36 protein-coding genes, 2 tRNA genes and 1 pseudogene (1 of these 39 running past the window's edge) are annotated in these 43,703 nt (G+C 73.2%); 10 read left to right on the top strand and 29 right to left on the bottom strand.

The genetic code is table 11. From position 1 onward, the window contains the following. The first annotated feature begins 902 nt into the window (after window positions 1-902). Complete coding sequence (locus ACA511_RS14130) at window positions 903-1,874, top strand: ATP-binding cassette domain-containing protein (protein WP_375024655.1); 972 nt, start codon at window positions 903-905, stop codon at window positions 1,872-1,874. Beyond that, a complete protein-coding gene (locus tag ACA511_RS14125) occupies window positions 1,871-2,692 on the top strand; it encodes an ABC transporter permease (protein WP_375024654.1) in 822 nt (273 codons plus the stop codon). The genes ACA511_RS14130 and ACA511_RS14125 overlap by 4 nt, the downstream gene beginning before the upstream one ends. 100 nt (window positions 2,693-2,792) lie before the next feature. Here ACA511_RS14125 and ACA511_RS14120 read toward each other — a convergent pair whose 3' ends face one another. Continuing rightward, on the bottom strand, window positions 2,793-6,032 hold the full coding sequence (locus tag ACA511_RS14120; protein WP_375024653.1) for a BTAD domain-containing putative transcriptional regulator: 3,240 nt from the start codon (window positions 6,030-6,032) through the stop codon (window positions 2,793-2,795). A gap of 65 nt (window positions 6,033-6,097) precedes the next feature. Here ACA511_RS14120 and ACA511_RS14115 point away from each other — a divergent pair, with 65 nt between their 5' ends. From ACA511_RS14115 to ACA511_RS14100, 4 genes are read left to right on the top strand one after another with little or no spacing between them, the layout of a single operon-like run. After that, window positions 6,098-6,355: a Rho termination factor gene (locus ACA511_RS14115; protein ID WP_375024652.1), complete on the top strand. Its 258-nt coding sequence runs from the start codon at window positions 6,098-6,100 to the stop codon at window positions 6,353-6,355. Further along, window positions 6,356-6,715, top strand: coding sequence for a VOC family protein (locus ACA511_RS14110; RefSeq protein WP_375024651.1), 360 nt, complete (start codon window positions 6,356-6,358; stop codon window positions 6,713-6,715). Further along, entirely contained in the window at window positions 6,712-7,224 is a 513-nt protein-coding gene (locus ACA511_RS14105; protein ID WP_375024650.1) for a DUF1360 domain-containing protein, read from the top strand. Before ACA511_RS14110 ends, ACA511_RS14105 begins: the two co-directional genes overlap by 4 nt. Before the next feature lie 55 nt (window positions 7,225-7,279). Beyond that, window positions 7,280-8,392 carry a Vms1/Ankzf1 family peptidyl-tRNA hydrolase gene (locus ACA511_RS14100; protein WP_375024649.1) on the top strand — a complete coding sequence of 371 codons (1,113 nt, stop codon included), beginning with the start codon at window positions 7,280-7,282 and terminating at the stop codon, window positions 8,390-8,392. A gap of 174 nt (window positions 8,393-8,566) precedes the next feature. Here ACA511_RS14100 and ACA511_RS14095 read toward each other — a convergent pair. The 8 genes and pseudogenes from ACA511_RS14095 to ACA511_RS14060 all read right to left on the bottom strand — a co-directional run. Next, window positions 8,567-8,639, bottom strand: a tRNA-Ala gene (locus tag ACA511_RS14095). Window positions 8,640-8,761: 122 nt separating this feature from the next. Then, on the bottom strand, window positions 8,762-8,953 hold the full coding sequence (locus ACA511_RS14090) for a hypothetical protein (RefSeq protein WP_375024647.1): 192 nt from the start codon (window positions 8,951-8,953) through the stop codon (window positions 8,762-8,764). Window positions 8,954-9,253: 300 nt separating this feature from the next. Further along, window positions 9,254-9,326, bottom strand: a tRNA-Ala gene (locus ACA511_RS14085). A gap of 97 nt (window positions 9,327-9,423) precedes the next feature. Beyond that, complete coding sequence (locus ACA511_RS14080; RefSeq protein ID WP_375024646.1) at window positions 9,424-10,086, bottom strand: histidine phosphatase family protein; 663 nt, start codon at window positions 10,084-10,086, stop codon at window positions 9,424-9,426. Beyond that, entirely contained in the window at window positions 10,079-10,492 is a 414-nt protein-coding gene (rsfS, locus tag ACA511_RS14075; RefSeq protein WP_375024645.1) for a ribosome silencing factor, read from the bottom strand. The genes ACA511_RS14080 and rsfS overlap by 8 nt, the downstream gene beginning before the upstream one ends. A gap of 150 nt (window positions 10,493-10,642) precedes the next feature. Then, on the bottom strand, window positions 10,643-11,230 hold the full coding sequence (gene nadD / locus ACA511_RS14070; RefSeq protein WP_375024644.1) for a nicotinate-nucleotide adenylyltransferase: 588 nt from the start codon (window positions 11,228-11,230) through the stop codon (window positions 10,643-10,645). Between the two features lie 52 nt (window positions 11,231-11,282). Beyond that, complete coding sequence (locus ACA511_RS14065) at window positions 11,283-12,569, bottom strand: phenylacetate--CoA ligase family protein (RefSeq protein ID WP_375024643.1); 1,287 nt, start codon at window positions 12,567-12,569, stop codon at window positions 11,283-11,285. 215 nt (window positions 12,570-12,784) lie between these two features. Continuing rightward, window positions 12,785-13,039 (bottom strand): annotated as a pseudogene (locus tag ACA511_RS14060) (helix-turn-helix domain-containing protein); the annotation flags it as partial. Here ACA511_RS14060 and ACA511_RS14055 point away from each other — a divergent pair. Then, on the top strand, window positions 13,038-14,069 hold the full coding sequence (locus tag ACA511_RS14055; RefSeq protein ID WP_375024642.1) for a M48 family metallopeptidase: 1,032 nt from the start codon (window positions 13,038-13,040) through the stop codon (window positions 14,067-14,069). The pseudogene ACA511_RS14060 and the gene ACA511_RS14055 sit on opposite strands and share 2 nt — an antisense overlap. A gap of 55 nt (window positions 14,070-14,124) precedes the next feature. Here the strand turns inward: ACA511_RS14055 and ACA511_RS14050 are convergent, their stop codons facing one another. The 18 genes from ACA511_RS14050 to ACA511_RS13965 all read right to left on the bottom strand — a co-directional run bounded on the left by ACA511_RS14050 (window position 14,125) and on the right by ACA511_RS13965 (window position 37,069). After that, window positions 14,125-15,876 carry a TIGR03767 family metallophosphoesterase gene (locus ACA511_RS14050; protein WP_375024641.1) on the bottom strand — a complete coding sequence of 584 codons (1,752 nt, stop codon included), beginning with the start codon at window positions 15,874-15,876 and terminating at the stop codon, window positions 14,125-14,127. Window positions 15,877-15,949: 73 nt separating this feature from the next. After that, on the bottom strand, window positions 15,950-17,209 hold the full coding sequence (locus ACA511_RS14045) for a glutamate-5-semialdehyde dehydrogenase (RefSeq protein WP_375024640.1): 1,260 nt from the start codon (window positions 17,207-17,209) through the stop codon (window positions 15,950-15,952). Then, window positions 17,209-18,327, bottom strand: a complete 1,119-nt coding sequence (proB, locus tag ACA511_RS14040; RefSeq protein WP_375024639.1) for a glutamate 5-kinase — start codon at window positions 18,325-18,327, stop codon at window positions 17,209-17,211. Before proB ends, ACA511_RS14045 begins: the two co-directional genes overlap by 1 nt. A gap of 28 nt (window positions 18,328-18,355) precedes the next feature. After that, window positions 18,356-19,753 carry a GTPase ObgE gene (obgE, locus tag ACA511_RS14035; protein ID WP_375024638.1) on the bottom strand — a complete coding sequence of 466 codons (1,398 nt, stop codon included), beginning with the start codon at window positions 19,751-19,753 and terminating at the stop codon, window positions 18,356-18,358. Window positions 19,754-19,835: 82 nt separating this feature from the next. Beyond that, window positions 19,836-20,093, bottom strand: a complete 258-nt coding sequence (gene rpmA, locus ACA511_RS14030) for a 50S ribosomal protein L27 (RefSeq protein ID WP_131894964.1) — start codon at window positions 20,091-20,093, stop codon at window positions 19,836-19,838. A 14-nt stretch (window positions 20,094-20,107) separates the two neighbouring features. Next, complete coding sequence (rplU, locus tag ACA511_RS14025; RefSeq protein ID WP_375024637.1) at window positions 20,108-20,422, bottom strand: 50S ribosomal protein L21; 315 nt, start codon at window positions 20,420-20,422, stop codon at window positions 20,108-20,110. A gap of 290 nt (window positions 20,423-20,712) precedes the next feature. Next, window positions 20,713-23,808, bottom strand: a complete 3,096-nt coding sequence (locus ACA511_RS14020; protein ID WP_375024636.1) for a ribonuclease E/G — start codon at window positions 23,806-23,808, stop codon at window positions 20,713-20,715. A 207-nt stretch (window positions 23,809-24,015) separates the two neighbouring features. Further along, on the bottom strand, window positions 24,016-24,873 hold the full coding sequence (locus ACA511_RS14015; RefSeq protein ID WP_375024635.1) for a TIGR03936 family radical SAM-associated protein: 858 nt from the start codon (window positions 24,871-24,873) through the stop codon (window positions 24,016-24,018). Window positions 24,874-25,083: 210 nt separating this feature from the next. Then, on the bottom strand, window positions 25,084-27,006 hold the full coding sequence (locus ACA511_RS14010) for a TIGR03960 family B12-binding radical SAM protein (RefSeq protein ID WP_375024634.1): 1,923 nt from the start codon (window positions 27,004-27,006) through the stop codon (window positions 25,084-25,086). Window positions 27,007-27,066: 60 nt separating this feature from the next. After that, the gene (gene rodA, locus ACA511_RS14005; protein WP_375024633.1) at window positions 27,067-28,251 is read right to left on the bottom strand and encodes a rod shape-determining protein RodA; all 1,185 of its coding nucleotides are present in this window, start codon (window positions 28,249-28,251) and stop codon (window positions 27,067-27,069) included. Next, window positions 28,248-30,323 (bottom strand): penicillin-binding protein 2, encoded by a 2,076-nt coding sequence (gene mrdA, locus ACA511_RS14000; protein WP_375024632.1) that lies wholly within the window; start codon window positions 30,321-30,323, stop codon window positions 28,248-28,250. Before mrdA ends, rodA begins: the two co-directional genes overlap by 4 nt. Then, the gene (mreD, locus tag ACA511_RS13995) at window positions 30,320-30,919 is read right to left on the bottom strand and encodes a rod shape-determining protein MreD (protein WP_375024631.1); all 600 of its coding nucleotides are present in this window, start codon (window positions 30,917-30,919) and stop codon (window positions 30,320-30,322) included. The genes mrdA and mreD overlap by 4 nt, the downstream gene beginning before the upstream one ends. A gap of 2 nt (window positions 30,920-30,921) precedes the next feature. Further along, the gene (gene mreC, locus ACA511_RS13990) at window positions 30,922-31,935 is read right to left on the bottom strand and encodes a rod shape-determining protein MreC (RefSeq protein WP_375024630.1); all 1,014 of its coding nucleotides are present in this window, start codon (window positions 31,933-31,935) and stop codon (window positions 30,922-30,924) included. A gap of 91 nt (window positions 31,936-32,026) precedes the next feature. Continuing rightward, window positions 32,027-33,061, bottom strand: coding sequence for a rod shape-determining protein (locus tag ACA511_RS13985; RefSeq protein ID WP_371954879.1), 1,035 nt, complete (start codon window positions 33,059-33,061; stop codon window positions 32,027-32,029). A gap of 196 nt (window positions 33,062-33,257) precedes the next feature. Further along, complete coding sequence (gene ndk / locus ACA511_RS13980; protein WP_375024629.1) at window positions 33,258-33,668, bottom strand: nucleoside-diphosphate kinase; 411 nt, start codon at window positions 33,666-33,668, stop codon at window positions 33,258-33,260. A 46-nt stretch (window positions 33,669-33,714) separates the two neighbouring features. After that, window positions 33,715-35,226, bottom strand: coding sequence for a hypothetical protein (locus tag ACA511_RS13975; RefSeq protein WP_375024628.1), 1,512 nt, complete (start codon window positions 35,224-35,226; stop codon window positions 33,715-33,717). A gap of 128 nt (window positions 35,227-35,354) precedes the next feature. Continuing rightward, window positions 35,355-35,699, bottom strand: a complete 345-nt coding sequence (locus ACA511_RS13970) for a DUF4233 domain-containing protein (RefSeq protein WP_375024627.1) — start codon at window positions 35,697-35,699, stop codon at window positions 35,355-35,357. Further along, complete coding sequence (locus ACA511_RS13965; protein WP_375024738.1) at window positions 35,696-37,069, bottom strand: bifunctional folylpolyglutamate synthase/dihydrofolate synthase; 1,374 nt, start codon at window positions 37,067-37,069, stop codon at window positions 35,696-35,698. Before ACA511_RS13965 ends, ACA511_RS13970 begins: the two co-directional genes overlap by 4 nt. Window positions 37,070-37,176: 107 nt before the next feature. Here ACA511_RS13965 and ACA511_RS13960 point away from each other — a divergent pair, with 107 nt between their 5' ends. Further along, window positions 37,177-38,382 carry a hypothetical protein gene (locus tag ACA511_RS13960; protein WP_375024626.1) on the top strand — a complete coding sequence of 402 codons (1,206 nt, stop codon included), beginning with the start codon at window positions 37,177-37,179 and terminating at the stop codon, window positions 38,380-38,382. Here the strand turns inward: ACA511_RS13960 and ACA511_RS13955 are convergent. Next, a complete protein-coding gene (locus tag ACA511_RS13955; RefSeq protein WP_375024625.1) occupies window positions 38,354-39,400 on the bottom strand; it encodes a hypothetical protein in 1,047 nt (348 codons plus the stop codon). The two genes, ACA511_RS13960 and ACA511_RS13955, sit on opposite strands and share 29 nt — an antisense overlap. A gap of 210 nt (window positions 39,401-39,610) precedes the next feature. Continuing rightward, the gene (locus ACA511_RS13950) at window positions 39,611-42,232 is read right to left on the bottom strand and encodes a valine--tRNA ligase (RefSeq protein ID WP_375024624.1); all 2,622 of its coding nucleotides are present in this window, start codon (window positions 42,230-42,232) and stop codon (window positions 39,611-39,613) included. A gap of 197 nt (window positions 42,233-42,429) precedes the next feature. Between ACA511_RS13950 and ACA511_RS13945 the strand changes: the two genes are divergently transcribed. After that, window positions 42,430-43,221: a sensor histidine kinase gene (locus ACA511_RS13945; RefSeq protein ID WP_375024623.1), complete on the top strand. Its 792-nt coding sequence runs from the start codon at window positions 42,430-42,432 to the stop codon at window positions 43,219-43,221. After that, on the top strand, window positions 43,222-43,703 hold the 5' portion of the coding sequence (locus ACA511_RS13940) for a response regulator (RefSeq protein ID WP_375024621.1). It continues 175 nt past the right edge of the window; 482 of the gene's 657 nt are visible here — the first part of the coding sequence; it begins with the start codon at window positions 43,222-43,224; its stop codon lies beyond the right edge, outside the window.

The raw sequence follows: 43,703 nt of genomic DNA, 5'->3' as shown, positions 1-43,703 counted from the left end.
TTAAGCACGCCGCCAGCGTTCGTCCTGAGCCAGGATCAAACTCTCCATTAAGGTCCAAACGACCAACCAAGGGGCGAACCCCAGCCGGCCAAACCTCGAAGAAAATCCCAGCAAACACGCACCCCCACAAAAGAGGGCCGTGCATTGCCTCAAAGAAATCCCCGACCATCCGAAGACGATCACGGGGCGACCCGGCCCCCAAAAAGAAGACCGAGCCGATAAAGGCACTGGCTTTTAACACGCTGTTGAGTTCTCAAGAAACGGACACCCACCGCGCCGAACCCCGCTCTCGCAGACCCGGCCCCGGGGCAACCCTTCTAACTTACCTGTTCCACTCCCGTTGTCAAGCAGATCCGTGAAGATCTTTTCGACGGCCGGAGGCTTCCCAGTCCCCCACGGCGACGACACACCCCCAGGCCCAAGACCTGGCGAAGATCGTTCCGTAGGAGATGCCCTGCGGGCCGGCCACCTTGCGGCGTCCTGCGTCCCGTCCGGGCTTGCTTTTCAAGAGTACCTCGGTTCGAAGCGTGCTTCGAACCGTTTTCCTCTTTCAGCTTCCCCCGGGGCCGTCCGCCTCTCGGCGTCCCGCATCCCCTTGGGGCATGACAGACACTAGGCAGCCCTGAACGGTCCGTCAAATCAGCACCGCCCATCGTTCGGACAGCACCGCGTTCACCGTCTGCACCGGCCGCCCGTCCCGGCTCATCGTCCCAACGGTGGTCCGGTTCGGCGCTGGGACGATTTCCCGCGGGAAGCCGCAGGTCAGTAGTAGTTCTGAAGTCCGGCATCAGTAGCGCGTCAGTGGCGTGTCAGCGCTCGGACGCCGATGTACGCGCCGTGTCAGCGCCTTCCTCCACGGTGGTGACCGTCACAGATGACGGCCCTGGTGAAAGGCGAACGAAATGGACGAAGTGATCCGCGCGGAGGGATTGCGCAAAAGGTTCGGGGAGACGACGGCGCTGGACGGTGTGGACATCGCGGCGCGGCGCGGCACGGTGCTGGGGGTGCTGGGGCCGAACGGCGCGGGCAAGACCACCGCCGTGCGGGTGCTGGCGACGCTGCTCAAACCCGATGCCGGCCGGGCCGAGGTCTCCGGTTACGACGTCGTCAAGGACGCCGGGCGCGTCCGGGCGAAGATCGGGCTCACCGGGCAGTACGCGTCGGTCGACGAGGAGCTGACCGGCACGGAGAACCTGGTGATGATCGCCCGGCTGCTGGACCACGGCAGGCGGGAGGGGAAGGCCAGGGCGCGGCAGCTGCTGGACCAGTTCCGGCTGACCGAGGCCGCGTCGCGCGCCGCGAAGACGTACTCCGGCGGGATGCGGCGCCGGCTCGACCTCGCGGCGAGCCTCATCAACCATCCCGAGGTCATCTTCCTGGACGAGCCGACGACCGGGCTCGACCCGCGGGCCCGCAACGAGGTGTGGGACACCGTCCGCGACGTCGTCGCCGACGGTGCGACGGTGCTGCTGACGACGCAGAACCTGGAGGAGGCCGACGCGCTCGCCGACCGGATCGCGGTGTTCGACCACGGCCGGGTCATCGCCGAGGGGACGTCCGACGACCTGAAGGGGCGGATCGGGCGGCAGACCCTCGCGGTGCGCGCGGCGGAGCCGTACCGCACCGGTCAGCTCAGCGCGATCGTGGCCGAGCTGACCGGGGAGCGGCCCGAGGTGCAGCAGGCGGCCGGCCTCGTCACGGCGCCGGTGAGCGATCCGAAGCTGCTGTCGGCGCTGGTCCGGCGGCTGGACGAGGCGTCCATCGTGGCGGCCGAGCTGTCGCTGCGGATGCCGAGCCTGGACGAGGTGTTCCTCACACTGACCGGCCGCCTCGCCGAGGAGACCGACTCCGAACTCGAAAGGAGCGTGGCATGACCACGATGACCGCAGGCTCCCGTCCGGCCGCGACCGAGCCGCCCGCGCACATCAGCCTGCGGCGGACCGCGCGGCACGGCCTGACGCTGGCATGGCGCAATCTCGCTCAACTGCGGCACTCTCCGGAGAAGCTGCTGGACACGACGCTCATGCCGATCGTGTTCCTGGTGCTGTTCCTCTACGTCTTCGGCGGGGCGGTCGCCGGCGGCACGCACGCCTACCTCCAGGCACTGCTGCCGGGGCTCGTCGCGATGATGACGATGTTCGCGACGATGGGGGTCGGCACGGCGCTGAACGAGGACATCCACAAGGGCGTGTTCGACCGGTTCCGCAGCCTGCCGATCGCCCGTTCGGCGCCCCTCATCGGGACGGTCCTCGGGGACACCGCCCGGTTCGTCACCGTGATGACGATCCTGGTGGGGTTCGGATCGGTCCTGGGATTCCGGTTCCACACCGATCCGCTGTCGGTGCTGGCGGCGTTCGCGCTGGCGTACGTGTTCTACCTGGCCGTGTGCTGGTTCTCCGTGCTGGTCGGGCTGATCGCGCCGTCGCCGGAGACCGTTCAGGGACTCTCCTTCCTCTGGGTGATGCCGTTGACGTTCGGCAGCAACATCCTCGTCCCCAACACGTCCACGATGCCGGGCTGGCTCCAGGCGTGGACGGACGCGAACCCGGTCACCCACCTGGCGGCCTCGGTGCGCGCGCTGACGGTCGGCGGACCGGTCGGGAACCACGTCTGGTTCACGCTCGCGTGGGCGGCGGGGATCGTCGCCGTCACGTTCCCGCTGGCCATGTTCATGTACTCGCGACGGACCTGACACCACACCGTGCACAACCACGTGTCCACCACGCAGCGCGCCGTCCCGGATGCACCCCCGGGGCGGCGCGCACCCGTGCCCGTCGTCCGAACGGCGTCGTTCAGACGGACGCGACCAGGTCGGCGCCCAGGGCGAACACGTCCTCACGGGTGACCAGCCGCCCGCGCTCGTAGGCGGCCTCGAAGGCGCCGGCGCCGAGGGCGCCGGTCGCGGCGGGCAGGGTCCGGCCCACTTCGTAGGAGGACGTGTCGCGGTAGCCGTGCAGGTTGTGCGCGGTGCCCAGCAGTTCGGCGGCGCGGACGAAGGCGCCGCGCGCGGCGGCGTAGGCGGCGAGGCCCTCGACGAGGGACGCGACGGTCGGGTTGCCCATCATCGCGTCGTCGCGCAGGTCGCGGAACGCGTCGGCGTGCCGGCTGCGCGCCGCCTCGAGGTCGCCGTCCTCCTCGGCGAAGCAGCCGAGGCGGCTGTGGGTCCGGCGGGAGGCCTGCGCGAAGTCGGGCCGGTGGCCGCGGGACTCGACCCACTTGTGCGCGCGGTCCGCGTGGATCCGCGCGGCGGCCCGGTCGCCCTCCTGGAGGGCCAGCTCGCACAGCATCAGCGAGGCGCCCGCGGCGTCGGCGAACTCACCTATCCGCTCGGTCTGCGCCATGGCGCGTTCGAGGTCGGCGCGGGCTCCCGCGGCGTCGCCCTGCCTCGCCCGCGCGCGGGCGAGCTGGGTGAGGATGCCCGCGCCCTGCTCCGGGCTGACCCCGGTCGTGGCGTAGCCGTACGCCTCCTCGCCGAGCCGGACGGCGTCCGCCAGTTCGCCGCGGGCCAGGGCGACCTGCATCATCCCGCTCAGCGCGACGATCATCCCGAAGCGGTCGCCGAGCTCGCGGAACCGCGCGTAGCCGTCGGCGGCCTCCGGCCCGGCCTCGCCGATGTCCCCGCTGTTGATCCCCATGTGCCCGAGGAGGACGTGGACCATGGCGCGGACCCACGGGTCGGGATGGTCCTGGATGTTCCGCAGGCGCAGGCGCAACTCGTGCATGTCGCCCGAGAAGACGCCGGACGCCGGCTCCGCGAGGGCGAGGACCGGGTGCATCGGCCTCGCGGGCACGTAAGCGCCGATGTCCTCCAAGGCGGCGCGCAGCGCCTCCGGCGTCGGCCCCGAATCCTTGGCCATCTCCCCGGTGATGCGGGAGAAGACGGCGCAGAGCGCGTACTGCTCCTCCAGGCCGGGCGGCGGGGTGTCGCCCGCCAGGCCGTGGACGGCGATCGCCCAGCCGCCCGCCTCGACCTCCAGATCGCGCAGCACCCAGAACCACACGAGCGACGCGACGAGGCGCAGGCCGGTGTCGACGTCGCCGGTCTCGATCACGTGGCGGAACGCGACCGTGATGTTGTCGCGTTCGGCGGCGACCCGGTCGGCCCAGCGCAGCTGGTCGCTGCGGCGCAGTTCCGGCTCGGCGCGTTCGGCGAGCCCGACGACGTAGCCGGCGTGCGCGTCCCGGACGCGCCGCGTCTCGCCGGTCTGCTCCAGCCGCTCCCCCGCGTACACGCGGACGGTCTCCAGCAGCCGGTAGCGGACGTCGGCGTCGCCGTCGGCCATCACGAGCGACTTGTCGATCAGCGCCGCGATCACGTCGATGACGTCCTGCGTCTCGGCGGCTCCGGCCGCGTCCAGCCCGCACACGTGCGCGGCGGCCTCCGGGGTGGCGCCGCCCGCGAACACCGACAGCCGGCGCAGGACGGTGCGCTCCCCGTCGTCCAGCAGGTCCCAGCTCCAGTCGACGACGGCGCGCAGCGTCCGGTGCCGGGGCAGCGCCGCGCGGCTGCCGCCGGCCAGCAGCCGGAACCGGTCGCCGAGCCGCGCCGCGACCTGGCCGGACGTGAGGGAGCGCAGCCGGGCGGCGGCCAGCTCGATGGCCAGCGGGATGCCGTCGAGGGCGCGGCAGATGGCGACGACGTCGGCGACGGTTCCGGCGTCCACGGCGAAGCCGGGACGGACGGCGGCGGCCCGGTCGGCGAACAGGCGCACCGAGGCGCATCCGAGGGCTCCGGCCGGGTCGGCGACGTCGTCGTCCGGCAACGGCAGGGACGGGACGGGGCACAGCGACTCGCCGGTGATGCCGAGCGGTTCGCGGCTCGTCGCCAGGACCCGGACGCCCTGCGCGTGCGTGAGGACGTGGTCGACGAGCCGCGCGACGGCGTCGACGAGATGCTCGCAGTTGTCGAGGACGACGACCATCCGCTTGGCGGCGAGGAAGTCGGTGAGCCGGTCGAGGGGCCGCACGATGGCGCGCGTCTCGCCCGGCCGGACGGTCTCGGGGACGCCGAGCGCCGACAGCGCGGCCTGCGCCACGTCGCCCGGGTCGCCGACCGGGGCGAGCGGGACGAACCACACGCCGTCCGGCATCTCCTCGACGAGCGCGGCGGCGCTCTCCCCGGCCAGCCGCGTCTTGCCGGCGCCGCCGGGCCCGGTGAGGGTGACGAGCCGGGTCTCGCGGAGCAGCTTGCCGACGCGCCGCGACTCCTCCTCCCGTCCGACGAAGCTGGTGAGCTGCGCGGGCAGGTTGGTGCGCGGCGAAGCCGGAACGTCCGGACCGGCGGGCGCGGGTGCGGGCGCGGGCAGCGGCGCCGCGGCCTCGCGCCGCAGGATCGACAGATGGACGGCGGCCAGTTCCGGGGACGGGTCGACGCCGAGCCGGTCGGCGAGCGCGCGGCGCGTCTCCTCGTACACCTCCAGCGCCTCGGCCTGCCGTCCCGCCGCGTAGAGGGCGCGCATGAGCTGCCCGCGCAGCCGTTCGCGGAGCGGGTTCGCGGCGGCCAGCGGCTCCAGCTCGGCGACCGGCGGGACGGGCAGCCCGGCCGCGGTCTCGGCCTCGACGCGGTCCTCGACGGCGGCGACGCGCAGTTCCTCCAGCCGCGTCACGACCCCGTACGCGAAGTCGGCGTCGGACACGTCGGCGAGCGCCGGGCCGCGCCACAGCGCGAGCGCCTCCCGCAGCCCGGCGGCACGGCGCGCCGGATCGTCCTCCGCCCGCGCGGCCGCGACGCCGCGCTCGAACGCGACCGCGTCGACCTCGCCGGGGTCGAGGCCGAGCCGGTACCCGCCCGGCCCGTGCTCGACGACGTCCCGTCCGGCGACGCCGCGCAGCCGGGAGACGAGCGCCTGCAGCGCGTTGCCTCCGGGCGCGACGCCCTCCCACAGGTCGTCGAGCAGCCGCTCGGCCGACACGGGGCGGCCCGCCTCGGCCGCCAGCCGGACCAGCAGGGCGCGCAGTCTCCGGCCGCCGACCTCGACAGGCCGCGCGGCCTCGTCCCGCACGTCGAGCGGGCCCAGGATGCCGATGCGCACGAGTCCCCTTCCCCGGTGCCATTGTTCCCGATGTGTGGACCGCGCGTGCCGGGTACCTGTCCGATATGCCCAGAGCACAGATCAAGGACGAGAAGACCTACCAGGAGCTCCGCGACAAGGGCGAGAGCAAGGAGAAGGCCGCGCGCATCGCCAACGCCTCCGCGAAGCGCGGCAAGGAGAACGTCGGCCGCAAGGGCGGTAAGAACCCCTCCTACGACGACTGGACGAAGGACGAGCTCCTCGAACGCGCCCGCGAGATCGGCATCGGGGGGCGCTCCTCGATGAACAAGTCCGAGCTCGTCAAGGCGCTGCGCGACCACTAGATGAGACTCGTCTTCGTCCTGGACTGCGGTGACCCGGACACCCTCGCCGACTTCTGGGCCGCCGCCCTCGGCTACGACCGCGGCGGGTTCGACCCCCCGTACGTCCACCTCACGGACCCGTCCGGGGAGGGGCCGACGATCCTGCTGCAGCGCGTCCCCGAGCCGAAGGCGGCGAAGAACCGGATGCACCCCGACCTCCGCATCGCCGACATGGACGCGGAACTGGCCCGGGTCACCGCGCTCGGCGCGACCGTCGTCCGCGGCCCCTTCGTGGACGACGGGTGGCCGACGACGGTGCTCGCCGATCCCGAGGGCAACGAGTTCTGCCTGATAGTCGAACCCGGCAAGGAGAGCAGATGAACGCGGTCGTCGACTCGGCGCGCAGGCAGAAGGAGGAGTACGCCCCCGGCGAGGACCGCCCGCTCGGCTCCTACCTCGGCACCCTGGGCGTCTACGCGCTCACCACGGCGGCCATGGCGCTGCTCGGACGCAGGATGCGCGACCGGCCCCCGGCCATCGGGTTCGCCGACCTCGCGCTGATGACGATCACGACGCACAAGGTGGCGCGGCTGATCGCCAAGGACCCGGTGACGAGCCCGCTGCGCGCCCCCTTCACCCGCTACTCGGGCACGTCGGGGCCGGCCGAGGTCGCGGAGGAGGTGCGCGGCAGGGGCGTCCGGCACGCCGTCGGCGAACTGGTCACCTGCCCGTTCTGCACGGCGCAGTGGGTCGCGACGGCGTACGCGGCGGGCCTGGTCTTCGCGCCGCAGGCGACCCGGCTGGCCGGCACCACGATGACGGCGGTCGCGGGCTCGGACTGGCTGCAACTCGCCTACGCGCGCCTCCAGCGGTCCGCCGAGGGCGGCTGACCCCTCCGCCCGCTTTATTTACGTTTGTCCCAGCTAGAAGGGGTACGGCCACCCCATGGATCTGGCATTCCTCAAGACGCTGTATCAACGTCCGGGCCCGTACGCGTCGGTGTACGCCGACCTGACCCGCACGACCGAGGACGCGGCCAAGGCGGCGGAGCTGCGGTGGCGGGCGCTGCGCGCGGACCTGGAGGACCAGAACGCCCCGAAGTCCGCCGTCCGCGCGGTCGAGCGGACCATCGAGGAGGAGCTGGCGCTGCGCCGGTCCGAGGGCATCGTGGTCTTCGCCGCGGACGGCGAGGTGGTGCACGCCGAACGGCTCCCCGGCGCGCCCCGCGCCACCCGCGCGACCGTGGCGCCCCTCCCGGACGTCCTGCCCTATCTGGCCGAGCGCGGCGAGAGGTTCCCGCACCTGCTGGCCGTCGTCGACCGCCGCGGCGGCGCGATCGACTGCGTGGACGGCGACGGACGGCACGAGCACATCGACGTGCGGGGGGACGAGGAGTTCCCCATCCGCAAGGTGAAGGCGGGCGACTGGAACCAGTCCCGGTACCAGCGTTCGTCGGAGAACACCTGGAAGGTCAACGCGAAGAAGGTCGCCCACGAGATCGACCGCGCCGCGGACCGCTGCCGCGCCGAGGCCGTCGTGATCGCCGGTGACACACGCGCCCGGAACGCCGTCATGGAGGAGGTCTCGGAGGGCGTCCTGGAGCACACCCTTGAGGCGGACAAGAACACCGGCATCGACGATCCCGACCTGGACGCGGAGCTGCGCCGCCTCTTGAAGCTGAAGACGGCCGAACGCGTCATGACGGTCGCGGAGCGCTTCGACCGGGAACTGGCGAACGGCGAGCGGGCCGTCTCGGGCCTGTCCGCGACCACGGAGGCCCTCCGCCACGGCCAGGTGGAGACGCTGCTCATCGCGGACGCCGGCGCCGACGCGCGCCTGTGGATCGGCCCGGACCCGACCCAGGTCGCCGCCACCGTCGACGAGCTCCGCGAGGAGTTCGGCATCACCGACCCCCGGGAGGACCGGGCGGACGCGGCCCTGGTCAGAGCGGCAGCGGCGACGGACAGCGAACTGGTCGTCCTACCCCCGAACGGAGACGCGCCACCCCCCGTAGGCGCCGTCCTCCGCTACACGACGATGCCCCAAGCCCAACCCTGAACCCCCAAGCGGACACACCCCCGCACGAGGAACACCCACTCAGACAGAAATCGGCAGGGGGCGTGGGTGGCGGAGCCCCCCACATCGGGGGTCCGGGGGTCGCCCCCCGGGAGAAATGACGAGGAGTGGCGGGAAGGAGCCAACGGCTCCGACCACACCACTCCCAACTGCGAGTGGAGCTATGGGGATTCGAACCCCAGACCTCCTCCATGCCATGGAGGCGCGCTACCAACTGCGCCATAGCCCCTCGATCGGGAAAAGCTTAGTGCACGTTGGGAGCGCTTGGGACGCGCGGACCGGGGGCGCGGCCGTGGCCGTGAGGGCCGCGCTCCCGGGCGTGGCGACCGCGGGGTGGTGCGTGCTGTGCGGTCAGGTCCATCCGAGGTGTTCGCCGACTTCGTCGGGCGCGTAGCCCCGGTGCCCTCCGTCGCCGATCCAGACCATGCCGTCGGCTTCGGCGATGGGCCCGACGGCGTGCTCTTGCGGCAGCCGCGGCTGGACGGCCAGCCGAACCTGCGTCCCGGGTTCGAACCGGCGCAGTTCGTCGATGAGGTCCCCCACGGTGACCTCTCGCTTCGCCCCCCTGCGATGTCTTCCCATACCCCGCATGAAACCATCCCCGCCCCTCTGCTCAAGCCGTCGGCCCAACCGACTCGACAGGCGGCCCCAACCGTTCGCCAAGGGGAACGCCCAAGCGGACACACCCCCGCACGAGGAACACCCACTCAGACAGAAACCGGCAGGGGGCGTGGGGGGCGGAGCCCCCCACATCGGGGGTCCGGGGGTCGCCCCCCGGGAGAAATGACGAGGAGTGGCGCGGAAGGAGCCAACGGCTCCGACCACACCACTCCCAACTGCGAGTGGAGCTATGGGGATTCGAACCCCAGACCTCCTCCATGCCATGGAGGCGCGCTACCAACTGCGCCATAGCCCCGCCGCTGCGTGGACGTTCATCCCGCAGCGCTTGGCCAGTGTATAGGACGGACGGGGCTGGTCTCGAATCGTTTGCGGGGTCGGGTGCCGGCGCCGGGTCAGGTGCCGGCGTCGGGGCGGTCGTCGCTGAGGACGGGCTCGGGGAGGGTGCCGGCGTTGTGCTCGGCGAGGCGCCAGCCGCCGTCGCGCATCTCGGTGATGACGGACCAGCAGCAGTTGGAGAGGCCGCCCAGGCGTTCCCAGGTCTCTTCGGGAAGGCCGATGAGGTGGGACATGCCGAGGCGGAGGGCGGCGCCGTGGGAGGCGACGACGAGCTGGCCGGTGGGCGGCAGGTCGTCGAGGGCTCGTTCGAGGGCGGCGCCGACGCGTTTGGCGACCTGGGCGCTGGTCTCGCCGCCGGGCGGCTGCCAGGCGGCGTGCTCGGCCGGGTAGCGTTCGCGGATCTCGCGGGCGGTGAGCCCTTCCCAGGCGCCGCCGTCGCGCTCGATGAGGTCCTTGTCGTAGCGGACGGGGAGTCCGGTGATGTCGGCGAGGGCCTGGGCGGTGTCGGCGGCGCGGCGGAGCGGGGAGGCGAGCAGCGCGGTGGGGCGGAGCCCGGCGAGGAGCCTGGCGGAGCGGGCGGCCTGCTGGACCCCGGTCTCGTCGAGCGGGATGTCGGTCTTGCCTTGGAAGCGGCGTTCGACGTTCCAGCCGGTCTGGCCGTGCCGCCAGAGGACGAGGCGGCGCCTGCCGGGTTCGCGGGCGGGCCGGGTGTCACTCACTGGGGCTCCCGACGGCGCGGGCGCGCTGGGCCTGGTGGGCGGTGGCGCTCTCCGGCAGGTCGAGGAGGGGGCAGTCTTTCCACAGGCGTTCGAGGGCGTAGTACATGCGGTCTTCTTCGTGCTGGATGTGCACGATGATGTCGGCGTAGTCCAGCAGGACCCACCGGCCCTCACGCTCGCCTTCGCGGCGGACGGGCTTGGCGTCCGCCTCTTCGCGCAGGCGCTTCTCGACCTCGTCCACGATGGCGCGGACTTGCCGGTCGCTGGGGGCGGAGCAGAGCACGAACGCGTCGGTGATGACGAGCTGCTCGCTCACGTCGTAGGCAAGAATGTCGTCGGCCAGCTTGTCGCCCGCCGCCTCGGCGGCGATCTGGACGAGCTTTGCCGCCCTCTCGGATGCGGTCACGGTGCGCTCGCGATCCTCCCTGTAGGGGTTCTGTCTCCGTTGACACCCTCTCACGGGCGGCGGCGGAGGACCCCCTTGTCGTTGTACGACCGCAATGCTCATGCGGCCTTTCCCCTCCAGGGTATGCGTCGCTCTCACCCGGGCGACGGGCTAGTACAGCCCGCGCTTGTTGATGTACTGGACGATGCCGTCCGGGACGAGGTACCAGATGGGTTCGCCGGCGTGGACGCGTTCGCGGCATTCGGTGGAGGAGATCGACAGGGCGGGGACCTCCATGAGGGACACGCGCCCGTTGGGCAGGCCGGGGTCGGCGAGGCGGTGGCCGGGCCGGGTGACGCCGACGAAGTGCGCGAGTTCGAACAGTTCGTCGGTGTCGTGCCAGGTGAGCATCTTCTCCAGCGCGTCGGCGCCGGTGATGAAGAACAGGTCGGTGTCGGGGCCCTGGAGGCGCCGCATGTCGCGGAGGGTGTCGACGGTGTAGGTGGGGCCGGGCCGGTCGATGTCGATGCGGCTGACGGAGAAGCGCGGGTTGGACGCGGTGGCGATGACGGCCATGAGGTAGCGGTCCTCGGCGGGGGTGACGTCTCCTCCCTCCTTGTGGGAGGAGAGGCCGGTGGGGACGAAGACGACCTCGTCGAGGGTGAAGAAGTGCGCGACCTCGCTCGCGGCCACGAGGTGCCCGTGGTGGATGGGGTCGAAGGTGCCGCCCATGACCCCCAGCCGCCGCTTTTGCGTCATGACGACGAGAATAGTTGGCCGGGTCCGGGGCCCGGACGTCCGGGCCCCGGGCTCAGCCGAGGCCGGGGATCGGCGGGGGGCCGTCGTCCCAGGTCACGACGCGGACGGCCTTGCCGACCTCGGCCCTCGGCACGGTGCCGCCGGGGAGGACGAACACATCGGCGGTGAGGCCGAGCGTCTCGTGCAGCGCGTGGACGAGGGCGTCCTTCGGGTCGCCGGACAGGGCCTCGCAGGCGACGAGGAGCCGCGCGGCCGGGCTGCGCCGGTCGACGACGAGCTGGTAGTGCGGCCGGATGAGCCCGGAGCCGAGCAGGACGCGTTCGACCTCGCTCGGGTACACGTTGACGCCCCGGACGACGATCATGTCGTCGGCGCGTCCGAGGACCTTGCTCATCTTGGCGAGCGTCCGCCCGCAGGGGCATTCGCCGCGGTGGAGGGACGCGATGTCGCCGGTCCGGTAGCGCAGCAGGGGCAGCGCCTGCTTGGTCGGGGTGGTGAAGACGAGTTCGCCGGGGGCGCCGTCCTCGACGGGGTCGCCGGTGGACGGGTCGACGGCCTCGACGATGAAGTGGTCCTCGTTGACGTGCAGGCCGTCCTGTTCGAGGCACTCGGTGGCGACGCCGGGGCCGATGACCTCGGAGAGGCCGTAGATGTCCATCGCCTTGAGTGGCAGCACGGCCTCGATGGCGGCGCGCAGTTCCTCCGACCAGGGTTCGGCGCCGAACAGCCCGGCCTTGAGGGCGGGCAGCTCGACGCCGGCCTCGGCGACGGCCTCGCCGAGCCGCAGCGCGTAGGCGGGGGTGCAGGTGAGGACGTCGGCGCGCAGGTCGGCGAGCATCCGCACCTGCCGGTCGGTCATGCCGCCCGACATCGGCACGACGGTCGCGCCGAACGCGACGGCGCCCTGGTGGATGCCGATGCCGCCGGTGAACAGCCCGTACCCGTAGGCGTTGTGCACGACGCTGCCCGGCGACGCTCCGGCGCACGACAGGGAACGCGCGCACATCGCGGCCCACAGGTCGAGGTCGGCCTTGGTGTAGGCGACGAGGGTGGGGCGTCCGCGCGTCCCGCTGGAGCCGTGCACGGCGGCGACCTGGTCCTGCGGGACGGCGAGCATCCCGAACGGGTAGTTGTCCCAGAGGTCCTGCTTGGTGGTGAACGGGAGGTCGCGGAGGCCGGCGAGCGTGACGTCCGAGCCGCCGGCGACTCCGGCGTCCTTCAGCCGCCGCCCCTGCACGCCGCCGGCCGCGAGGAGCCGGTCGACCAGGCCCCACAGCCGGTGCCGCTGCAGCGCGGCCCGCGCGTCCAGAGACATCGCCTCGGCTTTGGGATCGAACATAAATCGCCTCCCGGGCGGACCGCAGTGGGCGCGGATTCCCGGCGTGGAACCCTGCGGCCCTCTGGTTCGTCGGGAATACCATGCCAGACATGGCTTCTTCGCCGTTGAAGAAGAATTCCAGCTTCGCCACCGAATGCCCGCTCAGGAGAGAAGCCTCCCGTTGAGGTCGGATCCCCGTACGGCATCGGACGGCCGTCGCGGCGCGCTCGGATGCGCGTTTCGCGTGCCATGTTGTAGACCAGACGGACACAGCCGAAGGCGCGGCTCGAATGCTCAGCCTGTTCCGGGGCCGGGTGGAAGCGGCAACGGAACGGCCGGCGGACGCGCCGAGTCACACTGCCAGGACTATCCGCACCTTCGATCGGGGGTCGGCGTCCACTCGTCTCCGCGCCTCCGAAGCCGCCGCGGCGCGGCGGCGCTTCACCGCCCGCTCGACTACCGGGCCTTTCGCCCTTCAGGAGGTCAGACATGACGGAGAACACGCCGGATCGAGCACGGACGCGGTTCCCCGGGATCAGTTCCCGGGCCTATGAGCACCCGGCGGACCGATCGGCGCTCGTGGCGCTGCGCTCGCTCTCCGGGTTCGACGTCGTGCTGCGCAAGCTGTCGGGGCTGGTCAACGAGCGGTCGCTGCGGCTGATGTTCCTCGGCGGGACGGTACGCGCCGGCGAGGACCAGTTCCGCCACATCCACGACATGGTGCGCGACGCCTGCTACATCCTGGACATGCCGGAGGTCCCGGAGCTGTTCGTCCGGCAGGACCCGACGCCGAACGCGATGGCGCTCGGCTCCGACCACCCGTTCATCGTGCTGAACACCGGCCTGATCGACCTGCTGGACGACGAGGAGCTGCGGTTCGTCATCGGCCACGAGGTCGGGCACATCCTGTCCGGGCACGCGGTGTACCAGACGATGATGCAGATCCTGCTGCAGCTCGGGTCGCGGCTGGCGTGGCTGCCGCTCGGCAACGTCGGCATCGCGGCGATCATCATCGGGCTGCGCGAGTGGTTCCGGAAGGCGGAGCTGTCGTCCGACCGGGCGGGGCTGCTCACCGGGCAGGACGTGGACGCGGCGAAGCGCGTCAACATGAAGCTCGCGGGCGGCGTCCGGCTCGGCGAGATGAGCAGCGAGGCGTTCCTGCAGCAGGCGCGCGAGTACGACGCGGCCGGCGACGTGCGGGACGGGATCCTGAAGTTCCTGAACCTGCTCGGGCAGTCGCACCCGTACGCGGTGATCCGGTTCGCGGAGATCGACCGGTGGGCGCGCGGCGGCGAGTACGAGCGCATCCTCGCCGGGGACTACCCGCGCCGCGACGACGACGGCGGCGCGTCCGTCAGCGACGGGGTCAAGGACGCGGCGCGCTCCTACCGGGAGTCGTGGGAGCGGACCGCCGACCCGTTCGTGGGCAAGGTCCGCGACATGGCGGACGCGGCGGCGGGCGCGGCCGGCGGGCTGTTCGACCGGATCACCCGCCGGGACGGCGGGCCCACCGACCGCTAGCCGGGACGACGTCGAGGGCCGCCGCGGCACGGCCGCGGCGGCCCTTCCCGCGTCTCTAGAACGGCGCCGGGACGAGGAGTTCGACGTTGCGGTCGGCGGCGTCGCCGCGCCGGCCGGAGTCGCGGTCCTGCCAGTCGTTGCCCGCCAGCTCGCGGGACAGCGACGCGAGCCGGACGGGGTCGCCGAGCCGCCCGCCGTAGGACGCGGGCCCGGCGGAGTCCAGGATCGTCGCGAAGATCGACAGGGTGCCGTCGCCGTTGTCGGCCAGTTCCACGATGCGGCTCTGCTGCGGGAAGTCGATGTGCGCGGCCGTGTTCACCTCCCAGAAGCCCCCGCCGCCCTGGCGCGCGTGCGGGATGACCTCGTTGCGGTGCGTGTGGCCGTTCACCCACAGGATGACGTTCGGGTAGCGCAGCAGGAGCGCCTGCACCTCGTCGCCGAGGACGCGGTCGCCGCCGAGCGGGTTCTCCAGCGAGGCGAGCGGGTGGTGGCTGAACAGGACGAACAGCCGGTCCTTCACGGAGTGTGCCACGACCGAGCCGTCCGCCGCGGTGTAGCGGCTGCTGCCCGCCTTCAGCTGGGCTTCCAGCCACGCGAACTGCTTCTTGTCGAGCGACCCCTCGGAGTAGCCGTTCGGGTTGACGGTGTCGAGGACGAGCCCGCGCACCACGCCCTGGTCGAACCCGTAGTAGGCCGTCCCCTCCCGGAGGTTGGCGGCGGTGAAGCCGTGGCCGCGCAGGGACGCGGTCGTCTTGAAGTGCTCGGCGACGACCTCGGCGCGCGACAGCATCCGCCGGTTCCAGTCGGGCGTCACGGGGCGGAACAGGCCGCCGGCGCCGCCCTGCTCGCGGCTCAGCCGGACGAGTTCGGCCGCGTCCGCCTTCTGGATCATGCGGGCGAGGCGCTCGGCCTGCCCGTCGTCCGCCGGGGCGCCGATCTTGATGCCGCCGGTGGCGAGGCCCGAGACGAGCGGGTTGACCGGCAGGTTGCCCTGGATGAGGCCGTCGTGGTTGCCGAACGCGGCGAGCCACGGCATCGTCAGGCCGGTCGCCTGGAACGGCCTGCGCGCGGCGTCGATCAGGCCCTTCACGCGCGGGAACCCGTACTCGGTGAACGCGACGTCGGCCCGCGCACCGGGCGGCGGGCCGTCGGGATGCCAGTACGCCCGGTCGTAGGACTTCCAGTCCATGACGCCCTCGTACCGGGTCGGGTCGCCGGAGTCGGGGCGGACGCGCCCGCCGTCCAGCACGTCGATGATCCAGCGGATCTCGTTGTACTGGACGTTGTCGGCGGCGTCGCCGGTGTTGATGGTGAACGCCAGGCCGAGCCCGGTCGCGGGCCCGCGGCCGACCTTGTTCACCGCCTGCACCATCGCCTCGGCGACCTGCGTCGTCAGGATCTCCTGCGGGCGCCATCCGCCCTCGGGGAACCCGCTCACCAGGTCCCGGACGCGGTCGATGAACTCGACGCGGGCCGGCGACTGCGCGTCGATGACGTGCACGTCGGTGAGGTGGCCGAACGCGAGGACGCCCCGGCGGGTCGCGGCGCGGCGCGCGGCGGCCGCGCCGCCGAGGTCGCGGCGCAGCAGATGCGGCTCCCCCGGCCCGGTGATCACCGGCCGGTACCCGCCGGCGCCCGCCGCGCCGAGCACGTACGTCCGGTCGAGGGTGGTCCCGGCGACGGGGCCGGCCGGCGCGGCCGCGGCGGCGGCGGGACGCGCGGGGAACGCGGCCAGTCCGGTGGAGGCGATCCCCGCGCCGAGGGCGGCGCCCTTCAGAACGCGGCGGCGGCTGTACTCACGAGTCACAATCGTGAATCAGACCACACCGCCAACGTGACATCAATGGCAAAGATGTCACAAGTTGGACGAATACCCCGACTCAGCCGCGGGTGTGGCCCTCACCGGTCACCACGTACTTCGTGGACGTCAACTCCGGCAGCCCCATCGGGCCGCGCGCGTGCAGCTTCTGCGTCGAGATGCCGATCTCCGCGCCGAAGCCGAACTCCTCGCCGTCGGTGAAGCGGGTCGAGGCGTTCACCATCACGGCGGCCGAGTCGACCAGCGACACGAAACGCTTCGCGGCGGGCTGGGACGCCGTGACGATCGCCTCCGTGTGGCCGGACCCGTACCGGCGGATGTGCGCGACGGCGTCCTCCAGGGAGTCGACCACGCGAGCGGCGATGTCGAGCGAGAGGTACTCGGCGTACCAGTCGTCCTCGGTGGCCTCCACGACGTCACCGCCGTAGGAGCGGATCCGGTCGTCGCCGTGGACGGTGACACCGGCCGCCTTGAGCGCCTCAAGCGCGCGCGGGACGAACGTGTCGGCGACGCCCGCGTGCACCAGGAACGTCTCCGCGGCGTTGCACACCGAGGGACGCTGCGTCTTGGCGTTCAGCAGGATGTCGACGGCCATGTCCACGTCGGCGGCGGCGTCCACGTAGACCGCGCAGTTGCCGACGCCCGTCTCGATCACGGGGACGGTCGACTCCTCCACCACCGAGTTGATCAGCGACGCGCCGCCGCGCGGGATCAGCACGTCCACCAGGCCGCGCGCCCGCATCAGGTGCTTCACCGACTCGCGGGACGTCCCCGGCACGAGCTGCACCGCGTCCGCCGGGACCTCGGTCTCGGCGAGCGCGCCCTGCATGACCTCGACCAGCGCGGTGTTCGAGTCGTGCGCGGACGACGAACCGCGCAGCATCGCCACGTTCCCGCTCTTCAGGCAGAGCGCGGCGGCGTCCACGGTCACGTTCGGGCGGCCCTCGTAGATGATCCCGACCACGCCGAGCGGCACCCGCACCTGCCGCAGCTCCAGGCCGTTCGGCAGCACGTTGCCGCGCACCGTCTCGCCCACCGGGTCCGGCAGGACGGCGACCTTCCGGACGGCGTCGGCGATCGCGGCGATCCGCTCCTCCGACAGGCTCAGCCGGTCGATCATGTACTCGGACGTGCCGTTCCGCACGGCCCGCTCGACGTCGGCCTCGTTCGCCTTGACGATCTCGGGGGCGGCGGCGACCAGCGCGTCCGCGATGCGGTGCAGCGCCGCGTCCTTCGCCGCGCGCGGCAGCGGAGCCAGCCCGGCGGCGGCGTCCCTGGCGCGCCGCGCCACCCGCAGGAACTCCTCGCGCTCGTCGCTCATCACACGATCCCTTCGGTCAGCACCACCAGGTGGTCGCGGTGGATTATCTCGCGTTCGTATCCGGCGCCCAGCTCGCGCGCCAGCCAGCGCGTCGAGCGCCCCATCAGCTCGGGGATCTCGGACGCGTCGTAGTTCACCAGCCCGCGCGCGACGACGTTTCCGGCGGTGTCGCACAGGTCGACCGGGTCGCCTGCGGCGAAGTCGCCGTCGACCCCCGTCACCCCGGCCGGCAGCAGCGACGTGCGGCGCCGCACGACCGCCTCGACGGCGCCCGCGTCCAGCGTGACGCGGCCCTGGCCGGTGGTGGCGTGCGCGAGCCACAGGTTCCGCGTCGACATGCGGCGGCCCTCGGCCGGGTGGAACAGCGTGCCGACCCGGTCGCCGGCGAGCGCGTGCGCGGCCGACGCGGCGTTGGTCAGCACGACCGGGATGCCCGCGATCCTGGCCGCCTCGACCTTGGTGACCATGCCGCCGGTGCCGACGCGCCCGGACCGGCCGAGCTCGACGTCGCGCAGGTCGTCCGGCCCGCGGACGTCGTCGACGCGGCGGGCGCCGGGGCGGCGCGGGTCGCCGGTGTAGAGGGCGTCGACGTCCGACAGCAGGACGAGCGCGTCCGCGCGGATCAGGTGGGCGACGAGCGCGGCGAGCCGGTCGTTGTCGCCGAACCGGATCTCGTCGGTCGCGACGGTGTCGTTCTCGTTCACGATCGGCAGGATCCCCATCGCGAGGAGCTGCCCCAGGGTGCGCTGCGCGTTGCGGTGGTGCGAGCGGCGCATCATGTCGTCGGCGGTGAGCAGCACCTGCCCGACCGTCAGCGCGTACCGGGCGAAGGACGAGGTGTAGCGGGCGAACAGCAGGCCCTGCCCGACGCTCGCCGCCGCCTGCTGGGTCGCGAGGTCCGGCGGGCGGCGGGTCAGCCCCAGCGGCCCGAGGCCGGCGGCGATCGCGCCGGACGACACGAACACGATCTCGGTGCCGTCGGCGCGGCGGGCGGCGAGGACGTCGACCAGCGCGTCGATGCGGTTCGCGTCGATCGTCCCCCCCGGCGTGGTCAGCGACGACGACCCCGCCTTCACCACGATGCGGCGCGCCTTCGCGATCTCCTCGCGCTCGCTCATGAGAGCCGCGCTCCCCGCTCCGCCGCGGTCACGACCAGCCGTCCAGCCGCCGGTCGGTGCCGCGCGGGCCCATCGCGGCCTCGCCCGCCGGGACCTCCGGCTCCCAGTCGAAGACGACCGAGTCGTCGGTGGTGCCGATCAGGACGGTGGCGCCCGCGCTGGCGCCCGCCTTGGCGAGCGCGTCCTCCACGCCGAGCCGGGCGAGCCGGTCGGCGAGATAGCCGACGGCCTCCTCGTTGGCGAAGTCGGTCTGCCGCAGCCACCGGACGGGCTTCGTGCCGGTGATCAGGTACGTGTTGTCGCCGAGGCTCTTGACCTCGAAGTCGGCGTCGCCGCCGACCGGCTCGGGCCGGATCACGATGCGGGTGGGCTCGGCCGGGGGCAGCGAAGCGCGGTACTCGTCCACCATCGCGGCCATCGCGAACGACAGCTCCCGCAGGCCCTCGTGCGTCGCCGCGGACACCTCGAACACCTTCAGGCCGCGCTCCTCGAACTCGGCGCGCACCATCTCGGCGAGGTCGCGGCCGTCCGGCACGTCCACCTTGTTCAGGACGACGATGCGGGGGCGGTCCGACAGCGGGCGGTCGCCGAGGACCCGGTCGTAGGCCCGCAGCTCCCGCTCGATGACGTCGAAGTCGCTGACCGGGTCGCGGCCCGGCTCCATCGTGGCGCAGTCGAGGACGTGCGCGAGGGTGGAGGACCGCTCGATGTGGCGGAGGAAGTCGAGGCCGAGGCCGCGTCCCTCGCTGGCGCCCTCGATCAGGCCCGGCACGTCCGCGACCGTGAACGTCGTGTCGCCCGCGCTGACCACGCCGAGGTTCGGGATCAGCGTCGTGAACGGGTAGTCGGCGATCTTCGGCTTCGCGGCCGACAGCGCGGCGATCAGCGACGACTTGCCCGCGCTGGGGAACCCGACGAGCGCGACGTCGGCGACGCTCTTCAGCTCCAGCACGACGTCCCGCTCCTCGCCCGGCTCGCCGAGCAGCGCGAACCCGGGCGCCTTGCGCCTGGCGGACGCCAGCGCGGCGTTCCCGAGCCCGCCGTGGCCGCCCCTCGCGACCACGAACCGGGTCCCCTCGCCGATGAGGTCGGCGAGGACCCGGTCGCCCTCCTTCACGACGGTGCCGTCCGGGACGGGCAGGATCACGTCGCCGCCGTCCGCGCCGGTCCGCAGGCTGCCCTGCCCCGGCCTGCCGTTCACGGCCTTGCGGTGCGGGCGCCGGTGGTACTCCAGGAGGCTCGCCGAGTTGGTGTCGACGACGAGGACGACGTCGCCGCCGCGCCCGCCGTTGGCGCCGTCCGGGCCGCCGAGCGGCTTGAACTTCTCCCGGTGGATGGAGGCGCACCCGTTGCCGCCGCCGCCCGCCGCGACGTGCAGCACCACCCGATCGACGAACTGCGCGCCCGATCCAGCTCCAGCGGCCACGGTGAACTCTCCTCAGTGAAAACGGCGAAGGGGCGGACCGACACCGGTCCGCCCCTTCGAGAACGCTTATTGCCCAGGCGGACTATTCCGCCGGAGGGACGATGCTCACCGCGTTGCGGCCGCGGTAGCGGCGGAACTGCACCGCGCCCGCGACCAGCGCGAACAGCGTGTCGTCGCCGCCGCGTCCGACGCCGGGGCCGGGGTGGAAGTGGGTGCCGCGCTGCCGGACGATGATCTCGCCGGCGTTGACGACCTGGCCGCCGAACCGCTTCACGCCGAGGCGTTGGGCGTTGGAGTCGCGACCGTTACGGCTGGACGATGCGCCCTTCTTGTGTGCCATGTGACCGCTCTCCCTTACTTCCCGGCCTGGATACCGGTGATCTTGACCTCGGTGTAGGGCTGACGGTGACCCATCCGCCGCTTGTACCCGGTCTTGTTCCGGTAGTGCATGATGTTGATCTTCGGGCCCTTGACCGCGCCGAGGATCTCGGCGGTCACCTCGTAGCGCGAGAGGTCGGCCGCCTTGCTGACGACGTCGTCGCCGTCCACGACGAGCAGGGCCTGGAGCTTGACGGTCGAGCCGACCTCGCCGGCCAGCTTGTCGACGGTCAGCACGTCGTCGACGGCGACCTTCTCTTGCCTGCCGCCTGCGCGGACAATCGCGTACACCGCGGAAACCCTTCGTCTGCGCGCGCTTCCGGGCTGAACCGGTCCCACGCGTGGTTCACCAGCCCCCGGACGGGGGCCTACCCCCGGCACCGGGCCGAGGGCGGCACACCAGGAAAGCCCCTGGCGCTCTCTGCTTGCCCTCACCGGATCGGCGAGGTGAGCACCGAACGAACCCCGGAGGGGGCTCGCGGTGCGGGTTCGGGCGACGCGCCTACGACGCGCCGAAGTACAAGAGTACCGGATGCCCTGACCGGAAGGCGAACGCGTCCGGCCAGGGCCCCGGTGCGTCGTCAGTCCCCGGACTCGCCGGCGTCGGCGGTCTGGGCGGCGCGGGTACGGCGGGTGCGGCGGCGGGTGACCGTGCCGCCCTCGGCCCCGTCCTCGGCGGGCGCGGAGCCGTTCGGCTCGGCGGTCGCCGCGTCGGCGGGGACGTCGGCGGGCACGTCGGCGCCGCCCAGGTCCGGCCCGGCGCCGTTGGCGGTGACCGGGACGGGCTCGGCGGAGTCCAGGGTGCCCGGGGAGGCGTCCGCGGCCTCCTCGGCGGCGTCGGCGGCCTCCACGGCGGCCTGCGCCGGGGACTCGTCGATCTCCGGGGGCGGGCCCGCCGGGCGCTTGGCCGGGCGCGACCTCTTCGGCCGGGACCGGACCGGCTCGGCCGCCGCGACGGGCGCCTCGGCCGGCTCCGGCTCGGCCGGTTCGGCCGCGGCGGCCTCCCTCGGCCTGGTCTCCCGCTGGGCCAGCTTCTCCTCGACGGCCTTCTCGACCTCGCCCTTGCGCTTGCGGCGGCGGCCGCTCTCCTTGCCGGCCGCCTTGTCCGGCTTCGGCTCGACCGGGGTCAGGTGGACGTGGATCCCGCGGCCGTTGCAGGACTCGCAGGTCTCCGAGAACGCCTCCAGCAGCCCCTGGCCGACGCGCTTGCGGGTCATCTGGACCAGGCCCAGCGAGGTGACCTCGGCGACCTGGTGCTTGGTACGGTCCCGCGACAGGCACTCGACGAGGCGGCGCAGCACCAGGTCCCGGTTGGACTCCAGCACCATGTCGATGAAGTCGATCACGATGATGCCGCCGATGTCGCGGAGCCGGAGCTGGCGGACGATCTCCTCGGCCGCCTCCAGGTTGTTGCGGGTGACGGTCTCCTCGAGGTTGCCGCCCTGCCCGGTGAACTTGCCGGTGTTGACGTCGATGACCGTCATGGCCTCGGTCTTGTCGATCACCAGCGAGCCGCCGGACGGCAGCCACACCTTGCGGTCGATGGCCTTCGCGATCTGCTCGTCGATCCGGTACGCGGACAGGGCGTCCTGGTCGCCCGTCCAGCGCTCGACGCGGTCGGCGAGGTGCGGGGCGACGTACTCGACGTACTCGGACACGGTGTCCCACGCCTCGGCGCCGGACACGACCAGCTTGGAGAAGTCCTCGTTGAAGATGTCGCGGATGACCCGGACCGTCAGGTCGGGCTCGCCGTAGAGCAGCGACGGCGCCGACGCCGTCTTCACCTTCTTCTGGATGCTCTCCCACTGGGCCGCGAGGCGCGAGACGTCCCGCGAGAGCTCCTCCTCGGTGGCGCCCTCGGCGGCGGTGCGGACGATCACGCCCGCGTGCTCCGGCATGACCTTCTTCAGGATCGACTTGAGGCGGGTGCGCTCCTTGTCGGGCAGCTTGCGGCTGATGCCGGTCATCGAGCCGTCCGGCACGTACACGAGGTAGCGGCCGGGCAGCGAGACCTGGCTGGTGAGCCGGGCGCCCTTGTGGCCGAGCGGGTCCTTGGTGACCTGGACGAGCACCGACTGGCCGGACTTCAGCGCCGACTCGATGCGGCGCGGCTGCCCCTCCAGGCCGGAGGCGTCCCAGTTGACCTCGCCCGCGTACAGGACGGCGTTGCGGCCCTTGCCGATGTCGACGAACGCCGCCTCCATCGACGGCAGGACGTTCTGGACCTTGCCCAGGTACACGTTGCCCACGTACGACTGGTGCGTCGCGCGGTTGACGTAGTGCTCGACGAGGACGTCGTCCTCCAGGACGGCGATCTGGGTGCGCTCGCCCTCCTGCCGCACCACCATGACGCGCTCGACGGCCTCGCGGCGCGCGAGGAACTCCGCCTCGGTGATCACCGGCGGGCGGCGGCGGCCCTGCTCGCGGCCTTCCCGGCGGCGCTGCTTCTTGGCCTCCAGCCGGGTCGAGCCCCGCACGGACCTGACCTCGTCCTCGGCGGCGGCGCGCTCCTCGCGGGCGGTGCGCACGTGCACGACGGTGTTCGGCGGGTCGTCCGTGCCGTTCCCGCCCTCGCCGTCGCCCCCGGAGCGGCGCCGGCGGCGGCGCCGGCGGCGGCTCGTCCCGCCCTGGCCGTCCTCGTCGTCCTCGTCGTCGGCGGCGTCCTGGTCGGCCTCCTCCGCCTTGGGCTCCTTGTCCTTGCCCTTGGCGGTCTTGGCGGCCTTGCCGGACCTGCCGCCCTTGGCCGCCTTCGCGGTCTTGGCGGGCGGCTCCTCCTTGGGCTCCTCGGCCTCGGCCTCCGTCTCGCCGTCGCCCTCGTCGCCCTGCCCCTCGTCGTCGGCGCCGTCCTTGCCCCGGCCCCGGCCGCGGCCGCCGCGGCGGCGGCGCCTGCGGGACGGGCGGTCGTCGGAGTCGTCCTCGTCGGACGGGCCGTGGTCCTGGTCGTCGTCGTCGCCGGTGTCGCGCTCGGCGGGCTCGGCGGGCTCGGGCGCCGGCTCGTCCTTGGGCCGGGCCGCGGCGTCGGCCTTCGGCTGCGGCGGCTGGAAGACGACCATCGGCGGCTGGAACGTCACGCCGGGGATGCCGACGCCGCTCGCGGGCTCGATCTCCGACACCTGCTCGGGGGTCGCCTCCGCGCCCGCGACGGGGACGGCGGGGACCTCGGGGACCGGCGGGACGGCGGGCGTCGCGGGGGAGGACGCGGCGCGCCGGCGGGTCCGGGTGCGGGGGGCCGGCGGCTCCTCGGCGGGCGGCTCGGCGGCCGCCTCGGGCTCGGAGCCGGTCTCGGGCTCGGGGGACGTCTCGGGGGAGGTCTCGGCGCCGGTCATCGGGACGGGCTCGGACGTCTCGGCGGCGGCCTTCGCGCTCCGGGCGCGGGTGCGCGTCCGGGCGGCCCGCTTCGGCGGCTCGGGCGCCTCCTCGGCGGCCGGCTCCTCGGCGGCGTCGTCCCCGGCGCCGGTCTCGGCGGCGGGGGACGCGGCCGCGGGGGGCGCGGCCGGGCTGTCGTCCACCTCGGGCGGCGGGCCCGCCGGGCGGCTCGCCCTGCGCGGACGCGAGGTCACCCCCGTGCCGTTCTCCGTGCTCCCGCTCCCCGTGGCCGGGGTCTCGGTCGTCGGACCGTCGGTCGTTTCGTTCTCGCTGCCTTCGGCGGTGGCCGAATCGGCTTCGTTCTCAAGCATCCGGGCAATCTCCCGTCAGGCTCCCGGGCGCGTCCGCTCGCTCCGCCAGGGGGCGGACCGATGCGGTGCGCCGCACGGGAGCACCTCGTCAGTCATCGGTGTCGTCATCGCCGGACGGTGGTCCGGCCATGACGACGAAGTCGTCGGGGGTGCGCCCGCCGTACCCTGCGGCACCGGTTCCGTGCTCCCACGGCTTCGGTCCCACGGTCAGGCGCTGACGGCATCCGCGCTCGCGGCGTCCCCGGGCTGCGGCCGCGCAGGGCCGCGGGCCGTCTCGGCGTCGTCGCCGGACGGCAGGCCGATCTCCCGGTCGGGATCCAGAGGATCCGCGAGGCCACCGGTGTCCGCGTCGAGGGGCCCCTGCGCCAGCCTGGTCACCAGTGGCGGTGACGGCGGCGCGAGGTCGGCGACCTGGCGCAGTCCGGTGAGGATGTCGTCGGGTCGTACGGCCGGTGTGGAATGCCGAACAACCATTCGAAGTATCGCACAAGGGGCATCCGCCGCCTCCGCGGCGCGCCGGTCCAGCTCACAGGCGGACACTGCGGCGCGCACGTCGAAACGGCGCCGTCCCTTCTTGGTGAGGCGTTCCACCTCGATGCTCTCGGCGCCCATGAAGGCGGCCACGGCCGCGGCGGCGTCGCCCGCGGGCACACCGTCCAGCCTGATCCGCCATTCGGACGCCTCCAGCCGATCGGCGAACGCGCCCGGTTTGATCGGCGCGTCGCCGCGTCCCGCCCGGACCGGCACGACATCGACGATGTCGAGCCCGGGGGGCAGGGCCGCATCGAGCTCGGCCCGAACCCGCGCAGGATCGCGGGTCTCGGTAAGCCCGATTTCGAGGTACTCGGCCTCACTGGCCACCCCTGTCGCCGCCGCACCCGCATACGAGATCTTCGGGTGGGGGGTGAATCCGGCGCTGAACGCGACAGGGATCCCGGCGCGCCTGACGGCGCGTTCCACGGCCCGGGAAATGTCGCGGTGGCTCGTGAACCGCAGCCTGCCCCGCTTGGCGTAGCGGACGCGCAGTCGCTGGGTCACGGGGGCCGGCGCAGGACCCTCCGGCATGGGTGCCAGGGTTCTGGTCCTTCCTACTCGTGTCGAGTCGAAAAACTAGGTCTCCCTATAGAGTACGGGTCCCCGAGCCTCGTTCGGCCAAGCACGGGTACGGCAAGGCCGGGACCCCCGCTGCCCAAGGCGTTCCCGCAACCGTTTCCGGACTTGCGGGCCCCCGCGCGGGTCGTCCCGCCGCTCGCACGGGCCGGCTCGGAGAGCGGCTCAGACCACCGACAGCGGCAGGAGCTTCTTGCCCGTGGGGCCTATCTGGATCTCCGTGCCCATGGTCGGGCACACGCCGCAGTCGTAGCAGGGCGTCCAGCGGCAGTCCTCGACCTCGGTCTCGTCGACCGCGTCCTGCCAGTCCTGCCAGAGCCACTCGCGGTCGAGGCCGGCGTCGAGGTGGTCCCAGGGGAGGACCTCGACCTCGTCGCGCTCGCGGACGGTGTACCAGGCGAGATCGACGGGCTCGTCGGCGAAGGCCCGCTCGGCGCAGGCCGTCCAGCGCTCGTAGGAGAAGTGCTCGCTCCAGCCGTCGAAGCGGCCCCCCTCCTCCCAGACGGCGCGGATGACCTTGCCGACGCGCCGGTCGCCGCGCGACAGCAGGCCCTCGACGATGGACGGCTGGCCGTCGTGGTAGCGCAGGCCGATGGCGCGGCCGTACTCCTTGTCGCCGCGCAGCGCGTCCTTGAGGGCGTGCAGGCGGCGGTCGACGGTCTCGTGGTCGCACTGCGCGGCCCACTGGAACGGGGTGTGCGGCTTCGGCACGAACCCGCCGATGGACACGGTGCAGCGGATGTCCTTGCGGCCGGTGGCCTCGCGCCCGGCCTGGATGACCCGCTTGGCCATGTCGGCGATCGCGAGGACGTCCTCGTCCTCCTCGGTGGGGAGGCCGCACATGAAGTAGAGCTTGACCTGCCGCCAGCCGTTCTCGTAGGCGGTGCTGACGGTGCGGATCAGGTCGTCCTCGGTGACCATCTTGTTGATCACCTTGCGCATCCGCTCGGAGCCGCCCTCCGGCGCGAACGTCAGGCCGGAGCGCCGCCCGCCGCGCGAGAACTCGTTCGCGAGCGTGATGTTGAAGGCGTCCACCCGGGTGGACGGCAGCGACAGCGAGGTGTTGGTGCCCTCGTACCGGTCGGCGAGGCCCTTCGCGACGTCGCCGATCTCGCTGTGGTCGGCGCTGGACAGGCTGAGCAGCCCGACCTCCTGGAAGCCGGACTCCTTCAGCCCCTGCTCGACCATGTTCCCGATGGTGGTGATCGACCGCTCCCGCACCGGCCGGGTGATCATCCCGGCCTGGCAGAACCGGCAGCCGCGGGTGCAGCCGCGGAAGATCTCCACGCTGAACCGCTCGTGCACGGTCTCGGCGAGCGGCACGAGGGGCTTCTTCGGGTACGGCCACTGGTCGAGGTCCATGACGGTGTGCTTCTCGATCCGCCACGGGACGCCCGGACGGTTCGGCGCGACGCGCTGGATCCGGCCGTCGGGCAGGTAGGTGACGTCGTAGAAGCGGGGCACGTACACACCGCCGGACGCCGCGAGCCGCATGAGCAGCCCGTCCCGCCCGCCGGGCTCGCCCTCGGCCTTCCACTCGCGGATCACCTCGGTGATGGCGAGCGCGATCTCCTCGCCGTCGCCGAGGACGGCCGCGTCCACGAAGTCGGCGATCGGCTCGGGGTTGAACGCGGCGTGCCCGCCCGCGATCACGATCGGGTGGCCGCCGGTACGGGCGGCGGCGTCGAGCGGGATGCCGGCCAGGTCGAGCGCCGTGAGCATGTTGGTGTAGCCGAGTTCGGTGGAGAACGACACGCCGAGGACGTCGAACGCGCCGACCGGGCGGTGCGCGTCCACGGTGAACTGCGGGATGCCGTGCTCGCGCATGACGGCCTCGAGGTCGGGCCACACCGAGTACGTCCGCTCCGCGAGCACGCCGTCGCGCTCGTTCAGGATCTCGTAGAGGATCTGGACGCCCTGGTTCGGCTGCCCCACCTCGTAGGCGTCCGGGTACATCAGCGCCCACCGGACGTCGGTCTCGTCCCAGTCCTTGAGCTGGGAGTTCAGCTCACCGCCGACGTACTGGATCGGCTTCTGCACGCTCGGCAGCAGCGGCTCCAGGCGCGGAAAGAGCGACTCGACCGGCATGACGGAATCCTCCGTGCAGGGGACGTGGGATGAACGTCCAGCCTACGCGGTCGGCGGACGCTAATCGAACGCCCGGCGGCGGACGTGGACGGCCTGCAGCAGACCGAACGCGATCATGTTCGCGAAGGTCGCGGACCCGCCGTAGGAGATGAACGGCAGCGGCAGCCCGGTGATCGGCATGATCCCGATCGTCATCCCGATGTTCTCGAACGCCTGGAACCCCAGCCAGCACACGACGCCGGTCGCGACGAGCGTGCCGAACGGGTCGGCGGCCTGGGTGGCGATCCGCAGCCCGCGCCACAGCACCACGCCGAGCAGCGCCACGATGATCGCGGCGCCGACGAAGCCGAGCTCCTCCCCCGCCACCGTGAAGATGAAGTCGGTCTGCTGCTCGGGGACGAAGTGGCCGCCGGTCTGCTCGCCCTGGAACAGGCCCTTGCCGAACGCGCCGCCCGACCCGACCGCGATCCGCGCCTGCTGGGCGTTGTAGCCGGCGCCGCGCGGGTCGGCCTCCGGGTTCAGGAACGCGGTGAACCGGTCGATCTGGTAGTCCTTCAGCAGCCCGAAGAACCACACCGCGACCCCCAGCGCGAACCCGCCGCCGACCAGGCCGAAGAGCCAGCGCTTCTGCGCGCCGGAGATCGCCAGCATGCCGAGCACCACCGCGATGAACACCAGCGTGGTGCCGAGGTCCGGCTGGAGCATGATCAGCAGGCCGGGCACCCCGGCGAGGACGAGCGCGAGCACCACGTCGCGGCGGCCCGGCCCGATCTCCCCGTCCCGCGGCTCCCCGAGGATCATCGCGAGCAGGACCACGAGCCCGACCTTCGCGAACTCCGACGGCTGCACCTGGAACCCGCCGCCGAGCACGATCCACGAGTGCGACCCGTTGATCGTCGAGCCGAGCGGGGTCAGCACGGCGAGCAGGCCCACGCACGCGACCCCGTACAGGATGGGGACGTAGGCGCGCAGGAGCCGGTAGTCGAGGACGGTGACGACGCCGCCGAGCACGAACCCGATGAGCAGGTTCAGGATGTGCCGCTTGAGCAGGCTCTCCGGGTCCTGGCCCTGCTCGGTGAGCAGGTGGAAGGTGGCCGAGCGCACCAGCAGCGCGCCCACCAGCGACAGCGCCAGCACCGCGAGGAACAGCGGCCAGTCGAGCCGGTGCAGCCCGCCGAGCCGGCTCCGCCACGTGCGCCGCGCGCCGTACCCCTCGACCGTCCCCGCCCCGGTGCCCGTGATCATGGGGTGGCCCCCTGGCCGGGCATCTTCGGCAGCTCGGACGGGAGGTCGCCGTCCTGGAGGAGGGGCTTCTTGTCCTTCGTCCCGTACATGGCCTCCCAGATCTCCCGGACGGCCGGCGCGGACGTCGAGGCGCCGAACCCGCCCTGCGAGACCATCGCGACGACCGCGAAGCGCGGGTTCTTCACGGGCCCGAACGAGGCGAACCAGGAGGAGTCCTGCTTGCCGTAGACCTCCGCGGTACCGGTCTTGCCTCCGACGTCGACCCGCTTGAAGTCGAACCCGCCGAACGCGCCCGCCGCGGTGCCGTCCTTGGTCACGTCGCCGAGCGCGCTGCGGATGTACTTCAGCACCTTCGCGTCGACGGGCAGCTTCGGCGGGTTCGCGGGCGGCTCGACCCGGCGGACGACCGTGCCGTCCGGCCGGACGACCGCGACCCCGAGCCTCGGCACCACCAGCTTGCCGCCGTTGGCGACCGCCGCGTACGCGCGGACGAGCTGCAAGGGCGTCACCAGGACGTTGCCCTGCCCGACCGAGAGGTTCGCCGCGTCGCCGGGACGCCACACGTACCCCTCGGTGCAGTTCTCCGTCGCGACCGCCTTCAGGTAGGCGGCCCGCGCGGGGTCGGTCTTGGCGACCTCGGGGTAGCCCTCCTTGGCGCCCTTGCAGTTGCCGGCCTTGGTGGCCTCCCAGTAGTCCTTCTTCCACTTCCGGTCCGGGATGCGGCCGGAGCTCTCGCTCGGGAGGTCGATGCCGGTCCTGGTGCCGAACCCGTACTCGCGGGCCATGTCCACCATCGAGTCGGCGACGTTCTTCTTCGGGTGCATTCCGCCGTCGCGCTGCCACTCCTGGTAGGCGAACCGGTAGAACACCGTGTCGCACGACTTCACCAGGGCGGTGTGCAGCGTCATCGGGCCGTACCCCGTGCCGCCGGCGTTGCTGAACGCCCGGTTCCCGACGTTGTAGGAGCCGGGGCACGGGTAGATCCCGTTCAGGCTGGCCCCCTCCTGCACGGCGGCCGACACCGAGGAGATCTTGAACGTGGAGCCGGGCGCGTACTGCCCCTGGGTGACCCGGGAGATCAGCGGCTCGCCGTTCTTCTTCCCGAGCAGCGCGTCGTACTTCTCCTGCGAGATGCCGCCGGTCCAGATCGACGGGTCGTAGGTCGGGTAGCTGGCCATCGCGACCATGCGGCCGGTGCGGACGTCCATCACGACCGCGGCGCCCGCGTCGGCCGGGTGGCCGCCCTTGCGCGCGTTGTCGATCGCGTGCTTGATCGCCTTCTCCGCGGCGCCCTGCACCCCCGCGTCGATGCTGGTGACGAGGTTGTTGCCGGCCACCGCCTGCTGCTCGGCGGCGGTGCCGGTGACGCGTCCCTGGCTGTCGACCAGGACCCGGCGGAACCCGGGCTCGCCGGCCAGCACCGCGTCGTACTGCGACTCCAGCCCGGCGCGCCCGACGAGGTCGACGCCGCTGTACCCGGTGACCTTCAGGCCCTTGCGCTTGTCCAGCTCCTCCTGCGTGACGGGCTGGAGGTAGCCGAGGACCTGCGCCGCGCCGGCCCCGTCCGGCCGCGGATACTCGCGGACGGCCTGCATCTGCGCGGTGACGCCGGGGAAGTCCTCCTGCCGCTCCATGATCTGGAGGGCGCGCTTCGGGTCGACGTGGTCCTCGACGGGGATCGGCTGGTACGGGGAGCCGGGCCAGCACGGCCGCTTGACGTTCGGCGCGCACAGCCGGATCCGCTTGGACATCTCGTCGTAGCTCGTCCCGAGGACGCCGGCGAGCCGCTTCAGGACGGCCTCGCCCCCGTCCTCCCGCCGCGACAGCGTGGTGCGGTTGACGGACACGACGAGCGCGCTGCGGTTCCGGACGAGCGGCTTGCCGCGGTCGTCCAGGATCATGCCGCGGACGGCGGGGACGACGATGTCGCGGGTGCGGTTCTGGGCGGCGATCCCCTGGTAGTGCTCGCCCTCCAGGACCTGGAGCGTCCACATGCGCCCGAGGAGGACGAGCAGCAGCGCGGCGACGAGCACGTAGAGGACGACGAGGCGGAAGTGGGTCCTGGTGTTCACAGCGCCCCGCCCCGCCCCGACATCGCGCGGTAGCGGGCGGGGGGCACCGCGAGGCGGTCGCCCCGGGATCGTTCGCCGCTCTCGTACCGGCGGGTGGCGCGCAGCACCGCCCACACGACGAACGGGCTGGCGATGATGTCGTAGAGGACCTGCAGCGGGACCATGCTCGACACGGTCCCCCACTCGGCGCGCGGGTCGCCGAGGATCATCCCGGTCGCCGCGTACAGCACCGTCCCGGCGAGGGCGCCGGCGGCGACGGCGAAGAACGGCACGACGGACTGGCGGTCCATCTCGGCGGCCGCGACGCCGCACAGGAAGCCGATGAGGCAGTAGACGAGCGCGTACCGGCCGAGGGTGTGGTCGGCGGGCGGGACGATGTCGGCGGCGAGGCCCGCGAGGAACCCGGTGACCATGCCCGTCATCGACCCGGCGACGAGCGCCAGCGCGACGACGGCCAGCAGCACCAGGTCGGGCTGCACGCCGCCGGGCAGCGGCAGCCGGTTCGCCACCGACACCTGAAGGATCAGCGTCACGACGATCACCACCGCGGCCACCGCGGTGCGGCCGGCCGGCGACGCCTCGGGTGGGTTCAGCACGTTCAGTCCCCCGCGCTCGGTTCTGTGGACGGGCTCGTGGAGCCGTTCGGCCGCGCGTCGGCGCTCTCGCGGGCCTTCGGGCTCTTGCTCGCCTTCGGGCTCTTGCTCGGGCTCGGGCTCGGCGTCGGCGGCGGTTTCGGCTTCGGCGGCAGCACCGCGTCCCGCGGATCGGTCTTCGGCGGGGCGACCACGACCGCGACGACGTCCAGGCTGGTGAACCTCACGAACGGCCGGACGTAGGCGGTGCGGGTCAGCCCGCCGGTGGAGTTCTCGATGCGCGCGACCTCGCCGATCGGGACGCCGGGCACGTACGGGCGCTGGCCCTGCGACCCGAGCGTCACGATCCGCTGGCCGACGTGGATCGGGGCGGCGGCGTCCAGCAGCTGGAACCGCAGCGGGGTCTCGCCGCCCCCGCCGAGGCCGCGGCGGCCGCGGCCCTGCACGATCCCGATCTCCTTGGAGTCCTCCAGGCGGGAGCCGATGGAGGAGGTCTGGTCGGTGGCGAGCAGGACGGTCGACGTCGCGGGCCCGACCCGGGTGACGCGGCCGACGAGCCCGTCCCCGCTCATCACCGTCATGTCGGGCTTGATGCCGCTGCGGCTGCCGGCGTCGATGGTGACGGTGTCCTCGAAGCCCTGCCCGGCGGAGATCACCTGGGCGGCGTGGATCTTGTAGCCGCCCATCCCGGCGGTGCCGAGCAGCCGCTGCAGCTGCGCGGACTTGTCCTTGTCGAGCCGGGAGGAGCGCAGCTGCTCGCGCAGCTTCTGGTTCTGCCGCTCCAGCCGGTCGGCGCGGCGCCGCTCGCCGGGCGCGTCGGTGATCGCGTCGAAGGTGTTGCCGACCGGCCGGACGACGGCCGCCGACGCGCGCTCCACCGGGCCGAACACGGTCGCGCCGAGGTCGCGCAGGCCGCGCAGCGGGGAGTCGGCCCCGCCGCGGTAGTCAATCGTGATCATCGTGAGCGCCACGACGAGCAGCCCGCCGAGCACCACGCGGGTGCGCCGGGTGTCCTTCACGCACCGACCTCCGGTTTCCTGGTCCGCCGGGAGCTCAGAGCCTCCCGCCGGGGGACGCGAACCCGCGTCCCTCCGGCGGACTGCGTCCGAATTAGTGCCGCGGCTCCGGCACGAGGACCGTGCGGAGCGACTCGAAGTCCTCGACGCACTTGCCTGTGCCGAGCACCACCGAGTCGAGCGGGTTGTCCACCAGGTGGATGGGCATCCCGGTCTCCTCGCGGAGCCGTTCGTCGAGGTTCTTCAGCAGCGCGCCGCCGCCGGTCAGCGCGATCCCGCGGTCCATGATGTCGCCCGACAACTCGGGCGGGCACTTGTCGAGGGTGGTCTTCACCGCGTCCACCACGGCGTTGACCGGCTCCTCGATGGCGCGCCGCACCTCCTCCGCGGAGATCACGACGGTCTTCGGCAGCCCGCTCACGAGGTCGCGGCCCCGGATCTCGGCGTGCGGCTCCTCCTCGCCGCCGGGATAGGCCGACCCGATCGCCATCTTGATCTCCTCGGCGGTCCGTTCCCCGAGCATCAGGGAATATTCCTTCTTGGAGAACGAGATGACGGCCTGGTCGAGTTCGTCGCCGCCGACGCGGACGGACTGGCTGGTGACGATGCCGCCGAGCGAGATGATCGCGACCTCGGTGGTGCCGCCCCCTATGTCGACGACCATGTTGCCGGTCGGCTCGTAGACGGGCAGCCCGGCGCCGATCGCGGCGGCCATCGGCTCCTCGATGATGTAGACGCGGCGGGCGCCGGCCTGGTAGCCGGCCTCCTTCACCGCGCGCTGCTCCACCCCGGTGATCCCGCTCGGGACGGCGACGACGATCCGCGGTTTGGCGAAGTGCCGTCGCTTGTGGACCTTCTGGATGAAATAGCGCAGCATGCGCTCGGTGACGTCGAAGTCGGCGATGACCCCGTCCTTGAGCGGACGGACGGCGACGATGTTGCCGGGTGTCCGGCCGATCATCCGTTTCGCCTCGATGCCGACCGCGACGATCTTGCCGGTGTTGGTATTGATCGCCACCACGGATGGTTCGTTCAGGACGATGCCACGCCCACGCACGTACACCAGTGTGTTGGCGGTACCAAGATCGACGGCCATGTCCCGGCCAAGAAACGACAGCTTGTTACCCATGAAGAAAGGGAGCCCTTCATGATTGACGGGCGTGTATAGCGGCGCGTCCATCGTAACGTGCGCCCCCGTCCGCGGGCAGTCACCCCACCGCCGCGCGTCGCGAAAAAAACGCGTCCTGACCAGCTCGGTTTTCGCTAAAGAAGACGCGGGCCGGAAGTTCCGGCCCGCGCTCGAGTGCCGCCCCCGCGGCCGCGCCTCAGCCCAGTTCGGGGAAGAAGAGCTTGATCTCGCGCTCGGCGGAGTAGGTGGAGTCGGAGCCGTGCACGATGTTCTCGCCGATCTCCAGCGCGAAGTCGCCGCGGATGGTGCCCGGGGTGGCGCTGACCGGGTCGGTGGCGCCGGCCAGCGAGCGGAACGCCTCGATGGCGCGGGGGCCCTCGACGACCAGGGCGACGAGCGGGCCGCCGGTGATGAACTCGACGAGCTCGCCGAAGAACGGCTTGCCGGCGTGCTCCTCGTAGTGGGTCTCGGCCGTCTCGCGGGCGAGGGTCCGGAGTTCCAGCGCGACGAGCGACAGGCCCTTGCGCTCGATCCGGGAGATGACCTCGCCGACGACGCCGCGGCGGACGCCGTCGGGCTTGACCAGGACAAGAGTGCGCTCGGACACGGGTGGTTCTCCTTGCGGAATTTCGGTATCGGTAAGCGCGCGAATACTACCCGGCTCGCGGGCCGGAAGCGGCATTCCGGCGCCGGGCGGCCATGCCGAGGGCCGCTCCGGCGAGCAGCACGGCGACCATTCCCGCGACGGCGAGCCAGCCGTGGTAGCCCGCGAGCAGGGCGTCGACCCGGTCCGCCTCCGCCGGCGGACGCGGCCCCCGCAGCCGGGCCGCCTGCAGGGACAGGACGAGGAGCTGCCCGGCCAGCACCGCGGGGAAGCACAGCGACAGGCCGAACAGCGCGGCGCCGGCGGCGGCGTCCCGCAGCGACGCCGCGAGGGCCAGCCCGGCGCCCGCGCCGAGGGGGACGAGCGGGGCGAGCAGCGTCCAGTGGCCGCGGGCGCCGGTGCCGAGGCCGAGCGCCACCGCCACGATCAGCAGCAGGAACCCGGCGGGCACGGCGCCGCGCGCGGGCACCCGGGTGGCGGCGAGGGCGCCGGCGAGCGCGGCCGCGGCCCCGGCGGCGAACGGGAGCAGCGGGAGGCCGGCGCCGTGCGCCTGGGCGGTGGCGGCGGCGATGCCGGCGAGCGGCGCCGCGACCGGGTAGCTGAGCAGTCCGACCGCGATCATCACGAGGGCGCAGCCGTGCGGGCTGCCCGCGGGCGCGTCGCGTCCGCCGGTGACGGCGAGGCCGGCGAGGGCGGGCACCGCGAGGCCCGCGACGAGGACCCGCGCGCCGGGCGACCAATCGGCGGCGGCGACGACGGCGAGGAACGTGAAACCCGCCGCCGGGACGAGCGGGAGCAGCAGCTGGCCGCGTTCGGCGCGCCGGGACGCGGGGAGCGCCCACGGGATGCGGCCGTGCAGCAGCGGCCGGGCGAGCGCCGCGCCCGCCGCGGCGACGGCGAGCCACGGGCAGGGCGCCAGCGCGGCGCGCCAGCCGGCGCCCGGCGCGCCGCCGGCGGGCCCGGGGACGGCCGCCAGCGCCAGTGGCATCGCCAGGATGAGCATGCCCGCGAGCACGCCCGCCCAGGCGGCGGCCAGGGCGCGGTCGCGGCGCTCCCAGACGAGGACGAGCGAGGCGGGCAGGACGATGCCCGCGCCCGCGCCCTGCGCCGCCCGGACCGTCCCGGCGAGGGGCACGGAGTCGGCGAGGCGGACGGCGCCGAGGCCGGCCAGCAGCACGGCCAGCCCGACGGCGAGGACCCGCCACGCGGGGAGCCTGCGCGCCGCCACGGCGCCGATCGGGACGGCGAGCAGCAGCGCGGGCAGCGACAGGCCGGTGGCGTGCAGCAGTGCGGCGACGCCGGCGTCGCCGAGGCCGAGGTCGCTCGCCGCCGCGGGGACGACGTTGCCGGAGGCGTCGGGCACGGTCAGGACGGCGGCGGGGAGCGCGGTGCCGGTCAGCAGCAGCGTGCCGAGCGCCGCGAGCCGCCGCCGCGCCGGACGTTCCGCGACCGGATGCCCGGCGGCGAGGCCGGGCACCGCCCGGCCGGCCGCCGCCCGGCTGGACGCCGCTCGCGCGGACGCTGTTCGGCTGGACGCATGGGCGGGCGCTGCATCGGACACGGCCTGCTCCTCCGGAGGGTCGTCATCCGCCGGACGCGCATTTCCTAAAAGTGAAGGATGCCCAAATTGGGGCGATAATTCGAATTCGCGGCGATCGGCGGGATGATTGGCTGCCGTCGCCGCCGAACTTAGCGCGCCTGCGCGCTCGCCGCCTTGCGTCCGAGCCAAATGGCCGTTCCCCAGAGCGCGCCGAAAACGACGCCGAGGAAGAACATGGCCGGCACCATGAAACCGGTCGCGATGATGAGCGCCTGGAACGCGGTGCCGGCCGGGATCGCCCACGGCCGGCGAAGCAGGCCGGCCAGCAGCAGGCAGCCGAGCGCCAGGCTGCCGCACACGCCGCCGGCGACCGCGCCGTCCACGTCCAGCACCACCACGGCGACCGGGATCGCCAGCCCGATCACGATGGCCTCGCAGGCCAGCACCGCGGCGAAGAGCCGGCGGGCCGGGTTGTCCGCGGCCTGGGCGGTCATGACCGGCCCCCCTCCACGCGCAGCAGGGTGCGGGCGTCGCCCGCCGTGACCACCGACCCGGTGATCAGCACGCCGGCGCCCTGGTACTCGCCGGTCTCCTCGGCGAGCCCGATCGCCCGGTCGATGGCGTCGTCCAGGCGCGGCGCCATGTGGACGCGCTCGGGCCCGAAGATGCTCTCGGCGATCTCGGCCAGCTCCTCGGGCGGCATCGAGCGCGGTGAGGAGTTGCGGGTCACGACCAGTTCGGACAGCACGGGTTCGAGCTGGTCCAGGACGCCCGCGACGTCCTTGTCGGCGGCGATGGCGAGCACCCCGGCGAGCCGGGTGAAGCCGAACGACTCGGTCACCGTGGCGACGGTCGCCGCCATCCCGGCCGGGTTGTGCGCCGCGTCCAGCAGGACGGTCGGGCCCGTCCGCACGACCTCCAGCCGTCCCGGCGAGGCCGTCCGGGCGAAGCCGGCGCGCACCAGCACCGGGTCGAGCTGCCCCTCCTCGCCGCCGAGGTAGGACTCCCCGGCCGCGATGCGTGTCGCGGCCTCCAGGTTGGCCTCTCCCCTGGTCGGCGCGCCTCCGGCGAACGCCTCCACGGCCGCGAGGGCCGTCGCGGCGTTGCTCGCCTGGTGATCGCCGAACAGCGGCAGGAAGATCTCGTCGTAGGCGCCGCGCAGGCCCTGGATGCGGAGCTGCTGGCCGCCGAAGGCGACGTCGCGGTCGAGGACGCCGTACTCGATGCCCTCGCGCGCCGCCGTGGCGCCGACCTCCGCGATCCGCCGCAGCAGCGCCTCGGCCGCCTCGACCGGCTGCTGCGCGATCACCGCGACCGCGCCGGTCTTGATGATCCCGGCCTTCTCCTCCGCGATCTCCTCCAGCGTGTCGCCGAGGTAGCGGGTGTGGTCCAGCCCGACGGGGGTGATCACGGCGACCACGCCGTCGGCGACGTTCGTGGCGTCCCACGAGCCGCCCATGCCGGTCTCGACCACGGCCACGTCGACGGGCGCGTCCGCGAACGCCGAGAACGCCATCGCCGTCAGGACCTCGAAGAACGACAGCCGCCCGGCGTGCTTGCCGTCGACCAGCTCGACGAAGGGCAGGACCTCCTCGAAGGACTCGACGAACCGCTCCTCGCTGATCGGCTCCCCGTCGATCGCGATGCGCTCGCGCAGCGTGGTCAGCTCGGGGCTGGTGTAGAGGCCGGTGCGCAGCCCGCGCTCGCGCAGCAGCGACTCGATGAACCGGGCCGTGCTGGTCTTGCCGTTGGTCCCGGCGATGTGGATCACCGGGTACGCGCGGTGCGGCTCTCCCAGGACGTCGACCAGGTCGCGGATCCGGTCGAGGGTGGGATCGATGTCCCACTCGACGCCGCGCGCCATGATCGCGCCGACGGTCGCCTGGTAGCCGGCGGGCTCGCTTCGCTGACTCACGGTCCCTGAGCCTACTCGGCGGCGCGGGACGCTCCGTCCGGCCCCACACTGGAGAGATGGACGTGTTCTTCCGGGAATGGGAGCGGCGCGCTCCGGGCGAGACCCGCAGCATCGGACGGGCCCGCGCCCTGGCCCGCGCGCTGGGGGCGCGCCCCGCGCCGGGCGCGCCCGTGCTGACCGTCGTCGGGTCCAAGGGGAAGGGCACGACGGCGACCTACGCGTCGGCCTTTCTCGCCGCCGCCGGACTGCGCGTGTGCACCGTCACGAGTCCCGGTCTCCGCACGAACCGCGACCGGATCAGGATCGACGGACGCGCCGTTTCGGAGGGCGAGCTCGCCATTCTGGCGGACGTCCTCGAAGAGGCCGCCGACGCGCTTCCCCCGCCCTCGGACGGATACCTTTCGCCGTCCGGTCTGTTCCTCATCGCGGGCGTCCTGCACGCGGGTCGGGCGGGCGCGGACGCGCTCGTCCTGGAGGCCGGGATGGGCGGGCGGTCGGACGAGGTCTCCCTCTTCCCGCCGGACGTCGCCGCGATCACCCCGGTCTTCCGCGAGCACGCCGGCGTGCTCGGGGACACCGAGGCGGAGATCGCCCGCGAGAAGCTCGGCGTGGCGGGTCCGGGGACGGTCGTCCTGTCGGCGCCGCAGTCCCCGGCGGTCGCCGCGGTGCTGCGCGACGCCGAGGTCGTCGGGCCGGGCGGCAGCGGGCTGCCGGACGGCCTGCTGCCCGCCGGTCTCGGACGGGCCGGCGCCGAACTCGGCGTCGCCGCCGCCCGCCGCCTGCCGGACGTGCCCGAGCCCCCGGCCGAGACGCTCCGGGAGGTGATGGCGTCGGTCGTCCTGCCGGGGCGGATGTCGTGGCACGACGTGCCGGGGTCCGCGACGAGGCTGCTCGTCGACGCCGCCGTCGACCGGGCCGGGGTCGCCGCCGCGCTGGCCGCCGCCCGGGACGCCTGGGGGACGGTCGACCACGCCGTCGTCTGCCTCCCCGACCACAAGGACCTGGACGGCGCCGTCGCCGCACTCGGCGCGCTGCCGGTGACGTTCGTCCGGCTGCCGCTGCCGCACCTGCGCTTCACCCGCCCGCTGCCGGCCGGCTGGGACGTCGTCGGCGCCGCCGCCATCACGCCCGAGTCGCTGGCGACGCTCGGGCACCGCGTGGTCGCCCTCGGCACCGGCTACTTCACCGGGCACGTCCTCGACGTGGTCGGCGCCGGCACCGAGCGGCTGTTCGTCACTTCGGCCGCTCGACATCCTTCCTGATCCGGCGCATCACGTCGGCCATCAGCGGGAACTGCGGGTTCACCGTCGGATTGTTGGAGGCGACCACCCCGAAGGAGTCGCGGGTCGCCCACGCGCAGTACGTGTGGGTCTCGGCCAGGACGGCGAACGTGCCGCAGACCGCCTTCGCGTCCGCGCCGCCCGCCTCGGCGCCCTGGCCCGCGATGAACGTCGTGGGCCGCACCTTCCGCAGGAAGGCGGCCGGGTCGCCGACCGGGCCCGTCCCGCCCATGAACAGGACGTTGACCTTGCGCACCGGCTCCTCGGTGTAGACGGCCACGCCCCGCCCGGCGGCCGGGACGCCGCCCGCCTCGACCGCGCCCGCGACGAACGGGTACGCCGCGCTCGCCCGCGGCGGCGTCTCGGCGTCCGCGCGCAGGCCCCCGGCCGCCGGGCCCGCGCTGATCACCTTCGTGGACGGCGGGGCGGCCGCCCCGCCCCCCTTCCCGGTGCCGCCGCCGCCCGTCTGGAACGCCAGCGCCCCCGCCATGAGGGCGACCGCCGCGACCGAGGAGGCGCCGACCACCAGCAGCAGCCTCGGGACGGGCCGCTTCCGCGCGGCCGGTACGCCAGGGGCGGTCGGCAGCGGGCCCGTGCCGTCCCGGACGACGGGATACCCCCCGGTGCCGACGACAGGATGCCCGCCGGTGCCGACGACGGGGTGACCGCCGGTGCCGACCCTCGGGAACGCGCCCGAGCCGGCCACGATCGAATGCCCGCCCGTACCGTTCACCGCAGGCAGCGGACCCGTCCCGTAGGGCGGGACGGGGTAGGGGCCGGAGCCGTCGCGCTGCGGGGGCATGCCGTGCGGCCCGGTTCCGTTCACCGCGCCGTGCGGGCCCGTCCCGCCGCCGGAGTCGGCCGACCACCACGGGCGCGCCCCGCCCCACGGCGCCTCGGGCCCGTCCTCGTACTCCATGACCTGTACCGCCTCCAGGTCATCGCCGGACCCGGAGTCCGGCGCGCCGGGCCGGACCTCGTCGAGAGGAGGGCCCCCCATGCCCCCCTCGAACGCAGGCCGGTCCTGCTCTCTGCGCTCCGCTGGTGCTCCGTTCCGGGAACCGGACCGGCGGGGTGATTCGGCCATTGCACTCCCGATGGTTCATGTACCGCCATAAGCCCGCGGGCCCAACCGGATCGTAACCGCGACGGGCCCGCCGCGCCGAGGGTTCACGCGCTCGTGACCCGCCGGACCGGCGGCCCGCCCGCGTCAGCCCGCCGGCAGCGCCGCCAGCTGCGCTTCCAACCGGCCGATGTCGGCCTCCGCCTGGGCGAGCCGGTCCCGGTTCTTCGCGACGACCGCCTCGGGGGCCTTCGCCATGAACGCCTCGTTGCCGAGCTTGCGGCGCGCTTGGTCGACCTCCTTGCGGGCGGCGGCGAGGTCCTTCTCCAGCCGCTTGCGCTCGGCGGCGACGTCGATCGCGCCGGCGGTGTCGAGCCGCACCGCGACGCCCTCCACGGGCAGCGACGCGGTGGCGGAGAACCCGTCGCCGGGTGCGGTGAGGCGCAGCAGCGCGCGGACGCCCTCCTCGTGCGCGGCCAGCGGCGAACCGCCCCACTCCAGCGCCGCCGCGACCTTCTGGCCGGGCTTCAGGCCCTGGTCGGCGCGGAACCGGCGGACCTCGGTGACGAGCCGCTGCAGCGACTCCACGAGGGCCTCGGCGTCCCGGTCGGCGCGGGCGGGCTCGGCGGCGGGCCACGCGGCGGTGAGGACGGTCTCGCCACCGGTCAGGGACGTCCACAGCTCCTCGGTGACGAACGGGATCACCGGGTGCAGCAGCCGCAGCAGCTTGTCGAGGACCTCGCCCAGCACGCGGCGCGTCGCCTCGGCCCGCTCGTCCGCCAGCTGGACCTTCGCCAGCTCCACGTACCAGTCGCAGACCTCGTCCCACGCGAAGTGGTAGAGCGCCTCGCACGCCTTCGCGAAGTCGTAGTCCGCCAGGTGCTCGTCGACGTCGGCGATGACCGACTGGAGGCGCGACAGGATCCACGCGTCGACGGTCGTCACCTCGGCGGGCATGGCGCCGCGGACGTGCGCGCCGTTGATGAGCGCGAACCGGGTCGCGTTCCACAGCTTGTTGCAGAAGTTGCGCGAGCCCTGCGCCCACTGCTCGGCCACCGGGACGTCGCCGCCCGGGTTCGCGCCGCGCAGCAGCGTGAAGCGGGTCGCGTCGGCGCCGTACGCGTCGACCCATTCGAGGGGGTCGATCACGTTCCCGAACGACTTGGACATCTTCTTGCCGAACTGGTCGCGGACCATCCCGTGCAGGGCGATGGTGTCGAACGGCTGGACGCCGTCCATCGCGTACAGCCCGAACATCATCATGCGGGCGACCCAGAAGAACAGGATGTCGTACCCGGTCACCAGCACGGACGTCGGGTAGAACCGCTCCAGCTCGGGCGTCTTGTCGGGCCAGCCGAGCGTGGAGAACGGCCACAGCGCCGAGGAGAACCAGGTGTCGAGGACGTCGGTGTCCTGCGTCCAGCCGGCGGGCGGCTCGTCGTCGGGCCCCGGGCAGACCACCTCACCGCCGGGCCCGTACCAGACCGGGATGCGGTGCCCCCACCACAGCTGCCGGCTGATGCACCAGTCGTGCATGTTGTCGACCCACTCGAAGTAGCGGGACGCCATCTCCGGCGGGTGGATCTTGACGCGGCCGTCGCGGACGGCGTTCCCGGCCTCCCGCGCCAGCGACTCCACCTTCACGAACCACTGCAGCGACACGCGCGGCTCGACGACCGTCGAGCAGCGCTGGCAGTGCCCGACCGAGTGCTTGTAGGGCCGGACCTCCGCGACGATCCGGCCCTGCTCGCGCAGCGCGGCCACGACCGCCGGGCGCGCCTCGAAGCGGTCGAGGCCCTCGAACGGGCCGGACGCGGTGACGACGCCGCGCTCGTCCATCACGGACATGGACGGCAGGTCGTGCCGGCGGCCGATCTCGAAGTCGTTCGGGTCGTGCGCCGGGGTCACCTTGACCGCGCCCGTGCCGAACGCGGGGTCGACGTGCTCGTCGGCGACGACCGGGATGCGGCGGCCGGTCAGCGGAAGCTCGATCTCCCGCCCGACCAGGTGCGCGTACCGCTCGTCGCCGGGGTGGACGGCCACGGCGGTGTCGCCGAGCATCGTCTCCGCCCGGGTGGTCGCGACGACCAGCTCGTCCTCGCCGGAGCCGTACCGGATCGAGACCAGCTCGCCGTCGACGTCCTCGTGCTCGACCTCGATGTCGGACAGGGCCGTCAGGCAGCGCGGGCACCAGTTGATGATGCGCTCGGCGCGGTAGATCAGGCCGTCGTCGAACAGCCGCTTGAAGATGGTGCGGACGGCCCTGGCGCGGTCGTCGTCCATCGTGAACGCCTCGCGCGTCCAGTCGACGCTGTCGCCGAGGCGGCGCATCTGGCCGAGGATCCGGCCGCCGGACTCCGCCTTCCACTGCCAGACCCGCTCGACGAACGCCTCGCGCCCGAGGTCGTGCCGCGACAGGCCCTCCTTGGCCAGCTCGCGCTCCACGACGTTCTGGGTGGCGATGCCGGCGTGGTCCATGCCGGGCACCCACACCGCCTCGTGACCCTGCATGCGGCGCCGCCGGACGAGGGCGTCCTGGATGGAGTGGTCGAGGGCGTGCCCCATGTGCAGCGAACCGGTCACGTTCGGCGGCGGGATCACGATCGAGTACGCGGGACGCTCCGGGGCGCGCGCGGGGTCGGCGGTGAACAGCCCCGCCGATACCCACCGCTCGTAGAGCCGGCCCTCGACGTCGGCCGGTCGGTACTGGGTGGGGAGGTCGACGTCCGCGGCGGCCCCCTGGCCGCGCTCAGTGCTGGGCTGTGTCACGGCTGACGATTCTACGGGGACGGCGGGGGTGGGACGCCCCCGGGACGCCCGCACGTGCGCCGCGGACCGCCGCCGGCGAGGCCCTGAGAGCGTTTTCCCGCCGCGGTCGGGACACAGGTCACCTGACACCGGGTCGCCTCGCCCGAAAAGGTGGTCGGCAATGGTCCGCGACACCGGGGCGGAGAGAGAGGGACGGGATGCGAGCGGTACTGGCACGCGCCGCCGTGCTGGCCGGCGCGTTCACCGCGGGGGCCGTGGCGGCACGTGCCGCGACCATCCCTCACCTGCACCGGCTCACCGCGGACCTGCAACGTTCCCGGGAGCGGATCCTCGCCAGCCGCGAGGAGGAGCGCCGGCGGCTCCGGCACGACCTGCACGACGGGCTCGGGCCGACGCTGGCGAGCCTCGCCATGTCGCTCGACGCCGCCCGCATCACCCTCGCCTGCGAGCCGGAGCGGACCGACCCGCTGCTCGCCGAGGTCCGCAACCGGCTGGCGAGCGCCGTCGGCGAGATCCGCGACCTGGCGCACGGGCTGCGGCCCCCCGCGCTCGACGACCTCGGCCTCGTCGCCGCCATCGAGTCGTTCGCGGACGGCTGCTGCGAACGGGTGGACGTCCGGTTCGACGGCGAGCCCGCGGGGCTGCCCGCGGCCGTCGAGGTGGCCGCGTACCGGATCGCGCAGGAGGCCCTCACGAACGTCCGGCTGCACGCGCCGGAGAGCTGCGCGTCCGTCCGGCTGAAGCGCGACACCGACCTCCACCTCGTGGTGGCCGACAGCGGGCCCGGCCTGGCCGACGCCGCGCGCGGCGCCCCGAAGACGCGCCGCGGGCTCGCCGCGATGAAGGAGTGGGCCGCCGAGATCGGCGGCAGCTGCGTGGTCACGTCCCGGAACGGCGGCGGGACCCTCGTCACCGTCCGGCTCCCGCTCAGCGCCGCGGAGAACGCCGCCGGGTATCATCGTCCTTCGGTCGGCAGAAGGCGGGCGTAGATGACGGAGACCATCCGGGTCCTGATCACCGACGACCACCCGGTGTTCCGGCAGGGCCTGAAGGGTCTCCTGCAGGCGCTGGGCGTCGAGGTCGTCGGCGAGGCGGAGAACGGGCCGGAGGCGGTGCGGCTGTCCGCCGAGCTGCAACCCGACGTCGTCGTCATGGACCTGCACATGCCCGGCGGCAACGGCATCGAGGCCACCCGCACCATCACCCGCACCAGCCCGCGCATCGGCGTGCTGGTGCTGACGATGTTCCGCGACGACGACTCCGTCTTCGCGGCGATGCGCGCCGGCGCCCGCGGCTACCTGCTGAAGGAGTCCGGCGCCGAGGAGATCGCCCGCGCCGTCCGCGCGGTCGCGGCCGGCGAGGCCATCTACGGCCCGGAGATCGCGCGCCGCGTCCTCACCTACTTCACCGACATGCCCGACCCGAGGCAGGCCGCGTTCCCGCAGCTGACCGAACGGGAACGGGAGGTCCT

Source organism: Actinomadura sp. GTD37, assembly GCF_041951365.1.
Taxonomy (GTDB): Bacteria; Actinomycetota; Actinomycetes; order Streptosporangiales; family Streptosporangiaceae; genus Spirillospora.
This window is presented reverse-complemented; position numbering and strand designations above follow the sequence as displayed.

Coding starts and splice junctions, on each gene's coding strand:
- ACA511_RS14130 (WP_375024655.1), top strand. CDS start 903: ATGGACGAAGTGATCCGCGCGGAGGGATTGCGCAAAAGGTTCGGGGAG.
- ACA511_RS14125 (WP_375024654.1), top strand. CDS start 1,871: ATGACCACGATGACCGCAGGCTCCCGTCCGGCCGCGACCGAGCCGCCC.
- ACA511_RS14115 (WP_375024652.1), top strand. CDS start 6,098: ATGCCCAGAGCACAGATCAAGGACGAGAAGACCTACCAGGAGCTCCGC.
- ACA511_RS14110 (WP_375024651.1), top strand. CDS start 6,356: ATGAGACTCGTCTTCGTCCTGGACTGCGGTGACCCGGACACCCTCGCC.
- ACA511_RS14105 (WP_375024650.1), top strand. CDS start 6,712: ATGAACGCGGTCGTCGACTCGGCGCGCAGGCAGAAGGAGGAGTACGCC.
- ACA511_RS14100 (WP_375024649.1), top strand. CDS start 7,280: ATGGATCTGGCATTCCTCAAGACGCTGTATCAACGTCCGGGCCCGTAC.
- nadD (WP_375024644.1), bottom strand. CDS start 11,230: ATGACGCAAAAGCGGCGGCTGGGGGTCATGGGCGGCACCTTCGACCCC.
- ACA511_RS14065 (WP_375024643.1), bottom strand. CDS start 12,569: ATGTTCGATCCCAAAGCCGAGGCGATGTCTCTGGACGCGCGGGCCGCG.
- ACA511_RS14055 (WP_375024642.1), top strand. CDS start 13,038: ATGACGGAGAACACGCCGGATCGAGCACGGACGCGGTTCCCCGGGATC.
- ACA511_RS14045 (WP_375024640.1), bottom strand. CDS start 17,209: ATGAGCGACGAGCGCGAGGAGTTCCTGCGGGTGGCGCGGCGCGCCAGG.
- proB (WP_375024639.1), bottom strand. CDS start 18,327: ATGAGCGAGCGCGAGGAGATCGCGAAGGCGCGCCGCATCGTGGTGAAG.
- rpmA (WP_131894964.1), bottom strand. CDS start 20,093: ATGGCACACAAGAAGGGCGCATCGTCCAGCCGTAACGGTCGCGACTCC.
- ACA511_RS14020 (WP_375024636.1), bottom strand. CDS start 23,808: ATGCTTGAGAACGAAGCCGATTCGGCCACCGCCGAAGGCAGCGAGAAC.
- ACA511_RS14015 (WP_375024635.1), bottom strand. CDS start 24,873: ATGCCGGAGGGTCCTGCGCCGGCCCCCGTGACCCAGCGACTGCGCGTC.
- ACA511_RS14010 (WP_375024634.1), bottom strand. CDS start 27,006: ATGCCGGTCGAGTCGCTCTTTCCGCGCCTGGAGCCGCTGCTGCCGAGC.
- rodA (WP_375024633.1), bottom strand. CDS start 28,251: ATGATCACGGGCACCGGGGCGGGGACGGTCGAGGGGTACGGCGCGCGG.
- ACA511_RS13985 (WP_371954879.1), bottom strand. CDS start 33,061: ATGGGTAACAAGCTGTCGTTTCTTGGCCGGGACATGGCCGTCGATCTT.
- ACA511_RS13970 (WP_375024627.1), bottom strand. CDS start 35,699: ATGACCGCCCAGGCCGCGGACAACCCGGCCCGCCGGCTCTTCGCCGCG.
- ACA511_RS13965 (WP_375024738.1), bottom strand. CDS start 37,069: ATGGCGCGCGGCGTCGAGTGGGACATCGATCCCACCCTCGACCGGATC.
- ACA511_RS13960 (WP_375024626.1), top strand. CDS start 37,177: ATGGACGTGTTCTTCCGGGAATGGGAGCGGCGCGCTCCGGGCGAGACC.
- ACA511_RS13955 (WP_375024625.1), bottom strand. CDS start 39,400: ATGGGGGGCCCTCCTCTCGACGAGGTCCGGCCCGGCGCGCCGGACTCC.
- ACA511_RS13945 (WP_375024623.1), top strand. CDS start 42,430: ATGCGAGCGGTACTGGCACGCGCCGCCGTGCTGGCCGGCGCGTTCACC.